Origin of the sequence: Paenimyroides viscosum (assembly GCF_003858535.1) — a bacterium.
Taxonomy (GTDB): Bacteria; Bacteroidota; Bacteroidia; order Flavobacteriales; family Flavobacteriaceae; genus Flavobacterium; species Flavobacterium viscosum.
Map to the genome: position 1 here is coordinate 57,672 of NZ_RQTJ01000004.1, position 57,671 is coordinate 115,342.

Here is a 57,671-nt window from a genome sequence, read left to right on the forward strand (position 1 = left end):
GGCGAATTATTTTCAACAGCAAAAAGATCAGTTTTCATATAACATAAAAACAGCAGTATCTTCTGGAAACGGTAGAAATTGGAGTGGAAAAGACAACAATGTTGCGTTAACCGGAAAATTAGAATTATTGCCTTTTGGTACTTTTAAGAAAGGTGGAGATTATTTTGAAGGAGATATTCAACGTGAAGAAAAACCAAAAGTAATGCTTTCAGGTGTTTTACATAAAAACTTTGATGCCAATGCAGCGCGTGGTCAACAAGGAGATAAATTGTATGAAAATAGAAATTTACAATCGGTTTTTATAGATGCAATTGGTAAATACAATGGTTGGGCGGGTATGGTTTCTTATATGAACCGCACAACAGACAATCCGTTAACAGTGGGTGAGAATAGTGATGGTTTACAAGAAACGCGATATGTTTTTGCAGGTGAGGGTATGGATTATCAGTTAAGTTATACTTTTCCGGTTTCACATTACGAAATTATTGGTAGATTTTCTACACAAAACGTAAACGATGCCATTTATAAATTAAATGTTCCAAACCAGAAACAATATAGTTTTGGTGTAACAAAATACATTTGGGAACACGCTTTTAAAGTTCAGGCAGAAGTTACCTACGATGATTTAAGTTATCATACGGGCGATCAAAAAAACAACTGGTATGTACGTTTCCAAATTGAAATAGGAATTTAATTACGACATAAAACATAAAAAAAATCGAACATTACGTTCGATTTTTTTTGTTAAATATAGTTTGTAAAATAAAACCTATAATTATTACAGCAAATACACCAATTGGATTAAGCCACAAATAACTTATTACGTCTAAATAGTAAATGTATATTACCAATATTTGCGCAGCAATGGCACCCCAAAAAGTTGCTTTAGCTTTTATATATTTAAAGAAGAAGGCTATTAAGAAAATTCCTAAAACGGTTCCATAGAAAATAGATCCAATGATGTTTACCAACTGAATTAAATTCTCGAACAACGTAATAACACAAGCCGCCAAAATACAGATGATTCCCCAGAAAATAACAAGATACTTGGTAACTTTTAAATAATGGGTTTCAGATAAATTGGGTTTGTACGTTTTGTAGATATCAATTGCCGAACTTGATGCCACTGCATACAGTCCCGAAGCTGAACTTGACATGGCTGCAGAAAAAATCATTGCCAGTAAAAATCCGATAATTCCGTGTGGCAGGTAATTCAAAATAAAATAAATAAACACATAATCTTTATCGTTAGTTTCTGCTTTACTATCAACTTTTGTAATAATATCGCGGGCATTTTTCCGCAACTGAACTTCGTTTTCGTTTAAAGTAACCAATTTTTCTTCTAACATTTCGTTTTCAAAACCTTGGTTTAACTGTCCGGTGTAAATCTGCGTTACTTCTTTCTTTTCGTTCAATAAATCTTTCAGTTGAATTTCCAAACTACGGTACTCTTCGTTGTATTCAGAATTAATTACTTTTGATGTATTTACCGGATTAAAATGCAATGGCGCCTGATAAAAATGGAAAAAGATAAAAACCATAACACCAACCAACAGAATAAAAAACTGCATGGGTACTTTTAAAATTCCGTTCATTAGCAAGCCCATCTGCGTTTCTTTGATGCTTTTTCCAGAAAGATATCGACCAACCTGTGACTGATCGGTTCCAAAATAAGCCAACATTAAAAAGAAACCTGCCGTTAAACCATTCCACAATGTGTATGTTTCAGTAAAATCGGTCGAGAAATTAAGCAGTTCTAATTTTCCTTCGATCTTTGCTACATTAAAAACGTTTACAAAAGTTACTTCTTCGGGCAAGCGAAACAAAATAATAAAGAACGTTAAAAACATTCCTGCCATTATTACAAATGCTTGTTGCTTTTGAGTGATGTTCAATGCCTTTGTTCCACCAAAATAGGTGTAAAATATAATTACGATACCAATTGATACAATGATAGAGGTTAGATCCCAATTTAAAATCGAAGATAGAATAATTGCCGGAGCATAAATGGTAATTCCTGTACCAATGCTTCGTTGAATAAGGAAAATAACCGAAGCTAGTGTCCGCGTTTTTAAATCGAAACGTTCTTCTAAAAACTCGTAAGCCGTGTAAACTTTCAATCTGTGGAAAACAGGAATAAAAACCATACAAATAACCACCATTGCCAACGGTAAACCAAAATAGAACTGTACAAAGCCCATTCCGTCGTGATACGCCTGACCAGGAGTCGATAAAAAAGTAATTGCACTTGCCTGCGTTGCCATGACCGACAAACCTACCGTAAACCAATTGGTACTTTGGTTTGCCAAAATATATTCCTGAATGTTTTTGCTTCCGCGGGTTTTAAAGGTTCCGTATAAAACAATAAACAACAAGGTGCTTAAAAGTATAATCCAGTCTAATAATTCCATATTAATTGCTAAAATGCATTATAAAATAAAAAAGAATAATGTAAAAAACATTAATTAAAAGCACAATGCTGTAGCTTCTTCGCCATTTAATCCATTTAAAATCACTCATTTTTTAATTCAATTAGGTTAATAAATAATTCTAAAGCGCCAGTATTTCCTGAAGGTAACTGTCTAAAAAAGCTTAAACCCGTATAAATATAATGTCCTTTTCCGTGTTTTGCAATAAGCAGTGCGCCGTTTGTTTCTTTTTCGTCAAAATCGTGCGATGTAAAAACAGGTTGAAATTCTCCTGCAAAATCATCAGCATAATACAAACCTTGTTCCTGAACCCAGTTTTTAAAGTTTTCCTGCGTAATTTTAAACGGTTTGTTTAAAACCGTTTCGTTAGGATTAATAAAATTTACCACCGCGTTTTCATCGGTAATTCGTGTTCTGCCAATTTTTATTTTGTACGGAGCAATTTCTTCGGTTTTTAAAGGTACATTGGTTTGATACTGAACAATAACCGTTCCGCCATTTTTTACATAATCAAACAACAATTTGTTTTTCGTTTTTAAAGAACTTTCGGTGTTGAATGCACGAATTCCAACAATTATTGTTTCATATTTTGATAAATCTTCGGCTTTTACAGTTTCTAAATTAATGAAATCTACGTTGTAACCAACATCTTTTAAAACCTGTGGAATTTCATCACCAGCACCAACAATATAGCCAATTTTTGATTTCTTTAAAACACTTTTATTGAAAGAAACTACTTTTGTTTCCGAATCTTTTAAATAATAGTTTAAAGGAATATGACTGTAATCAACCCATTTTATTTCGTTGTTGTAAGTGTTTGTATTTTGTTTGAAATGTGCTTGGTATGTTCCGTTTAAAAAGTTTTTATTGATAGTGATCGTATTATTTTTCTCGCTTTCGTTCAGAGTGATTTCTTTCTGATAAACTTCTTCATTTTTAGAATTTATAATAGATAAAAAACCTTTTATATTTTCTTTAGAATAATTGTCTGTTGTAACTTCTATTTTTTGGTTTTGATTGTTGTTTGTAATATAAGTTGATTGATTGAATCGAACCGAAATTGCAGGAACCACATGAAATGGTTTGTAAATTTCACCTTTTACCACATCTTTATAATGGTATTGAATAGGTAAAGTGTAAGATAGGTAAACATCATTAACTTGTATACCAATTTCATTTTTCTTGGTTAGATTAAACTGATTTTTAAAGTCGTTAAAATTGTCGATAAATTTAAAATTTGTATAATCTTGATTGGTAAATTTTGTTTGGAAATAATCGTAATAAACATCCTGATCTGCTAAAGATTTACCTACAATTATTTTTTGGTTGTTAATAATAACATCTTTAATAACAATGTTTTGGTTCGATCTGTTGGCAACTTCAACCTTAACATCAACGTTTTCGTTTGGCGTAGTGTAAGGTTCGTTTGTAGTAATATCTAGAAACAAGCCGGCGCAGTTTTTAATCAGTTCTTTAACCTCGTTTTGTTTGCGGGTTTTCCAGATGGTTTCAGGTAATTTGTCAATTTCAACATAAATTTTTGTCAGTAAATTGGTCGATTTTGATGGATCTTTAAAATCGTATTCGTTGATTAATTGCGTAACCAAAGGCTGAATGTTGTTGCCACCTTTAATACGGTTCCAGCTTGTATCAACACCTTCAAACAAATTGCTCCCTTTTATAGCATCGCCATCAACTAATTCTACATAATCAATTTCTTCGCCACGAGATGAGATATCGCCAAAACCTTGTGATTGATGCTGACTGCGACTTAACGAAGCAATTTCTTGATTATTTTTTCCCAACTGATTATAAAAAACACCAATATTCAACGGAATGTATTTTGATTTATCGGCTTTATCAAACGCTTGTTTGCTGCCAAAAAAGAACCACGAAACATTAAAAAATAAACGTTTTGGTTGCCACATTTCAGTATTTTCTTGTGATAAATCTTTATAATTTTTATCATTCGCCAAGGTAAATGTCAGTTTAGATAATTGCGCCGATGCGGTATGATGTCCGTGCGTTGTTTCTTCTGTTCTGTGATCGAATCTATTTACAATAACATCGGGTTGCTCTTTGCGAATCATGTAAACCATCTGTTTTAACAACAAATGTTTATCCCATTTTTCAAATGCTTCTTTCGGATGTTTCGAAAATCCAAAATCATCGGCAGTAGAAAAAAACTGTTTACCGCCATCTATATTTCTTGCGTTCCATAATTCGTTGGTTCTAATAATACCTAAATCGGTTCCCAACTCGTTACTGATTAAATTTTGTCCGCCATTACCGCGTGTTAACGACAAATAATTGGTGTACGCTTTATCGTGATGCGTTAAATAGGTAATTAACCGAGTATTTTCGTCATCGGGATGTGCTGCAATGTACATAGCACTTGCCAAAACGTTTAGTTTTTCAATCTTAAAATAAATTTCAGACGGAGTAGGAGTTTGTGGTTTTTGTGCAATGATGTTTTGCATAAATAACGCACAAAAAATATATATAATGTTATTTTTCATTTTTTTGATAAATATTGTATAGTAACTAGCCATTAATTTTAAAACCACAGATTAAAGGATTTTAAAGATTTTCAATAGAATTCTGTTAATTTATGTAATCTATGTTGTAAAAAAACTACAAAACCACTACAGATTTTTGTAAAAACAAATTGTTTGGATACGAAATTTTTTCACCTTCACTTGTAATTAATATGGTATGAAATGCCTTAATATCATCGATTTCGGCTTCAATAGGGAAATCTTTATCTTGAATTCTTATACGGTCGCCAATTTTAAAGGGAAATGCAAAAAACATAATAACACCTGCCGTAAAATTGCTTAAAACCGACCATTGTGCAAAAAATGCCACACCAATAAAAGTTATTGCTGCACCAACAAAACCAAAAAGCTGAGTGGTATCAACACCCCACATTAAGATGATGAAAATTACGAACAAGATATTAAGCAGTGAATTGAAATACTTAATGATCAGTTTACTGCGATTGTCTGATTTTGAAGAATATTCAGAAAATTTTAAAATAACCTTGCGAATAATTAATCTTAAAATATAAATGATAACAACTAAAATAAGTGTCGCAATAATTTTTCCGTAATAATCGGGTAAGTGAAAATTGTTAAACATTACCATTTAATTAATTCATTATACAACTTTTCCATAGGCATGCCTACCACATTGGTATAAGAGCCGTTGATTTTTTCAATACCAATTAAACCAATCCATTCTTGAATTCCGTACGATCCGGCTTTATCTAAAGGTTTAAAGGTATCAACATAATAGGTGATATCTAAAGAATTTAAGTTGTTGAATGTTACTTGGGTTACATCGTAAAACAATTGTTCTTTTTGGTTTGATTTAATACAAACAGCACTAATAACCTCATGTGTTTTACCTGATAATTGCTGTAACATTTGTTTAGCATCGTCGCTGTTTTCAGGTTTTCCTAATGCCATATCATCAATCCAAACAATGGTATCGCAAGTAATCACAATGCTGTTTGTATCTAAATTATTAAAAACCGAAGCCTTTTGCTGTGCTATATATAAAGCAATATCCTTGCCCTTTAAGTGGGAAGGATATTCTTCGTTTACGTTAGCAGGTTTAATGGTAAAAGTTAACCCTAAATCTGTTAAAAATTGTTTTCTTCTGGGAGAATTTGATGCTAATATTATTTGATAATCGTTATATTTTTCTTGTAAGATCATTTCATTTTAAATTGAAAAATAAAACTACAATAGAAAATATAGTTAACCAAATGATTATGTTTAAAATATTGTTTATGCGGTTAAAATCTTCGGTAGTTTTGGCATTCCATAGTTTAGACAGATAAAACAAGTAGGGCAGTACTACCAATGCACCAATGTATCCAATTAAAATGTTCAGATTTAAATGTATCACACAAAACAAAACAATCAACACTAACGGAATAAGCGATAATACGGTTGTTCTTTTAGCTCCTTTTTCTCTGCCGTGAATGGTTGCTAATGATTTTCGACTGTGTTTAATATCTAATTCCATAAATTTTAAATCTACCAAAATAGTTTTTATGAAATAAAGCAGCCACAGTACCATACAAATTTGTAGCGATATGTTTAGAAGTTGATCTTTAACAGGATCTAAAGCTTCGTTTGTTTGCAACGACGGCATTAAATCCATAACAATCAATATAAAAAATGGAAACGAAATTATTAGTGAATAAACAATATTATCAAACACTAAAATTTTACGCCATTGTGTGATATATAAATACAGTATAGCTGCCAAACCTAAGAAAAATCCAAAGTAATAAGTACGGTCTATATCGCTAGCTGCAAAAAATGAAATACCAATTCCAACACCATTAAAACCTAAATACTTGTAATACGCTTTTTCAACGCTTTTTTCAATTGTTTTATCTGGAAATTCTTCTTGCAGAACAATTTTGTACAACAATATACCGCCGTATAAAATAAAACCAATGGCAATTAAAAAGGCAAAATAATGAAGCATAGAAAGTCCTAAATCATCAATCAAGGATTCAAACAAAACAAATCTAAAAAATAAAACCGCTACAATTACTTGTAACATCATTTGTGCTTGATCTTTCTTTAGAACATTCATGAGCTTATGTATTTAATTGTTAATCAAATTTTGCTTCGAAGTGCTCAAGCCAATTTCCTTGAACCTTCATAACTTGCTCTATCACATCGCGCACGGCACCTTCACCACCTTTTATATGCGAAATGTATTTGCTAAGCTTTTTAATTTCGGGCGCAGCATCTTGCGGACAAGCAGGTAAACCTACCTTTTGCATAACCCAGTAATCGGGCAAATCGTCACCCATGTATAAAACATTTTCGGGTTTAATATTGTTCACATCAATGTATTCCTGATAAATTTCTACCTTATCAATAACCCCTAAATGTATGTCGTAAATGCCTAAATTTCTTAATCGTACTCTAACGCCTTCGCTTGATCCGCCCGAAATAACACACACATTGTATCCTTTTTCTATTGCTGCTTTCATTGCGTAACCGTCGCGTATGTTCATGGTTCTTAATAATTCGCCTGTTTGTGTAACTTGTATTGTTCCGTTTGTTAATACGCCGTCAACATCAAAAATAAACGTGTTAATGTTGTTCAGGTATTCTTTGTAACTTTTAGACATTTTCTTGTATGCTTTGTGTAATTAAATTATAGATTGTTTTATGGTTTTGATTTTGTAAAAAATCTTGATGTGTTTTTATTGTTTTTTGATCGAACCTTATTGCCGGACCCGTTTGCGCATCTTTCGGATTTAAATAATTGATCTTATCAGCGGTTTCCTTAATCAATGGTTTTAAAATATCGAACGGAATATTGTTTTCCTTACAAATTTCGTTTCCTATGGAATACAGATGATTGGTAAAGTTACTGACAAAAACCGCTGCTACATGCAAACTTTTTCGCTGAGCTGACGATATTTCGAACACATTGTGCGATAGTTCTTTTGCCAACAATTTTAATTCAATTAGATCATCAACAATTTCAGCTTCCAAACACAACGGTACTTCCTTAAAATTGATTTCTTTGCTTTTTGAAAAAGTTTGTAACGGGTAAAAAACGCCTTTTCGGTTTTTATCGTTCAAAATTTCTAAAGCTGTTGTTCCCGATGTATGAACCACCAATGAATTGGTGTACGGAATTTTTTCTGAAACTTCTGCAATGGCACTATCTGTAACCGAAATCAAAGTGATGTTAGCCGGTTTTAAATCTTCAATCGTTGAAACAATTAAATTTTTCGGAAAAAAATCGGTAACCTTATCTAAAGAACGAACCGCTACATTTTGAATCTTATAATTTGATAATCCAGCGAAAGCCCACACCAAATGGTGCGCCACATTACCAGAACCTATTATGTTTATTGTTTTCATAACATCAAAATTAAGGCAACACCATTTTGTAATTTCAAATTAAGTTAAATTTAATATAATTTTAAGAAAAAACGAATTTATAGTTAAAATTTATGAAAAGTTGAGTAAAATACTCACATGCCTTATTCCAACTAATCTTAATTCACGCCTTTAATTGGATATATTTTCGTAAATTTGCAACTTATAAAAAAATTTAAGTATGTTAACAGTTTCAAATTTATCTGTTCAATTTGGAAAACGTATATTGTTTGATGAGGTAAATGCTACATTTACTCAAGGTAACTGCTACGGAATCATTGGTGCAAACGGTGCAGGAAAATCTACGTTTTTAAAGATTATTGCAGGCGATATCGATCCAACTTCTGGTCACGTAATTTTAGAACCAGGCAAACGTATGTCGGTTTTAAACCAAAACCACAATATGTTTGACGAGCACACCGTTTTGGAAACTGTTTTAATGGGAAATAAAGTGCTGTTTGCTATTAAAAAGGAAATGGACGAGTTATATGCCGATTATTCTGACGAAAATGCAGACAGAATTGGCGAATTACAGTTGCAGTTTGATGAAATGAACGGTTGGAATGCCGATTCTGATGCCGCTTCTATGTTATCGAATTTAGGAATTTCTGAGGATTTGCATTATACTTTAATGGGCGAAGTAGAGCCAAAATTAAAAGTTCGTGTGTTATTGGCACAAGCTTTATTTGGAAATCCTGATGTTTTGGTAATGGATGAGCCTACCAACGACTTGGATTTCGAAACAATTGGTTGGTTAGAGAATTTCTTGGCAAACTACGAAAATACCGTTTTGGTTGTATCGCATGACCGTCACTTTTTAGACGCGGTTTGTACACATATTTCTGATATTGATTTCGGAAAAATCAATCATTTTTCGGGTAACTATACTTTTTGGTACGAATCTTCGCAGTTAGCTGCAAAACAACGTGCACAACAAAACAAAAAAGCCGAAGAGAAAAAAGCCGAATTAGAAGAGTTTATCCGCAGATTCTCTGCCAACGTTGCAAAATCTAAACAAGCAACTTCACGTAAAAAAATGATCGAGAAGTTAAACGTAAACGATATTAAACCATCGTCTCGTCGTTATCCAGCTATTATTTTTGAACAAGAGCGCGAAGCCGGAGATCAAATTTTAAATATTAAAGGTTTACAAGCTTCATCAGAAGGAGAAATCTTGTTTAAAGATGTTGATTTTAACATGGCAAAAGGCGATAAAATTGTTGTTTTTTCGAAAGATTCACGTGCAACAACGGCTTTCTACGAAATTTTAAACAACAATGTAAAACCCGATGCAGGTACATTTGATTGGGGAATTACAACCATACAGTCTTATTTACCGGCAGACAACCACCACTTTTTTACAGAAGATTTAACCTTGGTTGACTGGTTACGTCAATGGGCAAAAACAGAAGAAGAACGCGATGAAGTTTTTATCCGTGGATTTTTAGGGAAAATGATTTTCTCTGGCGAAGAAGCTTTGAAAAAAGGTACGGTATTATCGGGTGGAGAAAAAGTGCGTTGTATGCTTTCACGTATGATGATGATTAAAGCAAACGTGTTGATGTTAGACGAACCTACAAATCACTTAGATTTGGAATCGATTACGGCATTTAATAACTCATTGAAAAACTTTAAAGGTTCGGTATTATTCACCACACACGATCACGAGTTTGCACAAACAGTTGGTAACCGTATTTTGGAATTAACACCAAACGGAGTGATTGATCGTTACATGACATTCGACGAATATCTAGACGATCCAAAAATTAAAGAATTACGTACAAAAATGTATTCTTAATTACATTTTGTGATATTTTTTAAAAACAGTTCCAAAACGGAGCTGTTTTTTTATTATATTTACTTTTTAACTAAAAATGTATATTATGAGCAAAAAAATATTTTTCTTCTTATTGATTCCTTTTTTAGGTTATAGTCAAGTACAAATAGGGCAAGATATTATTGGAGAAGCTATTGATGATAGAAGTGGATATAGTGTCGCTATTTCACCTGATGGAACAGTAGTTGCAATAGGAGCACCATTAAATGATGAAAATGGAGAAGGTTCAGGTCATGTACGTGTTTACAAAAATGTAAATGGTTTGTGGCAAAAAGTTGGAAATGATATTGATGGCGAATCATCTTCTGATACGAGTGGTTTTAGTGTTTCACTTTCATCTAATGGAAACATTGTTGCAATAGGAGCACCTGGTAATAGCGGAAATGGACAAAGTTCGGGTCATGTGCGCATATTCGAAAATATTTCCGGTGTATGGACACAAATTGGAAATGACATAGACGGAGAGGCTTCGTTAGATACAAGTGGATTCAGTGTTTCCATTTCTTTAAATGGAAATATTGTGGCTATTGGAGCACCGTTTAATGATGGAAATGGTTCTGATTCAGGACATGTGAGAGTTTATGAAAATATTTCAGGTAGCTGGACAAAAGTCGGAAATGATATTGATGGAGAGCATAATAGTGATGGTAGTGGATCAAGTATATCTATATCTGCAGATGGTGATGTTGTTGCAATTGGTGCACCTCGTAATGATGGTAGTGGATTGTCTTCAGGTCATGTACGTGTTTATCAAAATATATCGGGTAATTGGATACAAATTGGCAATGATATTAACGGAAAATCAGCTTTAGATAATTTTGGAGTTAGTGTTTCACTTTCTTCTGATGGTAATATATTAGCCTCTAGTGCTTCTCTTCAAAATGGTATGGATTATGTGCGTGTTTATCAGAATGTTTCAGGAAATTGGCTACAAATAGGAAACGATATTTTAGGTGAAAATTTGTATGATTGGCATGGTAAAAGTGTATCATTGTCTTCTGATGGAACTGTTTTAGCCGTTGGTGCACCTCTTAATATAGGAAATGGAATTGATTGTGGTCATGTGCGTATATTTAAAAATTTAGCAGGTGTTTGGACACAAATACTATATGATATTGATGGAAAATCAGCTGGCGATTTTTTTGGCTGGAGTGTTTCCCTTTCAGCAGATGGTAATACTGTAGCTATAGGAAGTACCCGCTCAGATATAGATGGTTCGGGGGAGGGTTATGTTCGTGTTTTTGATTTAACAAAATTAGCTTCAAACAATGAATTTGTATCACAAAACTTTAACATTTACCCTAACCCAACTTCAGATATTTTAAACATCAGTTTAGAAAATAATCTGGTTTTAGAACACGTAACTATTTACAATAATTTAGGTCAAGTGGTTAAAACTGCAACTGAAAATGTTATTGATGTCAGCCACCTAGCAAAAGGATTGTATTTTGTAGAAGTTACAACAAATCAAGGTAAGGCTACAAAAAAAGTAGTTGTTCAATAATAAATAAAAATCCCGAAAGAAACTTTCGGGATTTTTTTATTTCATTTTCAACGTAGTTTTTTCAATTTTTTCTGATAAATTGCTCATCCATATTAATTGATCGATGATTAACTGAGATTCTTCTAATTTTTGAATTTTTAATGCATCGTCAATATCTAATTTTTCTACTTCTTGTTTGCGAATTGCTTTTAATTCACTCATACTAATTTTGTAATCTTCTTCGGTATCAGATGTAATTTCGGCATCAAAATCTAAATTATGTAGTGCTTGGCTTAGGTTATTGTTAATATAATCCATCACCAGTTTAAATGCTTTTGACGCTTCGGTTGTTTTATGAAATTGAATGTAAGTACCAATACTTGCTGCCGATGATATTAGGGTTTGACTAAGAACGGTTAATTCGTACAACTCTACTCGATTTAATTGTTTACGTTTGGGTTCTTGAATCATTCGTTGAAAACTCGCCATTAAATTACCAACTTCTATAAACGCATTCTTTCGCGCCAATTTGTATGATGTGGTAGGTTCGCCTTTTTTTATGTAATAATACTTTACTTCTATAATATACAATTTTATGGCTTTTAACGAGTTTTCTAAATAAATATTCATAGAATTTAATTCCCATGTTGGCCACACAAAACGTGTAGTTAAATACGCTAAAAGTGCACCAATTACGGTATCTAAAATTCTATAAACCAACTGTGTTTCGGCATTGTTTGTAAGCAATCCGTAAATTAAGATTACATAAAAGGTTACAAAAGTAACACCTATCTTATAATCGGTTGCAGACAGCCAATAGCCAAATAGCATAGAAAAAATGGCTAAAACAGTTAAAATTATATTACTATCTATTAAAATAAGAGCAACAATACCTAAAACACCGCCAATTAAAGTTCCAATTACTCTTTGGGTTGATCGTTGTTTGGTTAAACCATAACCCGGTCGCATAATAACCACAATAGTTAGCAATATCCAATAGGCGTTTTCAAAATTAAAAATATTTCCAACCAATAAGCCAATAAGCATTGTAACGGTAATGCGCAAAGCGTATCTAAAGGTAGCCGATCTAAAATTTAAATGGTCTGTAAATGTTTTTAAACGGTAATGTTCTGGTGTAAAGAATTTTTCTAAATCGCGGTATTTTCCTCTTAATTCATCGGCGTTTACACGTTCTTTGTATACACGTTCTAAACCTTTTATTTTCTCTATTTGTTTATCCGCATAAAAAAGTAAATTATTAACATTTAGGGCATTTTCATTGTAAACAGATATATTATGACTTCTTAAATATTCGTTAATTCGCAGTTTCAATTTTTTAAAATCGTTTGCTAAATTTCCAGTTGAATGATGTTTTTTATTTGTTTTGATGTGAAAAGCCAAACTTTTTAAAGTAACAGAAAAATTATGAGCAAGTGTTTTATATTCCGCTACAATAGAATCGTCGTCTTTAAAAAAGGCAATAAATTCTTTATGATTGAAGGTATTTGTCATAGCCAGTTCTAAAATTTCTAGCAATGACGAAAGCGCAACAAGTAGTTTACGATTGTTGTTAGAGTTTAATGTGCGGGCTTTATTATATACCAAATATTCGCGAATGTTTTCATGTAATTCATTAATTCTAATCTGCTTTTCAAGCATTTGGCGTTGAATTTTTTCTCTATCGGCATCTTTAATCCATAATTGCGATCTAAGCTCTAAATATTCGCCTGTAGTTTCAATACATTCTGCAACTTCTAAATTTATATATCGGTTTGGTTTAATTAAGTAAAAAATAATCGATATCAATGTATAAAACAAACCGCCAAACAAAAGATATAAGCAATTCGTTAAAACTTTTTCGGGCTCGTCATGATGAATGAATGATAAACTAATCGTTAATAATAAGGTAAATGATAATAAGTTAGCTCTGTGACCAAAAAGTGATATAAACGCCGATAGAAAAACAAAGACACAGAATATTACTGTAAAAACTAAAAAATAAGCATACGTAAAAGTAAGTAAGAACGATATAATGGGTATAAGTACAGAAACCAGCAGTAAACCTATAATTTTATGTTTAAAATTGCTCGATATATCAATAGGTGCACAAAGTAAAGCGCCTAAAGTAACAGTAAAGGCAGCAGTAAAATCGGCAGAACTATAAAAAATAAAAAAGGCAACAATAGCAGTAAACGTAATCTTAATTGCGTTATAAAACTGATTGTCACCAAGTTTTAAAATTAACTTATCAAACATTATAAAAATAGTATTAAATAAAAAGTGCACTTATACAAACATTAAAGTTAATTAATTGGGTGCAAACTTTACTATATTTTGTAAATTTGCATCAATATTTAAAATACGAAACAATGATACTACCTATTGTAGGTTACGGCGATCCGGTTTTACGTAAAGAATGCGAAGAAATTTCTAAAGATTATCCGCAGCTTAAAGAGCTTATAAACAATATGTACGAAACAATGGATCATGCTTATGGTGTAGGCTTAGCAGCACCGCAGATAGGTTTGCCCATTCGTTTATTTATTGTAGACACAAAACCATTTGGCGAAGACGAAGACCTATCACAAGCAGAACGCGATTTTCTAGCAAATTTTAATTGCACTTTTATAAATGCGAAAATTTTGAAAGAAGAAGGGGAAGAGTGGGCTTTTAACGAAGGATGTTTAAGCATACCGGGTGTTCGTGAAGACGTGTACCGCAAACCCAATATTACAATTGAATACTACGATGAGCATTTTGAAAAACATGTTAAAGAGTTTTCAGGATACGCCGCACGTGTTATTCAGCATGAATACGACCATATTGAAGGTGTGTTGTTTACCGATAAAATTTCTACACTAAAAAAGAAATTAAACAGCAAACGATTACAAAATATTATGGAAGGGAAAGTTTATCCCGATTATAAAATGAAATTTATCAACAAAAAAGGCCGATAATTTTGGATATTAAATTCTAATTAAGATATTTGTGACCTTGAAAAAAATAAAATAATGAGCGTAGAGAAAGTTTTAGCTATATCTGGAAAACCAGGATTATACGAATTGAAAATCCAAACAAGATCAGGATTTATTGCAGAATCATTAATTGATGGAAAAAGATTAACAGTTGGTTTACGTAGTAATGTAAGCTTGTTATCAGAAATTTCTATTTATACAGAAACAGCCGAATTAAAATTATTCGAAGTTTTTGCTAAAATTGCAACCAAAGAAAATAACGGACCGGCTTTAGATCACAAAGCAACTAACAACGATTTGTTAGCTTATTTTGGCGAAGTTGTTCCTGATTTTGACCGCGACCGCGTATATGTATCAGACATTAAAAAAGTATTAAACTGGTACAACATTTTACAAAAAGCAAATTACATTGCAAATTTAACAGCACCGGCAGTAACAACAACAGGTACGGTTACAATTAACAATTCCGAAAGTGTAGAAGAAGCGGTAGTAGTGGAAGCAACTGAGGAAAAACCTAAAGCTAAACGCGCGCCTAAAAAGAAAACAGAAGATAAAGAATAATATTTAAACCGGCATTTTGCCGGTTTTTTTACACCGTTTTATTATGAACAACAGAGCACAGCAGTTAAAAGCATTCGAAGAATTGTTAGATATTATGGACGATTTACGTGAAAAATGTCCGTGGGATCAAAAACAGACCTTTCAATCGTTAAAACACTTGACAATTGAAGAGGTTTATGAATTGAACGATGCCATTTCTGATAACGATACAACCGAAATTAAAAAGGAATTAGGCGATTTGATGCTTCACATTGTTTTTTATTCTAAAATTGGCAGTGAAACCAATTCGTTTGATATTGAAGACGTGTGTAAAGGAATCAGTGAAAAATTAATAAGCAGACATCCGCATATTTATGGCGATGCCGTTGCCGAAGATGAAAAAGCTGTTCTGGAGAATTGGGAAAAATTAAAGTTGAAAGAAGGCAACAAATCTGTTTTAAGCGGCGTGCCAAAATCGCTTCCGGCAATAATAAAAGCATTTCGCATTCAAGATAAAGTAAAAGGTGTAGGATTCGATTGGGATAATAAAGAAGATGTTTGGGCAAAGGTTGAAGAAGAACTGAATGAGTTTAAAGTTGAGGTTGATAATAACGATTTCGAAAAGCAAGAACAAGAGTTCGGCGATGTATTGTTTGCGCTAATCAACTACGCTCGTTTTTGTAATATAAATCCCGAAGAGGCATTGAATAAAACCAATAATAAGTTTATTAACCGATTTACAAAAATGGAAGAACTTATTAGTAATGACAATAAACAATTAGGCGATTTACCATTAAAAGAATTAGACATTTATTGGAATGAAGTAAAAAAGTTTGAAAACAAATAAATATTTTTCATATATTTAATTAAAAATTAAATTGTATGAAAGATTTATTAAGAGCGTTACTAGCAGGTTGGGGCGCCAAAAAAGCTGGTTTTGGCTGTTTTGGAACCATTATTGTGTTTATTATTCTATATTGGATATTAGGAAAGTTTATGTAAAAAATTAAAGGCTGTCTTAAATGTTAGACAGCCTTTTTACTATTCTTTAATAACCTTTGTTGGCTTTTTATCTTTATCTAAAGCAACGAAAGTAAATTCACCGTTTATTGCCTGATAGCGGACATCGCTGTACATCTCTTCGATATAAATTTCAACCGAAACCTTTAAACTTTTGTTACCAACATGTGTAACTTTTCCTATAAGTTCAACGATTGTTCCTGCTGGAATTGGTTTGGTGAAATCTATTTTATCAGAAGAAACCGTTACCATAATTTGTCGAGAAAATCGGGTAGCGGTAATAAAGGCAACTTCGTCCATCATGTGCATTGCCGTTCCGCCGAAAAGGGTGTCGTAATGATTGGTTGTGTTTGGGAAAACAGCCTTAAAAATTCGTGTTTCGCTGTTTTTTATTCTTTCTTCTAATGTCATTTTTTAATGATTTTAATCCATACAAATTACGTTTTTTTGAACGCTTTTTGGTGTATTTGTTTTTATAAATATTTTATTTTTATGAATTTATCTAAGAAATTAAGATACATAAATGAATTGTAATTTGTTAGGCTTCACAGCTTGTACATGTCACCAGATTATTCACAAATTCTTTTGATACACTTTGACTGCGTTGGTAATACAACGTTTTTACACCTAATTTCCAAGCTTCTATTAACAAACGGTTTACTTCTTTTATTGGAAGGTTAGACGGAATGTTGATGTTTAAACTTTGTGCCTGATCAATATATTTTTGGCGAATAGATGCCTGCAAAATAATTTCGTACTGACTAATTTCTTTAAACGTTTTAAACACCTCTTTTTCTTCTTGGGTTAATTCTGCTAAATGTTGTACGCTGCCATGGTTTAACATAATACTCCGCCAGGTTTCTTCTGTATCAATTCCTTTTTCTTGCAGTAATAATTTAAGATATTTGTTTTTACGCATAAAGTTTCCTTTTGCCAAACCGGCTTTGTAATAATTACTGCTAAACGGTTCGATTCCCGGAGAAGTTTGTCCTAAAATTGCCGATGAAGAAGTGGTAGGAGCTATGGCTAATAAAGTAGTGTTTCTTCTTTCATATCCTTTTAAAACAGAGGGCTCTCCGTAAATTCGAGCTAAATCTTGTGATGCTTTTAGGGCTTTTTCTTCCATTTCTTTGAAAATTTTAGTAGTAAGCATTTTAGCTTCTAAACTTTCAAACGCAATCCTGTTTTTCTGAAGGTACGAATGCCATCCCATAACACCTAAACCTAATGCACGATGGTTTTTAGCAAAAGTATTAGCCGATTTTAGATAATAATTATCTTCGGTTTTTTCAATAAATTCACTCATTACGGCATCTAAAAAATAAGTTGCCAGCTTCACAGCTTCGGTATCTTTCCATTCATCATACAATTCTAAATTCATTGATGATAAACAACATACAAACGATTCATCTTTAGAAGAAGGCAAGGCAATTTCTGAACACAAGTTACTAGCATAAATGCGCATTTCTTTGTCTTTGTAAACTTCTGGTTTGTTTCGGTTTACGTTATCTGTGAAAAAGATGTAAGGCAATCCTTTTTGCTGACGGCTTTCTAACACTTTTGCCCAAACTTCTCGTTTTTCCATATCGCCGTCAATCATGTCTTGCATCCAATAATCGGGCACACAAACGCCTGTAAATAAATTTTGGATAGGATTTCCGATGTTTTTAATATCCAAAAATTCTTTAATATCGTCGTGATCTATATCTAAATAAGCAGCAAATGCCCCACGACGAACGCCGCCTTGCGAAATGGTATCCATTGCGGTATCAAACAATTTCATAAAACTCACGGCGCCACTGCTTTTACCATTATCGGTTACGGCACTTCCGCGTTCGCGCAGTTCACCAAAATAACCCGAAGTTCCACCGCCAATTTTTGTCTGCATAATTACTTCGCCCAATTTATGAGTGATTCCTTCGATATAATCTGGAACATACACATTAAAGCACGAAATGGGTAATCCGCGTTCGGTTCCCATGTTTGCCCAGATAGGCGAGGACAGGCTCATCCAGCCTTTTTCGATCATTTCAATAAAAGCTTCGGCTAATTCGGGTTTGTATAAGCGTTTGGCTGCTGCATTTGCTATACGTTCTATTGCTTTTTGTGGAGTTTCGCCTTTTAAAAGGTATCCTCGGTTTAATATTTGTTCGCTTTCTTCGTTAAGCCACCATAATCTTTCCATTTTTCTTTATATTTTAAATAATCGATATAGATTTTAGTAAATTCGTCATTACGAGTGAGTTTTCGATAGAAAAATGTATCGAGAAGTTTTTGAATTATAAGTTCTCGACTTCGCTCGAACTGACGAAAATCTTATATATTCTAGGTTGGGATAAAATTCGTAATAGTCTAAATACTTCTGTTAAAATAAATCGTTAGCAGTTATACTTTTGTCGTGTTTGGTGTAGTCAACAGGTCGTTTGGCAAAGAAATCATCAAGGCTGTTGGCAAAAATTTCCTCTTCAAACCAAATCATTGGCTGATACTCTTTTTCAGAAATATTAAAAATCTTTTCCAAACCAATTTGTTTTAAACTTTCATCTAATCTAAATTTCATGAAGTTTAATAGATTTTCTTTTGATATGGTTTCTAATTCGCTCCACTCAAAAATCCAATCCAATATTTCGCTTTCAATTTCAATAGATTCTTTTACAATGGTATTTATTTCGTTGATTGAAGTGGCATCAAAATAATCAGGAAATTCTTCTTTTATTTTATTGATGATGTAAATGCCTGCATTGGCATGAATTTGCTCGTCTACCGATGTCCACGCAATAATATTGCTCACGTTTTTCATGGCTCCTTTAAAGCGAGTAAACGATAAAATAATAGCAAACTGACTAAATAACGACACGTTTTCAATTAAAATAGTGAACAGAATCAGCGATTTTAGATAGTCTTTTTTATTATCGGCTTTTGAGTGTTTTAAAGCGTTTGATAAATAATCGATCCGTTTTTTAATAACCGGTATGTCAATAATTTTTTCAAAGGCATTGTTGAAACCCAATACTTCTAATAATCGGGAATAAGCTTCGGAATGTCGAAATTCACATTCGGCAAACGTACTACCCAATCCGTTAAATTCTGGTTTTGGTAAATGCGTAAACAAATTACCCCAAAAAGTTTTAACATTCACTTCAATTTGAGCAATAGCAAGCAGACTGCGTTTTACAATTTCCTGTTCTACGGATGATAAATGTGAGTGAAAGTCTTGAATATCTGCCGTAAAATCAACTTCAGAATGCACCCAAAACGATCGGTTAATAGCGTTGGTAAACTCTAAAATTTCAGGATATTCAAAAGGTTTGTAATTAATCCGTTTAGTGAAAATACTCATAACTTAATATTATTTAATGAAACAATAGAAAGTAAATTCCGAAGTAAGCGTTTCATAAATAATAAGGAAAGGCAAATTTCAGACATTTACTTTTTGTGCGAAAGCAACGTCTATTATCTGCCTAAGGTCTGACTCATAAGATCATTCTTATTTACAGTTGCGCAACAGTTCAAGGTTTTCACTTGATTCTTATACGACAGATAATTGATGTAGTAAAAGTATCTGTTTTTACAATAAAAAAACAAAAAATAAGCATATAGTTATAAACAATATTAGTTGATAACTTTTTTATAGATAATTTTAATTTTGAAAACAATTATTACCTTACTAATGTTTCTTGTTGTAATTATTTGTAAACTTTTTGTATTATAAAAATATGTAATTTACTGATTATTAGTTTTTTGATGTTATTTATTTGTAAATTTTGTGTTTTTAGTAGTTTTCAACAGTTGTTTATAACTTAAAAAAATATTTTTATTGAATTAATATGAAATGTAAAAAAAGTTTGTAATTTTAGAAAGTTGAAAACAAGAAAGTGATACTCTTTTAAAGGGTTGAATTTAAAAGGATTGATCATTTTCTTGTACAGAAAAATAGTATTGTTAACACAGAAAAAAGAATTAGGATATGGAAATAGAAGTTGCAAATCAAAGAAAAATCTACACTTATGACGAGGCGATAAAAGCTTCGACCGAATATTTTAAAGGCGATACATTAGCCGCAACCGTATTTATTAATAAGTATGCGTTGAAAGATTCGGAAGGAAATATTTACGAATCTACACCAGATGAAATGCACCAACGTATTGCTTCTGAAATTGCTCGTGTGGAATCGAAATACGCAAACCCAATGAGTGAAGAAGAGTTGTTTAATTTGATTAAAAACTTCACCTATATCATTCCTCAAGGTAGCCCAATGACTGGTATTGGCAACCCTTTTCAAATTGCATCATTATCAAACTGTTTCGTAATTGGTAACAATGGCGACAGCGATTCTTATGGGGGCATCATGAAGATCGATCAAGAGCAAGTACAGTTAATGAAACGTAGAGGTGGAGTAGGGCATGACTTATCACACATCCGTCCTAAAGGATCACCAGTAAAGAACTCAGCTTTAACATCAACAGGATTGGTTCCTTTTATGGAGCGTTTTTCTAATTCAACCCGCGAAGTAGCACAAGATGGTCGTCGTGGTGCGTTAATGTTGTCTGTATCCATCAACCATCCAGATGCCGAAGGATTCATTGATGCCAAGTTAGAACAAGGAAAAGTAACCGGAGCCAACGTATCGGTTCGTATCGATGATTCGTTCATGAAAGCGGTTCGCAATAACGCAGCTTATACACAGAAATATCCTATATTTTCTCAAAATCCTAAATTTTCAAAAGACATTCAGGCAGCCGATTTATGGAAAAAAATTGTGCATAACGCATGGAAATCTGCCGAACCAGGAATTTTATTTTGGGATACTATTATTAATGAATCATTGCCAGATTGTTACGCCGATTTAGGTTACAAAACTTTATCAACAAACCCTTGTGGCGAAATTCCATTATGTGCGTACGATTCTTGTCGTTTATTGGCGATTAATTTATTCTCGTATGTTGAAAATCCGTTTACCAAAGAGGCGTCTTTTAATTTTGAATTGTTCAAAAACCACGTAGCTATTGCACAACGTATGATGGATGATATTATTGATTTAGAATTAGAAAAAATCGATACCATTATCCAAAAAATCGACGAAGATCCTGAAGAAGTAGAAGTAAAACGTATTGAACGCAATTTATGGATCGAAATCCGTAAAAAAGCAGACGAAGGTCGTAGAACCGGAGTGGGTATTACTGCAGAAGGCGATATGTTGGCTGGTTTAGGTATTCGTTACGGATCTAAAGAAGGAAACGCATTTTCTGTTGAAATTCACAAAACATTGGCATTGGCTGCGTATCGTTCGTCGGTAGAAATGGCTAAAGAGCGTGGTGCTTTTGCAATTTACGATGCCAAACGTGAAGAGAATAATCCGTTTGCGCTGCGCATTAAAGAAAACGATCCGGCTTTATATAACGATATGCAAGAGTACGGTCGTAGAAACATTGCCTTATTAACCATTGCCCCAACAGGATCAACTTCTATTTTATCGCAAACAACATCGGGTATCGAACCTGTTTTCTTACCTGTTTATAAACGCAGAAGAAAAGTAAATCCGAATGATAAAGATGTACGCATTGATTTTATTGATGAATTAGGTGATTCTTGGGAAGAATATGTAGTATTCCACCATAAATTTAAAATGTGGATGGAAGTTAACGGCATCGATACGTCTATCAATTACTCAAACGAGGAAATCAACGAATTAATCGAAAAATCACCTTATTACAAAGCTACTTCAAACGATGTTGATTATATCAGCAAAGTAGAAATGCAAGGTGCCATTCAAAAATGGGTAGATCATTCTATATCAGTAACCATCAATGTACCTAACGATGTTTCAGAAGAATTGGTAGGTCAATTATATATGAAAGCATGGGAAGTTGGATGTAAGGGAGTAACCGTTTACCGCGATGGATCTCGTTCTGGTGTATTGATTTCAAACGATAAAAAAGAAGATAAAAAAGAAGAAGTAGAAACAAAAGAAACTACTTTTCCAACAAAACGCCCGCAAGTTTTAGAAGCCGATGTAGTTCGTTTCCAAAATAATAAAGAAAAATGGATTGCTTTTATTGGAAAAATCGACGATCAACCGTATGAAATTTTTACCGGTTTAGCCGATGACGAAGACGGAATTTTAATTCCACGTTGGGTAAACGAAGGTTTTATTATTAAAAATAAAGAAGATAACGGAAATACACGTTACGATTTTCAATACGTAAACCAACGCGGTTATAAAACAACCATTGAAGGTTTATCGTATCGTTTTGATCCAGAGTTTTGGAACTATGCCAAATTAATTTCTGGAACTTTACGTCACGGAATGAAAATTGAAAACGTGGTAGATTTAATTAATTCTCTGCAATTAGATAACGAATCGATCAACACTTGGAAAAACGGAGTTGCCAGAGCGTTAAAACGATTTGTTCCAGACGGTACCGAAGCTACTGGGCAAAAATGCAGCAACTGTAATTCAACCAACTTAATGTATCAAGAAGGTTGTTTAACGTGTAAAGACTGTGGATCGTCTAAGTGTGGGTAATTGAATTTGTATTCAAAAAATATAATGACAGATAAATGAATTTAAGAGGAACTTTTATAGTTCCTCTTTTTTTGTATTTTTAATCAATTAAAATTTAAAGTACAAATAAAATGAGATATGACATCATAATTACATTGATATTAGTTTTAATTCATACGGGATTGTTTGCGAATGAGACTATTAGTTTTACATGGGAAGGAGGGGGACATAAAAATTTTCAATTAACAGCAACCTTCAATGAAGAATATACTATTGATTGGGGTGACGGAATTGTTGAAAAGATGTTAGGGAATCAAAGGGATTTATTAAGGCATAATTATCATGATGATAATGAGTATACTGTAATTATTAAAAGTGTTCGAGATAATTGTTTTTTTACCGATTTGTACATTAGAGGGTCGAAATTAATTCACTTAGATGTATCAAAAGGTTTCTCATTAAAAAATATAATTTGTAGTATAAACCAATTATCGATTTTAGATGTTTCTAATAACGTCAACTTAGAAACTTTAGGATGTGATAATAATAAAATAAAAAAGCTGGATCTTAGTAAAAATAAGAAATTGACTATTTTGAATTGCAATGGGAATTTATTAAAAGTTTTAAATTTAAACACTTGCGAAAAATTACACACTTTGTATTGTAGTAATAACAGACTTTTAATTTTGGAAATACAGAAGTTACCTTATTTACGAACTATAAATTGTTCTTTTAATCATTTAACCTCTTTAGATGTAACAGGTAGTGACAATTTATATTCTTTAAATTGTCAAAATAATAAATTAACCAATCTGAATATAATCAAAAACTCATCAATTGGCTTGGACTATGGAAATTCTATCAGAGAGTTGAACTGTTACAATAATTCATTAAAATTATCCGATTTATATAAAATAAATAAAGTAGCGACTCCTTTTAGTCGAATTTTTGGAAGACAAGTATTAAAATCAATTCTTATAAATATTGGTGAGATAGTTGATTTTAGTGAAGAAAGAAAGTTTGATGGAATTGAAACATCTTTTACCATAACAGAAAAAGGAATAACATCATCCTCTGAAAAATATCTGATTAGTGAAGGCAAAATTAAATTTACCCAAGAAGGAAATTATACGATTACATTTAAGAATTCCAATATAAAAGATGGTAATCACGGCGGAACACAAGGTAATTGGCAAGATACAGTTCAAATAGAGATTGATATCATAGTTAAAAAATAGAGTTATATCAATTTTAGATAATATTATATTTTGCATAAACTTTTTCGTAAATTTGCAAACTGAAAATGTTCAATTATGATGTTAGATCGTTTACAATATGTAAAACAACGTTATGATGAGGTTTCTGATTTGATTATTCAGCCAGATATTATTGCCGATCAAAAACGTTACGTACAATTAAATAAAGAATACAAAGACTTAAAAGGCTTGGTAGAAAAGCGTGAAGAGTATATAAATATCGTTGGAAATATTGATGAAGCTAAAGAAATCATTGCAGACGGAAGCGATGCAGAAATGGTTGAAATGGCTAAAATGCAGTTAGACGAAGCACAAACACGCTTACCTGAATTAGAAGAAGAAATTAAGTTTATGCTTATTCCTAAAGATCCGGAAGACGCTAAAAACGTAATGGTCGAAATTCGTGCAGGAACAGGTGGAGACGAAGCTTCTATTTTTGCAGGCGATTTGTTTCGTATGTACACAAAATTTTGCGAAACTAAGGGGTGGAGAACTTCAGTTGTAGATTTAAACGAAGGAACATCGGGCGGATTCAAAGAGATTATTTTTGAAGTTTCTGGCGAAGATGTTTACGGAAGTTTAAAATACGAAGCAGGCGTACACCGCGTGCAACGTGTTCCACAAACCGAAACACAAGGTCGCGTACACACATCGGCAGCAACCGTAATGGTTTTACCGGAAGCAGAAGAGTTCGATGTTCAAATTGATATGAACGAAGTTCGTGTAGATTTTTTCTGTTCATCGGGTCCGGGGGGGCAGTCGGTAAATACCACAAAATCTGCGGTTCGTTTAACGCACATTCCAACAGGTTTGGTGGCGCAATGTCAAGATCAAAAATCGCAACATAAAAATAAAGATAAAGCCTTAATCGTTTTACGTTCGCGTTTATACGAAATGGAATTAGCTAAAAAGCAAGCTGAAGACGCAACAAAACGTTCTTCTCAGGTTTCATCGGGCGACCGTTCTGCTAAAATTCGTACCTATAACTATCCGCAAGGTCGTGTAACCGATCACCGTATTGGTATGGACGTTTTTGATATGGATGGTGTAATGAGTGGGAAAATTCAGAAATTTATCGATGAATTACAGCTTGTAGCAAATACCGAAAAGTTAAAAGAATCAGAAGTATTCTAATTTAATATATTTGTAAAGCCTCTTTTTTAGAGGCTTTTTTTTCTATTTTTAAAGCATAAACATTCGGCATTTTTTTACATAGTCCCGCTTTCGTTCATAGTTTTGTTTCACAAAAGCTAATCCACTCAATCGGGGCTAAACACAATCATAGTGCCTGTTTTTAAAGTTTCAAAAAAATGACTACAAAACAACTTTACAACCAAATTCAGCAAAAAAAATCATTTCTATGTGTAGGTTTAGATGTTGATTTAAATAAAATTCCACAGCATTTGTTAGCAACCGAAGATCCAATTTTCGAGTTTAACAAAGCAATTATCGATGCCACACACGATTTATGTGTATCATACAAACCAAACACCGCTTTTTACGAAGCTTACGGTTTAAAAGGTTGGCAATCTTTAGAAAAAACAATCAATTACATCAACGAAAACTATCCGGATATTTTTACGATAGCTGATGCCAAACGTGGCGATATCGGTAATACGTCAACCATGTACGCCAAAGCTTTTTTAGAAGATCTAAATTTCGATTCGGTTACCGTTGCACCTTATATGGGTAAAGATTCTGTTGAGCCTTTTTTAGCTTTTGAAAACAAACATACTATTTTGCTGGCATTAACATCAAACGAAGGTGCATTTGATTTTCAAACGCAACAAGTAAACGATAAACCAATGTATCAAACGGTATTAGAAACATCGAAAATCTGGAAAAATAGCGAAAATTTAATGTATGTTGTCGGGGCAACCAAAGCAGAATATTTTAAAGAAATTCGCAACATTGTTCCCGATTCATTTTTATTAGTTCCAGGAGTAGGCGCACAAGGCGGAAGTTTAGAGGATGTTTGCAAATACGGAATGAACAAACAAGTTGGTTTGTTAATAAATTCATCGCGCGGAATCATTTATGCATCAAACCAAAAAGATTTTGCAGAAGCTGCCCGAACCGAAGCGTTAAAACTTCAAAAAGCAATGGAAATAATTTTAGAACAAAACTAAAATGCTTACAATTACAGACGATTTAGGATCGCAACATATCTTTAACCAAACACCAAAGCGTATCATTTCATTGGTGCCTTCATTAACCGAAACTTTGTACGAATTAGGTTTAGAAGATCAAATAATTGGTATAACAAAGTTTTGTGTGCATCCGTATCATTTAAAATCGGTAAAAATAAATATTGGTGGCACTAAAAAAGTTCATATCGAAAAAATTAAGGCGCTTAATCCAGATATTATTATTGCCAATAAAGAAGAAAATACGCTTGAAATCGTTGAAAGCCTTAAAGATATTTGTCCTGTTTTTGTAACTGATATTGTTACGGTAGAAGATACGTTGAAAACAATAACCGATTTAGGAAAAATTTTTAAACGTACTACCGATGCTAAAAAATGGGTCGAAAAAATTAAGTTTGCAAACGATGATTTTGAACGTTTCATGGAAGCCAAACAATGGCAAAAAGCAGCGTATTTAATTTGGCGTGAGCCTTATATGGCGGCTGGAAATGACACGTTTATCAACGAAATGTTAAAGCTAAATAGGTTTAATAATATTTACGAAGATTTTGAAGAAAGATATCCCGAAGTTGAAATCAGAAAAATGCGTATTCAAGGCGATCCCGATTTGGTTTTACTATCGTCTGAACCTTATCCGTTCAAAGAAGAGCACGCGTTTGAAATTGGTCGAGTTACACATCATGCAAAAACTGTTTTTGTAGATGGCGAAATGTTTTCGTGGTATGGAACTCGTTTATTTAAAGCGTTCCAGTATTTTAAAGCCTTACAAAAAAGAATAGAAGAATAAAAAAACTGAATCTGTTACGGGATTCAGTTTTTTGTTTTTAATCATGTTCTGGCCAAACCAATTTATCGGTATTGTATCCAAAACTTTCTGCTTTTAAAACAAAATATTGTCTAACTATTTCGGGCATTGTTTTTTCTCTAGAAAGTATCCACATATAATCGGTATTTCTACCAAAAACAAGCGCATATTTGTAGTCATTTGTAATTTCAACCACATTGTATTCATCATAAAAAGGTCCCCAAAAAGAGACTTTTAAAGCACCTGTATTCTTTTTACGAAGTTTTGCTTTGCCTTCTGCAATTTCCCATTCTTCTTTTACATAGTTCCAACCTTGGTTCACTACTTTAATAGAATTGTCTTTATTTAAACTGTAATGCGCTGTGGTATTGTTCAGGTTTTTTTCAAAACTAAAATCTAAACGGGCAATTTCGTACCAACGTCCAAGATATCTCATGGTATCAAACGGAGTAACAACGGTAATATCTTCGTTTTTTTTCCTGTTTTTTAATGCTAAATAGGCGAGAGATCCAATACCTACGGCACCTGCTGTTAATAAAATTTTCTTTCTTTGCATGATTTTTTCTTTTAAAGTTACAAAAAAAGATGCGGAAAATCAAAATAGACGGCTTAAAGAATTAGTATATTTGATTTTTAAACGATATAAAATACCAAATGGGAGTAGCAGAATTATTATTAAAACGTAAGCAAGAATTAACTGCAAAAAATGTAAATGAAGGAGAAGTTTTTAGAACGAATTTTGAGCTGAAAACGAATGTTGTTAAGTTAGAAAGCGGTGTATTGTATAGAATAATTGAACATGGTTCGGGTATTTTACCAACTATGGATAGTAAGGTTCGATGCCACTACCACGGAACAAATATTTACGGCGAAGTGTTTGACAGTTCTGTAGAACGCGGAAAACCAGCCGATTTTCAAATAAGCAAATTAATAAAAGGTTGGCAAGAAGTAATGCCGCTGCTAAAAGTTGGATCAAAAGCTAAAATTGTAATTCCACCGGATGCTGCTTATGGCGATCAGCAAATTTCAAAAGAAATTGGTCCACGAAGCACATTGATTTTTGAAGTAGAATTGTTAGAAGTCCTATAGAAAAAAACGCTTTCGTCATGAAAGCGTTTTTCGTATAATTACTTTTTATCTTGCATTGCAAAGACAGATTTTAATAAGTTAGTAGAACGTGCAGAAACATTTGTTCTAATATTTGCTTCTTCTTTTTCAATCATAGTGTAAACGCCGGTTAATGCTTGCTGCGTTACGTAATCTGTTAAATCTGGATTGATTTTTTTAACCATTGGTATGGCATTATATTTTGTAATAATGTTGCTCCAAACTTTATCGGCACCTACTTTAGTGAACGACGATTTTATCACCGGATTAAATTTACTGTACAATGATGTTTTGGTAGATTTTTGTAAATATTGTGTCGCAGCATTTTTATTGCCCATTAAAATATTTGTCGCATCAGAAATACTCATCCCCGTAATAGCATCAACAAAAATAGGTGTAGCTTCTTTAACCGCATTACTTGCTGCTTTATTTAAAGATTTAATTCCTTCATCTGCCAAACTTCCTAAGCCAACATCGCGCAAAGTTTTTTCTACTTTTTGCAATTCACTTGGTAAACCAATTCTAACTAAAGAATTATTGTAAAAACCATCGGCTTTTGTAAGGTTTACTACCTGTTTGTCGATACCTTGCTGTAATGCTTCTTTTAAACCTGCAGCAATCTGAGTTTGCCCTACACCAGAACCTTCTAAAATTTGTGGTAATTGGCTAGCAGCTTGTTGTAACTGTGCACTTGTACAGCTTGACAGCATTAATGAAACAATTGTAATTGGAATGATCATTTTTTTCATACTAAATTTTTATTTATGATATACTTGTGAAATAATTTCGTAATAAATCGCGGTTAATTTTACTTGGAGTAAAAACTTCTAAAATTTGTGGTTGATCGTTTTGTGAGAATAACAATTTTAATGCCACGTTTAAATTTTCTTCGGTATCGGCGGTTAAATAATTAAACTGATACATTTTTGCCAAATGCTCGGCGGTTAAATTATGTTCTGTTTCAAAAAACGTATTAAAGGTTTTGTTTTCAACATGACCAGGTAAAATTCTAAAAATACCACCGCCACTGTTGTTTATAATTATAATTTTAAAATTTTTTGGTATATAATTGTTCCATAACGCATTACTGTCGTAAAAGAAACTAATATCGCCCGAAACTAAAACGGTAGGTTTGTTTACAATTACGGCTGCACCAATTGCTGTTGATGTGGATCCATCGATACCGCTCGTACCACGATTGCAGTAAACATCAATGCTTTTATCGGTTTCAAACAATTGTGCATATCTAATAACGGCACTGTTGCTAATTTGCAGTTGAATGTTTTGCGGAAGATTGTTCCAGATGATGTGAAACGATTTTAAATCTGAAAAAGGAATGGTATCCATATAGGTTTCATGTCCTTTTTTTCGATTTTGCATTATTGTTTGAATTTTCTCTGAAAAGTCGGAATTTACAACTGTAATCTGTTCTTTTGTCTGACTGATAAAATGATCTGGCGAAATAGTAATGTGCTTTGTAAGCGATGAAAAAGTATCATACGCGCGTAATTCATCAATATGCCAATGATTTTTAGCGGGATAATTTCTAAACAATGCTTTTACACGTTTTGATACGATCATTCCGCCAAAAGTCAGTAACAAATCTGGTTGAAAATCTTTAAAATCATCTTCAGAAAAAGTAGAAATCAACGTATCAATATTTGCAACAATATTTTTATGATGAATGTTAGAATTGATTTCGGTAAGAATCACCACATTTGGTAATGATGCCAAGTAATCAATATTTTCTTTTGAAATGATATCCGGATTCTGTGATCCAATCAAAACAACAATTTTCTCTGCATTTTGAACAATCGTTGTATCAAATTCTTCCTGAACTTTAACTTCTAATTCATCATTCAATAAAACGGGATGGTAACTATATTCGCTTACAATGTTGTACAAAGGCTCTTCGAAAGGAACATTAATATGCACCGGACCTTTTTTATTTTTTGATGTAGTAATGGCTTTCTGAATCAGTTCATCGTTTTCAGCTGAAGCTTCATCAGATAAATTCGCATTAAACAACGAGTGATTTTCAAAAACATTTCGCTGACGAATGGTTTGTCCGTCGCCAATATCAATTTTAGAAGTAGGTCTGTCTGCAGAAACAACAATCAACGGAATTTGACTGTAAAAAGCCTCGGCAACTGCTGGATAATAATTCAACAACGCCGAACCCGAAGTACATAAAACGGCACTTGGCTGATTGGTTTGCTGGGCAATACCCATTGCAAAAAAGGCAGCACAACGTTCGTCTACAATACTGTAACAAGTAAAATACGAATCGTTTGTAAAACCAATGGTTAAAGGAGCATTGCGTGAACCGGGTGAAATAATGATATGTTGGATTCCCTTTGCTTTAAAAAGTTGTAAAATACTTTGAGCCAAAGGTATTTCAGGATAATTCATTTCTAAAAATTAATTATTCAAAGATACGAACTATCCTTAAAAGTATGAATTTTATCGTTGAAAAGTCTAGTATTTACAAAAAGACCTCACAGGTTTAAAAAACCTGTGAGGTCTGAAAATGTATAACATTTTAGTGTATCTTATTTTCCTTCAATCCAATTAGTAATTTCGCTATCGGTAGGCGAAACTTTCGGACCAATCACATTTGCTAATTTTCCTTCTTCGTTAATCAGGAATTTTTGAAAATTCCATTCTACAACGAAATCTCCCAAACCGTTTTTACTTTTTTGAGTTAAGTATTGATATAAAGGTTCCATTGCATCACCTTTTACTTCAATTTTACTCATCATAGGAAAAGTAACACCGTAATTCAATTTACAAAATTCTGCAATTTCTTCGTTTGTTCCCGGATCCTGACTCATAAAATCGTTCGTTGGAAAACCAATAATTACAAAGTTTTGGTCTTTATATTGTTGATATAATTTTTCTAATTCTTCAAACTGTGGTGTTAACCCGCATTTAGATGCTGTGTTTACAATTAACACTTTTTTTCCTTTTAAATCGGCAAGATTAAAGTCACTACCAGTAATATCTTTTACTTTAAATTGATAAATAGGGTCTACATTTTTTTGTTGTTCCATGATAACTTCGGGTTTATCTGTTATAGGTTTGTTTTTTGAGCAACCTAGGGCTAAAATTGCGGTTGTTATTAAAATAAATTTCATATATTGCTTTCTGTTAAACTAGTTTAGTTATAAACAATAAAGTTATTGTTAATTTCATATTTATGCAAAAAAAAGCTTTCCATTCGGAAAGCTTTTTTTACTATTTTTTATAATACTTTTTGTATTTGTAAAATGCTAATGAGGCAAGTAGTGCAACCGAACCAACGGATATCCATATAAAAGATGGAGTTACTACTTGATCGCCTTTAGCGTAAGAATGTAAACCAGATAGGTAGAAGTTAACACCAAAATAGGTCATCATAATGCTGTAAAAAGCCAAAACCGACATAAGGTTGTATATCCATAAACCACGTAATGCAGGTACAAAACGCATGTGAATTACAAATGCATACACCATAATTGATATTAACGCCCAAGTTTCTTTAGGATCCCATCCCCAGTAACGTCCCCAGCTTTCGTTAGCCCATTGTCCGCCCAAAAAGTTACCAATAGTTAACATAACCAAACCTACAGTAATAGCCATTTCGTTAATATAGGTAATTTCTTTAAGGTTCAATTCCATTTTAGCTTTGTTGTTTTTTGTAGTAAAAATCATTAAAAACAAAGCAACAATACCTAAAATCATTCCTAAGGTAAACGGACCGTAACTACCTACAATAACGGCAACGTGTATCATTAACCAATACGAATCTAAAACTGCAGCTAACGTTCCAATAGATGGATCCATCCAATTCCAATGTGCAATCATTAATACCATTGATGCAACAAACGCAGTAGAAGCGGTAGTTAAACTAGATTTACGTCCGAAAATTAAACCAAATATCACGGTAGCCCATGCAACAAAAATCATTGATTCATAAGCGTCTGACCATGGGGCGTGCCCTGATACATACCAACGCGCAATTAAACCAAGCGTATGTAAAGCAAATAAAGCAATAACAATTCCTGTGCATACTTTAGTTAAAACACGTAACGTTTTATTGTCTTTAAAAATACGAACAATTACAATAATGAACATGATAACGGAAACATACATATAATACGAAAATAGCTTTTTAAAGACATCGTATTTATTGTACAAAGTTTCGGCTTTTACTTTTTGTTCACTAGGAATAACTTTACTTCCATATTTTTTCTGAAAGTTTTTTATTGATTCTAATAACTCGTCTGATGCTTTAAAATCTTTTGTTTCTATTGATTTTAAAAGCGATGTGGTGTACATTGGTAAGATATTTTTGGTATAGATAGAATCCATACCTTTTAAACCAGACTCGTTCAATTCTAAATACGAAACCCATTTATTGTTTTCGTGCCCCGGTATAGGAAATATTTGTAAAATTTTTCCGCTAATGGCAGAATATAAAAGGTTTACTTTTTCATCTGCTGTAATAAAATCTTTTTGAAATTGATCTTTAACCGATGCTTGATGTGCATCATCTAAAAAATCAACTAATTTATAATTCCCTTTATCATCAAAAAAGTCTGCTAACGATGCATATTTAGCATCCGAAGGAATACCTATAATAGAACGAATACTATCGTTACCTTTTTTTAGATTGATAATTGGCACATGGTACCACAATTGCGGAAATTGCGTTATAGACAACATTACCTGATCAGAATCCATATCACGGAAATGATCGTCTTTACTTACTTTACGAAGTAATTCAGACGAAAACGTATTAATCGGTTTCATACGACCGCTAATATCCTGAACAATAATAGATCCAAACAAATCGGCGTGTTCTTGGCTAACAGTTGTTTTAACTAATAGCGAATCTATTTGCGTACTTGTTGGTTTGTTATGCGCGTGTTGTGCAGTTGCAGAAAACAAACCAAACAACAAACCTATAATAGTTAAAGCTGCTTTTTTAGCGTGAATTTTGTTTAATTTTTTGCGTAAATCGCTAAAACGCGTGTTTTTGTTAAATAAAATACACAACATGGCAATATAAAGTAAGGTGTAACCAATGTAAGTTATCCAAGTTCCCCAGAAATCGTGGTTCACAGATAAGTGGGTTCCTTTTTCGTCTGGATCATAAGATGCTTGGAAAAAACGGTAACCTTTATGATCTAAAACGTGGTTCATGTAAATTCTGTAATCGAATGATTTATCTGGATCAATGATAGTAACCTGACTTTCAAAGGAAGAGTAACTTTTTTCAGTTCCAGGATATTTCTCTGCAATAAAATCGTTCAGTTTTACTTGGAATGGGGTTGTGTAAACTTTAGATCCGTAAATTAAAGTAAATTCTAAATCGCCAATGATAAAAGATTGTGGTACACCCATTTGTCCTTGCGAACCCATTAAGGTAACTTCTTCTTCTTTACCTTGTGAACGTACCGTTAATACCAAAGCATCGCTGGTATTTTTAGCTTTAAAATCACCATTCGATTTTAGAACTTTTTTACCAATTATAGGTCGATCCATAACAAACTGAACACCTTGCAAATCGTACATAGAACGATAGTTTAGTGGGGCAGGTGTATTTGCAACAACTTCACCAGTTGCTTGTGTTGCCATTACACGGTAACTTCCTGCAAATGGTGTGCTAATTTGCATTTCACCGCTTTCATTGGTATAAAAATTAATAGCACCTTCTGTTACCTTATTATAAGAATATAAAACACCATGAATGCTTTCAATAGTTCCTTCTTCAATAAAATGTTCATGACGTTCACCATGATCGGATTCTACTAATTTTAAAAAGCTTTTACCGTCTTTAGTTTCTTCAATAACTTCTTCGGCACCCATTATAAAGTCTTTAAACTCAACTTCGAAAGGAATGTTATTAAAATCTTTTTTAAGTTTAAAATGGTTTGATGCAAATGTGCTTATAAAATTATCTTTATCTAAAGCACCCGAAAACAAACGTTGGTCTTCAAAAGTTCTGCGTTTCATTTCGCCTTCTAATTCACCATCAACCATAACGGTTAAAAATGTTTTATCAGAAAAAAACTGGTTTACAGTTTCGGTTTCTCTAATAGGCATCATTCCTTCAAAACTAATATATCGGGTAACAAACGCACCAATTAATATCAAAATAAAAGAAAGGTGTAGTATTAAAGTGTCCCATTTAGCTTTACTAAATAAGTTGTATCGTTTAATGTTTCCAATAAAGTTAAAAACAAAAATTAACATAATTGCTTCAAACCATTTGGTGTTGTAAACTAAAATTCGTGCTGTATCGGTGTTGTATTCATTTTCTATAAACGTTGCAAGACCCATTACGGCTGCAAAAACAATGAATAAAACAGCCATTAACCGGGTAGATGACAAAAAAGAGATAATTTTGCTCATAGTAAATAGTTGTTGTGTACTTAGAAATTTCCCAAAAGTACTTAAATTAAATGGCTTGCCTGTGTTTTTAACTTAATTTAAACAAATAAAAAGTCATTGTGATTTAATAGAAAAAACTACATTTGTATTTTAAATAAAAAGATACAATAATGCCTAAAATTTCACATAAAGGTTTACAAATGCCCGAATCGCCAATACGTAAATTGGTGCCATTTGCAGAAACAGCAAAGAAAAAAGGAAATAAAGTATTTCATTTAAACATTGGTCAGCCCGATATTAAAACACCTGAAGTAGCTTTAAACGCAGTTAAAAATGCCGATATTACTGTTTTAGAATACAGTCATTCTGCAGGATTTGATTCGTACCGCGAAAAATTAGCAGCTTATTATCAAAAACAAGGATTGCCAATTAATAAAGAAGATATTATTATTACAACAGGTGGATCTGAAGCGTTGATTTTTGCTATGGGATCTACCATGGATGAAGGTGATGAAATCATTATTCCAGAACCTTTTTATGCAAATTACAACGGTTTTTCTACTCAAAATGGTGTAAAGGTTGTACCTGTAATGTCTGGTATTGAAACAGGTTTTGCATTGCCGCCTATTGCCGATTTTGAAAAACTAATTACTTCACGAACTAAGGCGATTTTAATATGTAATCCTGGTAATCCAACAGGATATATGTATAGTAAAGAAGAAATTCAACAATTGGCTGCATTGGTTAAAAAACACGATTTGTTTTTAATTGCCGATGAAGTTTACAGAGAATTTGCTTATGATGGTTTTGAACATTTCTCTGTAATGAACGAAGAAAGCATTGCTGAAAACGCCATAATGATTGATTCAGTTTCTAAAAGATTTAGTATGTGTGGCGCGCGTATTGGTTGTATTGTTTCTAAAAACAAAGAACTTATGACTACTGCAATGAAGTTTGCACAAGCACGTTTATCGCCACCAACTTATGCACAAATTGCTTCAGAAGCAGCTTTAGATACCCCTCAATCTTATTTTGATGATGTTATTACAGAATATAAAGAACGCCGTGATACTTTAGTAAATGCTTTAAACGCTATAGACGGCGTACAAGTAGCTATGCCTAAAGGTGCGTTTTACTGTATTGCTAAATTGCCTGTAACCAATGCAGAAGATTTTGCAAAATGGTTGTTAGAAGAATATGATTTAAACGGTGAAACAGTTATGGTTGCACCTGCGGCTGGTTTTTATTCAACACCCGGAGTTGGTTTAAACGAAGTGCGTTTAGCATACGTACTTAATAAAGAAGATTTGATAAAATCTGCCGAAATTATAAAAGAAGCGTTGAAAGTTTACAACAAATAGTAAAAAGCTGCCACTGGCAGCTTTTTTTATTGATTTTTTTTAAGTACGTAGGTATAAATCCAAGTAAGTGTAAAGGTTGGTATAAAATCTAAACCAGGTAAAGCTTCTTCTACAAAAGATACAATACCACCAATTGTTCCTACTTTTCCTTTATACATTGTTTTTAGCAATATAGCCGAAATAGGTGCCCAAATTATATCGGAAAACTCACCAAGCAATGGAATTGCAAAAGAAAGCGTTCCAATAAAATCAAACAATAAACCTAGAAACAGTAAGCGGTATTTATTCTTATCTGTAACCTTGATTTCTGGTTGTACTACAATTTCATTCATTTTTATTAAATTAACTAATTAGTATATAGTTAACAAACTACGTGCCAATTATTTAGTGACATATTCCTGAAAAAACTTCTCAAACTTTTTTACTTTCGGAGAAATAACCATGGCACAATAACTTTTTTCTGGGTTGTTGTTAAAATAATCTCTATGATAATTTTCGGCAAAATAAAAAGTAGATGCCTTACTTACTTTTGTAACCACTGGTTTGTCAAAAATATTTTCTTGGTTTAAAATTTTTACAAAAAGTTCTGCCTGATCTTTTTGATCTTTAGTAGTGTAAAAAATCTCACTTCGGTATTGAGTTCCTACATCATTTCCTTGTCGGTTTAAGGTGGTGGGGTCGTGGGTAGCAAAAAACACTTCTAATAATTCTTGATAGGTTACTAAACTGTTATCAAAAACAATTTCAATAGCTTCTGCATGCTCTGTTGTGCCAGTGCAAACGTCTTCATACGTTGGGTTTTCGGTTTTACCACCAATATATCCGGGTTTAACCTCTTTAACTCCGTTAATTTTCTGAAAAATTGCTTCGGAACACCAAAAGCATCCGTTGGCAAAAATAGCAGTTTCAATTTCAGTCAAATTCATTTTCTTTTTATAATTTTCAATTAGCAAATTAAAATTACAATTAAAAAATAGGGGTTTTATATTATTTAACTAAAAGTTTAAGTAATTTCGTTTATAAATTTAAAAGTATGATTAAAGCCGAAAATATAAGTAAACAGTTTAACGGTTTGCAGGTTTTAAAGAATGTTTCTTTAGAAATTAAAAAGGGCGAAGTTGTAGCTATTGTTGGTTCATCGGGTGCAGGAAAAACGACCTTGCTTCAAATTTTAGGTGTTTTAGATGCACCTGAAAAAAATACCGATGTTAAATTAACAATAAATGATATTAATGTTTTAGATTTAAAAGACAAACAATTAGCTGCTTTTAGAAATAAAAATTTAGGTTTTATTTTTCAGTTTCATCAGTTATTGCCAGAATTTACCGCTTTAGAAAACGTGTGTATTCCGGCATTTATTTTAGGAAAAACCAAAGCCGAAGCAGAAAAAGAAGCAAAAGAACTTTTAGATTATTTGGGGTTAAGTCATAGAATTAATCATTTTCCAAGCGAATTATCGGGAGGAGAACAACAAAGGGTTGCTGTTGCCCGGGCACTGATAAACAAACCAGCAGTAATTTTTGCCGATGAACCTTCGGGTAACCTAGATACTAATACAGCAGAAAATTTACATGAGTTGTTTTTTAAGTTGCGTGATACCTTTGGACAAACTTTTGTAATTGTGACACACAACGAAGAACTGGCAAATTTAGCCGATCGTAAATTGGTAATGAGCGATGGTAAATTTGTTGTTTAACTTAATAAACTAAAGAAGTGATAGAAGATTTTATACAGAATATAACGAAGAACAATAAGGTGTTTGTAATTGAATTTAAAGAAGACATTGCCATTTCGCAATCTTTACTTTTTAAAGACGATGCCAATAATCCGGTAAATGTTGTGTGTTTTTGGTCAAGTAAACAAGCCGCAAGTAAATGTTGTATTGATGATTGGCAAAATTACAAGCCGCAAGAAATCTGTATAGCTACTTTTATAGAAGATTATTTAGTAAATGTTTACAATGAAAGTTTTATTGCAGGCATAGATTTTAACGAACAAATGGAAGGTATAGAAGCCGATCCGCTTGATTTAATTTTAGATATTATTAAAGTACTTAAAAAAAATAAAATGAATATTGAGTTTGAATATTTTAAAAATATAACCGATTTAGAAAATCAAATTCAAAAATTACTTTAAAACAGTTATTGCTATTTTCATTAAATCTAATAAATTAGCACAAATATATTATATATGAAGAAACTTACTTTATACGCTTTTGTCTTAGCCGGTTTTTTTGCGCAAGCACAAAATAATTTAACTATAGAAGAGGCAACTTTGGCGGCACAAAAAGGCTTTGGTACCAAATCTCTTTACGGCGCACAATGGCGAACAGCTAATGAACTTACTTATATCGATGCATCTTACAAAGCTTTAGTAGAAAAAAATATTCATGATAAAACGGTTGAAAATTTTGTTACCACTGCCGATCTAGAAAGTGCAGTTGCCGAAGCAATAAACGAAAAGATTTCTTTTAGAACCATTCCTTTTGATTATCATTGGGATAACGAAAAAGAGTTGTCGTTTACTTATCAAGGTGAAAACGACAAATATTTTGTTGTTTATAATATCGATACAAAAAAAGTATCAAAAGCTATAAAATTCAATGCTGCTGCATCAGAAGAAATCATCGCACCAAATAAAAATTACATTGTATATTTAAATAAAAATAATGTAGAAATTATTTTTACAAATGGCGATGTTGTTAAAGTTACTAATGATCCCGATCATGTTATAAACGGTAGCAGTAATACGCATAGAAATGAATTTGGTATTGATCGTGGAATGTGGGTTAGCCCAGACAGTAAGAAAATTTTGTTCTATAAAAAAGACGAGCGTATGGTTAAAAACTATCCGCTGGTTGATTTTGGAGCAAGAATTGCCGAGGTTAAGGATATAAAATATCCAATGGCTGGCTTAAAATCCGAAGAGGTAAGTTTGCACATTTATGATATCGATACTAAAAAAACAACTGTACTAAATATCGAAGGTGATAAAGAACAATTTTTAACAATGCCATCTTGGTCACCAAACAGCGAATCGGTTTATGTTGGTGTTTTAAATCGTGGTCAAAACCATTTAAAATTGCAAAGATATACGGCATCTACAGGAAATTTTGAAAAACAATTGTTTGAAGAAAAAAGTAAAACCTACGTTGAACCAAATACACCTTTAAAGTTTTTAAACGATAAAGAGTTTATTTATGTATCAGAGAAAGATGGATACCGCCAAATGTATCGCTATAACACCAACGGTAAGCAATTAAATAGTTACGTTTATAAAGATGTTCTTTTTAAAGGTTTTGTAGATGTTTCGCCAAAAGAAATTTACTACATGGGTACAGCCAACAAAGGCATGGATAAGTTATTGTACAAGGTTGATTTAAAATCAGGGAAAACCATTCCTGTTACTAAAAACTCCGCGACTTATAATGTAGAAATGAATAAAGATAAAACGTGGTATTATGCACAATATACCAATTTTACTACACCAAACAATATATCTTTAAACGCAGTGAATGGCAAGTCTACACTAGAATTATTGAATGCACCAAACCCATACGAAGGTAAAACGGTGTTGCCAAAAGTAGAACTTGTTACCATAAAAGCTGCAGACGGTAAAACAAACTTGAACGGAAGAATTTTATATCCTGCAAATTTTAACGAAAACGAAAAATATCCTGTAATGGTGTACGTTTACGGCGGACCTCATGCACAATTAGTTTCTAACCGTTTTGGCGCAGGTGCTGGTGGTTTTGATTACTATATGGCACAACAAGGCTTTGTAGTTTTTACTTTGGATAACAGAGGAAGCGAAAACCGCGGACGTGATTTTGAACATGTAATTCATAGAGAATTGGGTCAGAATGAAATGGCTGATCAAATGAAAGGAGTTGAGTTTTTAAAGTCGAAGAAGTTTGTTAATGCTGATAAAATTGGAGTATACGGTTGGTCTTACGGTGGATTTATGACTACAAGTCTTATGCTTAATTATCCTGATACATTTAAAGTTGGTGTTGCCGGCGGACCAGTTATCGATTGGAAATGGTACGAGGTTATGTATGGTGAACGTTATATGGATACACCTGAAGAAAACGCTGAAGGCTATGAAAAAGCATCAACCTTAAATAAAGTGAAAAATTTAAAAGGAAGGTTGTTGATGATTCATGGAGCACAAGATCCTGTGGTTGTGCAACAACATAGTATGGCGTTTATTGAACAATGTATTAAAGAAGGTAAGCAAGTAGATTATTTCTTGTATCCAACACATGAGCACAATGTTTCAGGAAAAGACAGAGTGCATTTGAATGCTAAAATTGCCGATTATTTTATCACACATTTAAAAAAATAACTTTAAAATGCATCAGTAATGATGCATTTTAATTTTTCAATTTATATGGAATCGATCTATAATTTCAAAATAAAAACATTGCAAGGAAAAGAAATTGATTTTAACGATTTCAGGAATAAAACAATTTTAATTGTTAACACAGCTAGCAAATGTGGTTTTACACCCCAATACAAAGGGTTAGAAAAATTGTATCAACAATACAAAGATCAAGGTTTAGTGATTTTAGCATTTCCGTGCAATCAGTTTAATAATCAAGAACCTGGAGATTCTTCAACAATAGAAAATAACTGTTTGATTAATTACGGAGTATCTTTTCCGGTTTTTGAAAAAATAGATGTAAACGGAAAAAACGCACACCCACTATTTAAGTATCTAAAAAAGAGTTTACCCGGTTGCTTCACGAATGCTATAAAATGGAACTTTGCAAAATTTTTAATTGATGCACATGGAAATCCTGTTAAACGTTTTGCGCCATATACACAACCTGAAAAAATTAACATATTCATGCTAAAAAATAACTACTTCTAGAGTAGTGAAAAAAAGTTTAAAAACCTATATTTGCTAAACCTTATAAAAATAAAAACACTTACATAATTAATTAAAAAAAATAATTACAAATAATTATTATGTTAGTTTTATATCCCGGAGAAAATTTTATTGAATTAGACTTAGGCGTAAAAAAAAGACTTCGGTATGCGGTGTCTAACTTTGGTCGTTTAATAAGTTTTAAAGATAATATGAAAGAAGGTACATTGCTAAAACCCAATGTTACCAATAATTTACGCATTTTTAGACACAAAGTACCTAAAGAGGATGCTAAAGGCTATTTGCACAAACACATAATGCTGTCTCGTGCAATTGCAGAGGCATTTGTAGAAAAGCCATCGCCAGAACACAACCATGTTATTCATTTAGATTTTGATAATCAGAACGATCATTTTACAAATTTAAAATGGGTAACAGAAGCAGAGAAGTATGCGCACCAACGTATAAACCCAAATGTTATTGAAGGTCATGTTAAACGTGTAGAAAAAAAGCGTTTAGCACAAAAGGGAATGAAATTAGATTCTACCCAAGTAATGCGAATTAAACGTATGATTTTTGATCCACAACGTAAAACTAGAATGCGTATAATTGCCAAACAATTTGGTATTAGTGAAATGCAGTTGTATCGTATAAAAACGGGCGAAAATTGGGCTAATGTACCAACGCCAAACTTTAAAATAAAAGAAGAAAAATAAACAGTAATTTACTGCTTATTTTATTTTTCCTTTTAAATCTATTTGTAATTTGTAGATAACGGCTTCGTTGTTTTTTGCATTGTCAGCATCTTCGCACAAGGCAAACACAGCACTTTTTTTGCTTTGTTCTAATACAGTTATGCCTTCAAATTTTTGGTTGTCGCTTATTTTTTCTGTAAAAAGCAATTTCATCTTTTTTAGATCAATTGCACCAAAAAGACTTCCTTTTATGGCACCATCGTTATAAGTAGACGTTTCATCTTCTGCAGTTGCAATAAAATATAGTGTATTGTTAATTACAGTTGCATCAGAAAATCCGCTTGGTATATTGTTTATTTTGGGCAGATCAAATTCAAAATAATAAATATTAAAATCATCGGTTAAATTTTTACCCTGAACCACATACAAATAATTTGCGTTTTTTGGTCCGTTGCCACGATTTATAAACAACCAGTCTTCATTATAGGTTGTAACTGCTTCAATATTAAAATCATCGATTGAAAGTTCAGAAAAACTCATCATTTCATCATACAGATTGGTTAAATCTATTGGGGTAGAAAATTTCGAGAATTTGTTAAACATAAAACCTTGGTTTCTGTTTTTAGTCGATCCTGATCCAAATGCATACCAAGTATTGTCAACAATAATGAACGATTCAAGATCGTGCTTTGTAGATTTCGACAGGTGGTTATTAACTGGTTCACCGTCTAAAGAATATTTCGCCAGTGAATCATTCGCTATAAAATAATGATACAAAGCATTTCCGTTATCAGAAACCAGCTGAATTTCGTTATTTTCATATCCGATACCAGACGCAGCTACAATTCCCGAGATTTTTAACCAAGAGGTAAGCAAATATTTTTTCATTGCTAAAATTTTATTGACTAATTTAGAGAAAAAGAATAATATGAAGCGCAATTATTTTAAAGTTCCCGAAAATTTAAACTTAAAGGATATTCCAACAAAATATAACACAGGTTTAGATCCTATTGCACTTAAAAAAGAAATTAAAAAGTACAGTAAAAAGATTGCCGAACTGCAGGATATGATGTATGCAGATGATCGATATTCGGTCTTAATTTGTTTTCAGGGAATGGATACTGCTGGAAAAGACAGTATGGTTCGTGAGGTTTTCAAAGGATTTAATCCGCGTGGTGTGGTTGTAGAAAGCTTTAAAACACCGTCGTACAAAGAATTGCAGCACGATTTTATGTGGAGACATTATACCAAATTACCCGAAAAAGGAAAATTTACCATTTTTAATAGAACGCATTACGAAAATGTTTTAATTACGCGCGTACATCCTGAATATCTGGAGAACGAACGGAATCCGTATATTGATATAAATAATTTAACTGATGATTTTTGGAATAATCGTATGCAGCGAATGGTTCAGTTTGAGAAATTTTGGGCAGAAAATGGCGTAATCATTTTAAAATTCTATTTACATTTAAGTAAAGACGAACAGAAAAATCGTTTGTTAAAACGTATTGACAAACCAAAACATCAATGGAAATTTTCTCCTGACGATCTTAAAGAACGTGGGTTTTGGGATAAATATCAGTTTTGTTACGAAGAAGTTTTAAAAAACAGCAGTCATAAAAAAGGGGAGTGGTTTATAGTTCCTAGTGATGATAAAGATGTTAGCCGTCTAATTGTATCAAAAATTATTTATGACACTTTAAAAAAGTATAAAGACATTGCGTACCCACAACCAGAAGACGAAATAGTAGAACATATTTCAAAGTATAAAGAAGAACTGTTAAACGACTAATAAAAAAGGATTGTTCTGTATTTTGAACAATCCTTTTTTTTATTTCTTCTTGCGTTTTTCGTCTCTTTTGCGTTCAACCGCACGGTTTCTAGGTGCCGATTTTCTTGGGGTTCTTTTTCCGGGGCCGCCTAAATTTACCTTTTTATTTTTATCTTTCTTTTCATGAAAAGCCTCGCCGCGTTCTGTATCAATTTTACGCTTGTTGGTTTTCATTTTAACTTTGTCTTTTTCAAACTCTAAACGTTGTTCTGCAATAACCACATGGCTAGGAATATCCAACAAAGGAATTTCGTAATCCATTAACGATTCAATATCAAAATGGGTTTCTTCTTCTTTGGGACTAATAAAACTAACGGCAGCGCCTTCTTTATCGGCACGACCTGTTCTACCAATACGGTGAATATATTGTTCAGGAATTTCGGGCATTTGCAGGTTAAAAACATGGGTAATATCGGTGATATCTAATCCACGTGCCATAACATCGGTAGTAACTAACCCTCTTAACTCACCATTTTGAAACAATTCCATAGTGTTTAAGCGGTAATTTTGCGTTTTATTAGAATGAATTACGCCAAACTGACCTGAAAAATCTTCGTTTAGATGTTCTAAAACATAATCTGCCAAACGTTTATTATTAACAAAAAGTAAAACGCGTGTGCTGGTTTCATCGTTTGTTAAAATATCTTTTAAAACATTTAATTTGGTAAGAAAGTTAGGAACGAGGTAAGCACTTTGCTTAATTTTTTCTAACGGAGTTCCCGATGGTGCCAACGAAACTTCTTCAGGAAAATTAAAATAATCATCTAAAATTTCGTCAACTTCTTCGGTCATGGTAGCAGAAAAAAGAATGTTCTGCTTTTTATCTTTCATCATGGAAAGTATTGATGTTAATTGTGTGCGAAATCCTAAATTTAAAATTTCATCAAACTCATCAATCACCAACTTTTGCAAGCTATCAAATCTTAAAATATTATCTAAAGCTAAATCCATTACTCTACCAGGAGTTCCAACAAAAATGTCAATTCCTTGGTAAACAGATGTTTTTTGAGTGTTGATGTTTACACCGCCATAAATTCCCAATACACGAATAGACATATATTTGGTAAGTTTTTCAATTTCTTCTACAACTTGAACTACCAATTCACGTGTTGGTACCAATATAGCAACGCGGGGTGCATCAGTCTCCTGAAATTTCCATTGTTTTAAGATAGGTAATAGATAAGCAAAGGTTTTTCCGGTTCCTGTTTGAGCAATTCCCATAACGTCTTTACCAGACAAGATGATATTGAATGATCTTTCTTGAATTGGGGTAGGATTTATGAAACCTAATTCATCAAGTGCCTTTTGTAAAGATTTTGGTAAGTTAAACTGCTCAAATGTTGCCATAAATAGATATTTTGGCAAAGGTAAGCATTCTAAAAAGAAATGAAGTGCTTAAGACTAAATGATTTTTTTTATTACACGAAGTTTGTGTGTGTGCCGTCCGGTGTCTGTATTTAAAATTCCTAAATGATCTAAACGGTCTATACGTACTTTACCATGTGCATGGATAATGTAATTATTTTCCATGATAATGCCCACGTGAATAATTTGACCTTCTTCATTATCAAAAAATGCCAAATCGCCCACTTCACTTTCTTCAATAAAACTTAAAGCTTCGCCAATTTTTGCTTGTTGTGATGCGTCGCGTGGAATGTTATACCCATTTAAGCGGTATACCATTTGGGTAAATCCAGAACAATCTATGCCAAAAGGTGTTTTACCGCCCCATAAGTAAGGTGCGTTAAGATATAAATAGGCTGTTTGTAAAAGATTTGTTTTTGGTTGAATGCCTGTAATTAAGTTACCATCAAATATTAGTTCTTGTAAATTGATATCGGCAAACGTTAAGAAAGATAAATCGCTACCTAATGATATAGGCATTAAAGTGTTATTTCCGGTAAGGTAGTCTATTAAATCGGCACAATAAAATTTAGCATTTTCTTGTATCTTTTTAAATTGATCTTCTGTAATTATTGTAAATTGTTTGTTATCTATCCAACCTTCATACAAATCGGCGGTTAAAGATATTTTAGACCACTTTTCTTTTTGTTCTATAATAGTAAACGTTTCTCCGAAAAGAACTTGTGTTACTAATTCACTTCGGTCTGAAGGTTCAAACCGTAAAGGAACAATAGCCAAATTACAAAGTGCATACATATTTTAAATTTAAAAAAGAGATGAGAAGGTTAAAAGACACCTTCTCATCTTAATAAAATTTTTTAAGTATTAAATTTTTTCAATCACAATAGCAGATGCACCACCACCACCATTACAAATAGCAGCTGCACCAATTTTACCGTTGTTTTGATTTAAAATGTTTAATAAAGTTACAACGATACGTGCCCCAGAACATCCAAGCGGATGACCTAAAGATACCGCACCACCGTTTACGTTTATTTTAGATTGATCTAATTTTAAAATATTTGCATTTGCAATTCCAACAACAGAAAAAGCTTCGTTAAATTCAAAGAAATCAACATCGTTAATACTAACGCCAGCTTTATCTAATGCTTTAGGTAATGCTTTAGCTGGTGCTGTTGTAAACCATTTTGGTTCTTGTGCAGCGTCTGCAAATCCTTTTATGTATGCTAAAGGTTTTAAGCCTAATTCGATTGCTTTTTCTTCGCTCATTAAAACAACAGCAGCAGCACCATCATTAATTGTAGATGCGTTTGCAGCAGTAACAGTTCCATCTTTAGTAAACGCAGGGTTTAAAGCTGGAATTTTATCTAATTTTACGTTAGAATATTCTTCGTCTTTAGTAACCATTATAGGGTCACCTTTACGTTGCGGAACAGCAACAGGAACAATTTCTGCATCAAATTTACCAGCATCCCATGCTTCAGCAGATTTTTTGTAAGAATTTATAGCAAATTCGTCTTGTTGTTCTCTTGTAATATTATGTTCAGTTGCAGTAGCATCGGCATAAACACCCATTGCTTGGTTTTCATAAGCATCGCTTAATCCATCTTTCTGCATACCGTCAGTAAAGGCAGTTCCACCAAACTTAACACCTGTTCTTAAATTAGCGTAATGTGGAATCATGCTCATGTTTTCCATACCACCTGCAACAATAATATTAGCATCACCATTAACAATAGCTTGTGCACCTTGCATAATAGCTTTCATACCAGAAGCACACACTTTATTTACAGTTGTACAGGCAACATCATGAGATAAACCTGCTAATAACGCAGCTTGACGAGCAGGAGCCTGACCAACACCGGCCTGAACTACATTCCCCATTAAAACTTCGTCAACTTTATTTGGATCTAAATTGATTTTTTCTAAAGCACCTTTAATCGCTGCTGCACCTAATTTTGGAGCAGAAACTGTAGATAATGCGCCCATAAAACTTCCTATTGGAGTTCTTGCAGCAGATACAATTACTACTTTCTTATTCATAAAATTATTAAAGTTTAGTTTACTGCGAATTTACTAAATATTATTGTTTTATCAATAAAAAAAATATAATTGAATTTTTTTAAGTTATTACAAATAACTATTGTTGTAACAGCAATGTTATAGCAAGCTGATTATGAATATACTAATTTTTTTAGTTGTTTTTTTTTGTAAAAAATATAGATAAAGGCTTGCAAAATCTTAAATCTCGTTATACATTTGCTATCGCTTAACTAAATAATTTTGTTAGTTTAGTAGGAGAGGTGCCAGAGTGGTAATGGAGCAGATTGCTAATCTGTCGACGGGTAACTGTCGCCAGGGTTCGAATCCCTGTCTCTCCGCTTTTCGGGGTGTAGCGTAGCCCGGTTATCGCGCCTGCTTTGGGAGCAGGAGGCCGCAGGTTCGAATCCTGCCACCCCGACAAATTAAGCCTACGTGTTTAAGGTCAGGCCCAATAGCTCAGCTGGATAGAGCAACTGCCTTCTAAGCAGTAGGTCTCAGGTTCGAATCCTGATTGGGTCACAAGTTAAAAAATCGTACTTATTTAAGTACGATTTTTTATTTTTTACCCAATAATTCATCTAATTTATTAGATAAATCTTCTCCTTTTAAATCTTTTGCTACAATGTTTCCTTTTTTATCTAAAATAATAGCTTTTGGTATTGATGTTATTTTAAAGTGTTGCAATAATGGTTCGTTCCAGCCCTTTAAATTAGATAGTTGTAACCACGATAAATGATCTTTTTCTATTGTATTTTTCCATTGTTGCTCATCTGTATCTAAAGATATAGCAATAATTTTTAAACCTTTATTTTTATATTTTTTAAAGAGTGCAACCGTGTTTGGGTTTTCTTTACGGCAGGGTGCACACCACGATGCCCAAAAGTAAATTATAGTGTATTTACCTAGATTGTTATATAAAGTTTGTTGTTTTTTTTTGGTGTCTGGTAACGAAAAATCAGCAACTTTTGCTCCAATTTTTACAGAAGCATATTCTTTTAAAAAAGCATCAAGTTTTTTTCCGTTTTCTGAATTTTTATTGCTTTGGCTTAATCCTTTGTAAAAAGTTTCTAATAAATTATAATTTACTTCCTCGTAAATTCCATTTAATTTTTCGTTTATTAAAACTTGAGTGTATTTGTTATTTTTATTTTGTTCGATAAAAGTGAACTTTGCTACTTCAATTTCATTTTTTACTTTTTTTTCTTTTTGATAATGCTCTCTATAAGCTTTGCTTTCTTCTGCGGTAAATTTTGAAGAATTAGCTGCTTTTGGTTTTTTCTTAGCTATTTCTTGTAATTTTTCAGTGTAATGCTTAATGAAATTTTCAAACTCAGTTAAACCCTCATTTTGTAAATTTTCTTTGGGTTGATCTTCTACAGTATGTTGTGCACTTGTTAAAAGTGGTGCACATAGCAGTAATAAAGAAAGATATTTTTGTAACATATTATAAATGTAAAAAGTCGGTAACAATGTACCGACTTTTTATGAATTTTCAAGAAAATTTATTTTAAAAGTTCTGCAATTTTAGCATCTAATTCTGCACCTTTTAAATCTTTTGCAACAATAGTTCCGTTTGCATCTAAAATAAATGTTGCAGGAATAGCTTCTACAGCGTAATCTTTTGCAATGGCATCATCCCAAAATTTTAAATTAGATACTTGTAACCAATCTAACTTATCATCGGCAATTGCTTTAACCCAAGCATCTTTTTCTTTGTCTAAAGAAACCCCAATAATTTTTAAACCTTGTGCTTTGTATTTGTTGTAAAGAGCTACCACATTTGGGTTTTCTTTACGACAAGGTCCACACCATGAAGCCCAAAAATCGATAAGTGTTGCTTTACCTAAATTTTTGTGTAATGATTCTGTTTTCCCATCAGGAGTATTAGCACTGAAATCTGGTGCTTTTTTACCAATAGCTACTTTGTCTTGTTTTGCTTGACTTTCTTTTTGAGTTTCTTCTATTTTCTTAAGATTTTCAGCAAACTCTTTACCTTTTTTAGTGTCTTTTACAGAAGCATCTAAATCGTTGTAATATTTTTTAATTTCATCTGGCGTTAAAGCATCAGACATTGCCAATTGCGTTAACAATAATAAAGAAATATAAGAATCTTTATTAGAGTCGATGAATTTTTTGTTTTGATCAACGTATTTTTCTTGAATTTTTGTAATCTGGCTCATTAACGATTGCATAGTAGCTTGATCGCCTTTTTGCTGAGCTTCCATGAATTTAGCTTGATTTTGTTGTTGAAAATCCATTATTTCTTTTTGGATTTTGTAAGCCTCATCATTATAAGATGTCATTAAGTCGTTGTTTTTTGTACCATTAACTTTAACTTCATCACGTTTCTCTTTATCAAACGTAAATTTAATTTCACCTTTTTCAAAAATGAATGGGTACATGAATTCTTGTGTTTTACCTAATTCAATAAAATAAATATCGGTTTCAGGAGTTTTGTCGTTTTTAAAAGTAAACGTACCGCCTTTAACTTCTGTTGAATCTATTTTGGTAAATCCGTTTTCGTCTTGTTTATTGATATAAACTTTAGTTCCATCTTCAAAACCTTTAACATCACCTTTAATAGTATATCCATCTTTATTACAAGAAACTAAAACAGCGGTTGTAAAAGCAAGTGCAAATAATTTTTTCATTTAAAATAGTTGATTTAATTTGGTGTAAATGTATAAAATATAATGTTAATAAAAATAAAATTAATTTACAGAGTTTAAAATAAGCAATATCCAGCCTAAAAGCAGTAATAGTCCGCCAATTGGGGTAATTGGGCCTAATATTTTTAACTTTTTATTTAATGCACTGCTTATGCAAAGACCATAAATACTGAAACTGAATAGCAGTATTCCAAAAGTTAGCGAATAAAATAGTAAATTTTCATGTGCATTAATGTGCTGTAAATTAAAACCAATAATTACCAAAAGCAAAGCATGATACATTTGATATTTTACACCGGTTTCGAAATTTTTAAGCTGCTCTTCGTTAAAAATGTTTTTAAGGGCGTGGGCACCAAAGGCTCCAAAAATAATTCCTAAAGCTCCAAATACAGCTCCTGTAGTTATAAAAATATTCATAATTAATTTAAGGTTAATTCTCCTAATATTTCTTCAGACATGAACGGGCCGCCTGGATATTTTGCTGTATAATCTAAATTCAACCAAACTTGTCCGCGTTCATCTATATGATAATGTATGGTTCTGCCTTTAGATTCCTTTTTAAATAAAACTTCTTTAATTAAGTAAATTACATTTTCTAAATCGGCTTTTGTACCAATAAGCATTTCGGGATACATGTGTTCTTTTGTATGAATAAGCCGTGGGGTACCACCAATTGCACGCACTGATGCAGCCATTAATATAGAATGATCGTCACAATCGCCAGAAAAATGCTGTAAAGATTCTGATGCTGTTGCAATATATTCCCGGTTTTTAGGATCGTTTACATAGTTCCAATTATCTTGTATTTCTTTAAAAATAGCAAAACATTGAATTATTTGGCGGTATTCTTTGTATCCTTTTATGTTTCTAAAATGTTTTGTTGTTGCGCCCACAGCAAAGTTCCGAACGTGTGGATTATCGTACTCAATTGCTTTAATGATTTTTGATTTGTTTGGAAAAGGCAACAATTTAGAAACAATGATATCCTGCGGATTGGGGTTGTCTGTCATAGCGTAAATCATGGCGCGATAATCTTCGAAAACCGATTTAAATCCGTAACCTGTAAATAACGTTCCAAAAAGTAGTACCAACACATAAATTATAATCGCAAAAAACAAAAATTGTTTTATATAATGTAGAATGTAAGTTACAATGGCAGTAATTAGTAGAAAAAGTAAAATACGGTCTAAATGCGCAGGCCATTCCGGATCTATTAAATTTTGGTGCAGAATAATAAAAACAGGAATTAACGTTAAAAGTGTTAAAAGCAAAATTATAATAGTATCCCAAGGCTTAGGCAGGCTAAGCTTATTTAAGGTACGCAATAATTTTACATTTACTATTTTCATTAACTACTTTTAAACAACAACTTCGGAATATTTTAAAGGGTGGTTTATTATTTTAAATTTTATTAAATCGGATATAATTTGATTAAACTGTGTTTCGGTAACTTTTTTTTGTGACCATTTGGTTATTTGTAACCATTGTTGGATATCTTCTAATTTTTGATTGAAAACACTTGCTAATGTTCTGTCGATACTCGGAATCATTTTAAATTCGCTTGTTGTTTGATTTATAATATCTAACAAATTATCAACCATTGCTTTATTTTGTTCATAAAATTCTTTTCGTGCAACAATCATAAAACACGGCCAAGGTGTAGGGCAAACATCCACACGTCTAAAAATTCCTTTATCAACAATAGGCTGGGTCATAAACCTGTCCCACATAAAATAATCGGCTTTATTGGCAGATAATGCTTCAACTGCGCCATTTAACGTATTTACGATTTCGAATTTTATCGAATCAAAATCCCATTTCTGGTTGGCAGCATTTACATACGTCATTAATTCAGAACCCGAACCATAGCGCGAAATAGCAGCTGTTTTTCCAAATAAATCGTCAACCGTTTTATAACTACTTTCGGCATTTACGTGAATTCCCCATTGCAAAGGCGATTGCACAAATGTTTGCAAAATAACCGATTCATTTCCGTTGGCAATATCCTTTAAAATACCTTCGGTTAAAATAACAGCTAAATCGGTTTCGTTATTGCGTAGCATTTCGCACATTTTACCGGTTCCTTCAGGCACATCGGTCCACTTAACATCAATGCCAACTTCGTTAAACATGCCTTCGTCAATAGTTAGTTGCCATGGAAAATTAAAGTGCTCTGGTACACCAATAATTCTTGCCGTTTTCATTGTAATTATGTTTAAATTTTAGGTAAATGTACTATTTTAATTTATTATTTAACATGTTAACCAAGGCTTGATATTTAGATAATTCAACCAATTCTTCGTCAATAGTAGTGTGATCTTTAAGATCATTGATTAATTCTTGAACACTGTCAATTTTTTTCTTTGCAAGCAACGGTTGTTTGTTTGCAATGGCATCGATAACTTCTTGTATAAGTTGATGTAAAATGGTTAATTTCAAATTAAGTCAATTTTATTCATACAAAAATAAGCTTTCTGTATAGTTTATGTATCTTTGATTATCAAAATTAATCGTTAAAAATGGCAAAAAAAATATCGAGCTTAGAAGATTTGGGCGGATTTGTTTTTTCTACGAACAAAGATTTTGAATTTGATCAAAATTCAGAAACCGAAGAAACATTAAATCCCAACCAACAGCATTTAGAAGCGCATTTAGATAAAAAAAATCGTGGTGGAAAAGTTGCTACCGTTATTAAAGGTTTTGTTGGATCTGCCGATGACTTAAAAACATTAGCTAAAGAGTTGAAAACCCTTTGTGGAGTAGGTGGTAGTGCTAAAGATGGTGAAATTATCATTCAAGGAAATTTTCGTGATAAAATAATGGATTACCTTAAAAACAAAGGTTATAAAGTAAAACGAGTAGGAGGTTGATATGGAAAAGATTAAAGATTCTGAATTAATATTAAATCCCGATGGTAGTGTTTATCATTTGAATTTAAAACCCGAAAATATTGCAAACGACATCATTTTTGTGGGCGATCAAGATAGGGTAGAAGCCATTACAAAATATTTTGATTCGGCTGAATTTTCAACTCAAAAACGAGAATTTAAAACACAAACAGGTACTTATAAAGGTAAACGACTAACCGTAATTTCAACAGGAATTGGCCCGGATAATATTGATATTGTGTTGAATGAATTAGATGCCTTAGTAAATATCGATTTTGCTACAAAAACGGTTAAACCTAATTTGACAAATTTAAACATTGTTCGTGTTGGAACATCGGGTTCGTTACAAGAAAATATTCCTGTAGATTCTTTGTTAATGTCGGCATTTGCCATTGGTACCGATAATATGTTGCGCAGTTATAGTTTGCAAGATGTGACTAATCAAGCAATAGAAAAAGCGTTTGTAAACCATACTAATTGGGATCTTTCTAAAGGTTTACCTTATGTTGTTGCTGCCGATAATAATTTATTGAACAAATTTAAATCTGATACTGTTTTTGAAGGAATTACCGTTACAGCTGGCGGATTTTACGGTGCACAAGGTAGAATTTTGCGTTTACAGTTGAACGATGAATTTTTAAACGATAAAATAGATTCGTTTGAATTTGAGGGAATAAAAGCAACTAATTTAGAAATGGAAACTGCTGCAATTTTTGGCTTGTCAAAATTATTAGGACACAAAGCCTTGTCGTTAAATGCAATTGTTGCAAATCGTAAAAATGGCACATTTAGCACAAATCCGTATGCCACAATAGATAAATTAATACAATTTACATTAAATAAAATTATTGGATAGATTTTTTTTGTCAATTCTTTTTTTACTAATAAAAATTATTTCTTAAAATTTCGATTAATTATTTAAAAATACGTGTGAAAATTAAAATGTTTATTAATTAAGGTTTTGTTGTTTATGTATTTGTTAACTTTGTAAGGCTATACAACAATAGTTTTATTATGGACAGAATTTTATATTCACATTATAACGATAAAGTAATGGCTGCCGATAAAGCAGCTTTGTTGATTGAAAATAACAACGTAGTTGGTGCAAGTGGTTTTACAAAAGCGGGCGACAGTAAATCGGTTTTACCTGCCTTTGCAAAACGTGCAGCAAATGAAGAGGTTGCCATTACGTTGATTACCGGAGCATCGTTAGGTTATACAACAGATGCCGATTTAGCAGAAAACAACGCTTTAATTCGCAGAATGCCTTTTATGGCAGATCCGGCTTTACGAAAATCAATTAACGATTATAAACTTAAATACATAGACCAACACCTTAGCGAAACAGTAGAGCAATTAATCTGCGGACATATCGCACCTATTGATGTTGCAATTATTGAAGCTTCTTTGATAGATGAAAACGGAAACATTATTCCTACAACTTCCATAGGAAATTCGGCTTTTTTTGCTGCACAAGCTAAAAAGATCATTATAGAAATCAATACAAAAATTCCGTTGTCTTTTAAAGGAGTTCACGATTGTGTGGTTCCAAATTCGTATCCAGATCGCGATGTGATCAATATTCAAAATATAACAGACAGAATAGGGGAAACCTTTATTAAAATTGATCCGGAAAAAGTAATTGCTGTTGTTTATACCGATATTACCGATCAGCCTGCCGTAATTGCAGAGCCCGATGTAAAAACGACTGCTATTTCAAATCATTTGTTGAACTTTTTTGAGAACGAAGTTAAAAAAGGAAAACTTACCTACAGTTTGCTGCCTTTGCAAGCGGGAATTGGTAAAGTGGCAAATTCGGTTTTAATGGGTTTTAAAAATTCTAATTTTAAGAATTTAACCATGTATTCTGAAGTTTTGCAGGATTCTACTTTTGATTTGATCGATTCTGGAAATCTTGATTTTGCTTCTGGATCATCTATCACCGTTTCTGAAGGTTGTTACGAACGATTAATTAATAATTTCAATGATTATAAGGATAAATTAGTATTGCGTCCACAAAATATTTCGAACGCTCCTGAAGTTGTCCGCAGATTAGGAATTATTGGAATTAATACAGCTATTGAATTTGATATTTACGGCAACGTAAACTCTACTCATATTTCGGGTAGTAAAATGATGAACGGAATTGGCGGATCAGGCGATTTTGCAAGAAACGCTTATTTAAGCATATTTGTTTGCCCGTCTGCATCTAAAGAAAACAATATTTCGCATGTAGTGCCAATGGTTACACACCACGATCACACCGAACATGATGTTGATATTTTAGTAACCGATCAAGGTTTGGCAGATTTAAGAGGACTAGCTCCACGTGAACGTGCTGAAGTGATTATTGAAAACTGTGTACACCCTGATTTTAAAGAAGAAATTCGCGATTATTTTACAAGAGCTTGTGAACAAACCGGTGGACAAACACCTCATATTTTAGAAGAAACCTTTAAATTTCATACTCGTTTAAAAGAAACGGGAAGCATGCAAAAAAATAAAACACTTGTTTAAAACAAGTGCTTTATTGGTTGGTTTCATTTGCTAGTAAAAACTATGCGCTTTTAGCGCAAGACTTTCAGACTCTAAAAATTTTTGCCAAGGATTAAAGGATTTTTAGGATTATATAAAATCTGTGTAAATTCTTTAATCTGTGGTTTTAAAAATCGGATCTTAGTCCGAAATCAAACCTGTGAGTTTTCAGTTTATAGTTTTTTAGTTAATTAACTTATAATAAATAAGAACAATAAACTAATTTCATAATCTAAACTTTATTCCTCTTCAGCAAAACGAGTAATTTCTCTTTCATAAAATTCGCCCGCTAGGTCAATTAAACGATCCATTTCTTCTTTTAATTCTACTTCTTCAGATTCATCTAATTCTTCTAAAAATTCAATATCTTCTGTTTCTAAATCAATAATAAAACGTGGATATTCTAAATGTATCACAAATAAATTATCAGGAAAATCGGTATTATCGGCTAAAACAAATTTTGGTAAATCCATTGTTTAAATTTTAATGTTATTGTTAATGTATTTCTTTGACATGTAATTGAAGCGAAGATACGAAAAAATTGCAGCTACTGTTAAGCCCGCTAATAAACCGTACCAAATACCTTCTGCTTTTAAGGGTGTGTATAACGCCAAGTAAATACACAAAGGAAAACCAATTACCCAATAAGAAACAAAAGTTATAATCATTGGTAAATTTACATCTTGCAACCCACGCAAAGCACCTAATGCTGTTACCTGAATACCGTCTGATATCTGAAAAATAGCTGCAATTAACAATAGCTTTCCAGCAATTAAGATCACTTCTTCATTCATAAGTGTTTGTGTAGCATCATTGTTGTTTAAGAAAAGCAATGGAATTAGGTTGTGAAAAATCATAAAAAATAATGCAAAACCCGAATACAGAATAAACGTCATTAACATGATTGATTTGGCTACGGTTTCCATTTTAACATAATCTTTTAAACCTTTTTGGTTACCCACGCGTATCATTGCAGCTACACTTAAGCCCGATGCAAACATAAAAGTCATTGATGCCATTGAAAGTGCAATTTGGTTAGCAGCTTGTGATTCTGTTCCTAACATTCCTGAAATCCAAACAGCACCCGTAAATAAAGCTACTTCAAACAAAGACTGCATTGATGATGGAATACCAATACTTGCAATATATTTCGATGTTTTAATATTGATTTCTTTAAACGATATTTTTTCAAGATAAGGTGTAAATACATCTAAACGATACATAACCACGATAAAGTAAATAAGCATTACAATACGCGATATTAAGGTACCGTAAGCGGCACCCATCATACCCATTTCGGGGAAAATCCACACACCATATATTAATAAATAATTAAAAACTACGTTTACAATATTGGCAATAATAGTGGCGTACATTGAATATTTTGTTTGCGATTTACCGTCGGCAAATTGTTTAAATCCTTGATAAATAACTAATGGAATCAATGAAAGTGCCACCACATCTAAAAACGGTTTTGCCATTTGGGTAACATCTGCAGGCTGATTCATTAAATCTATAAAAGGCTTTAAAAAGAATAGTAATGCAAATAATATCAAGCCTAAAAGTGTGCATAAAAAAACACCATTTATAAATATATTTCTACCCTTACTTATATCATTTTCAGTGTCAGAAGCAGCTATTAAAGGTGTAATTGCAGTTGAAAATCCTACACCTACAGATAATGCAATGAAAATAAAACTATTAGCAAGCGATGCAGCAGCCAATTCTGTAGCACCAATTTTCCCAACCATAATGTTATCTACAATTCCCACAATGGTATGCCCAAGCATCGCTAGAATAATTGGGTAAGCCAGTTTAAAATTGTAACCAAATTCTTGTGTATATTTTTTAAGATCCATTCATTTTTTTTGCAAAGATATTTAGTATTGGCATAACACTTGAATAGATTATAGAAAAAGATATAAATTATGAAAAAGATTTTTTATACCGCCGTTGCAACTTTATTTATAGGTTCGGCAGCATTTAGTCAAACAGGATATAACAAAGGATTTCGTTTAGGTTTGGGTTTAAACGGAGGTTTTCCTACCGATGGTGATTACGACGGAAGCATTGGTATTGATGCCCGTTTACAATACGATTTTACCAAAAAAACATCGATAACCCTAACATCGGGATATACCCATTTGTTTGCAGAGCCTGAAGAAGTTGGTTTTGTGCCTGCAAAATTAGGTTTTAAATATTTTCTAGGAAATCAGTTTTATGCAATGGGCGAAGCAGGTGCTGCCTTTGGCGTTAACGGAAATATTGATAATTCGCTAATTGTTGCACCGGTTTTTGGTTTTGCCAATAAATATTTAGATGCCAGTGTGCGTTACGAATATTACAGTGAATACGAAACCGATCAAATTGCGCTTCGTTTGGCTTATGGTTTTAGTTTAAAGAAGAAAAAGTAGTATATTTGAAATAAAAATCAAATGAAGAAATATTTAACAACAGCTTTTTTGGTAATTTTCAGTTTTGTAATGGTTTCATGTAATTGTACGAAAAATTCGTTCAATACAGAAAAAGCAACATCGCAAGAAATTATGACTAATTTGAACAATACTTCTTGGTCTTTAAAAAGATTAGATGTTGATAATAGAGATTTTGTTCCAACAGATGAACAAAAAGAATTGACGCTTTCTTTTCAAGACATAAATTATAGTTCTAGTGATGGTTGTAACGGTCAAGGAGGTGAGTTTGAAATAGAAGATAATAAAATTAGTTTTACCAAAGGAATGTCAACCATGCGTTATTGCGGTGATGAAATGAAACATTTAATTTATAGTGTTCCATTTGGTTCTGTAAAATCTATGGAAATAAAAAAAGATCAATTACAATTATTAGATTCGGATAAAAAAGTAATTGCTACATATACTAGAAAAAAGTAAGATATTTTTAATCGAAGTTAAAAGGAGTTCAGTGTAAATATTGAGCTCTTTTTTATTTTATAACAATGAAACTTGGTATCATTAACCATAAAAAAAATGTGTAACTTTA

At 32.6% G+C, this 57,671-nt stretch carries 54 protein-coding genes, 3 tRNA genes and 1 riboswitch (1 of these 58 only partly in view); of the genes, 27 read left to right on the plus strand and 30 right to left on the minus strand.

Annotated elements, in window-relative coordinates:
• On the plus strand, window positions 1-694 hold the 3' portion of the coding sequence (locus tag EG242_RS03180) for a porin (RefSeq protein WP_124898474.1). Its footprint begins 530 nt before the window's first position; only the last 694 of its 1,224 coding nucleotides appear in the window; the start codon falls outside the window, past its left edge; it ends in the stop codon at window positions 692-694.
• A gap of 31 nt (window positions 695-725) precedes the next feature.
• On the opposite strand, the gene EG242_RS03185 is transcribed toward EG242_RS03180, so the two are convergent.
• The 7 genes from EG242_RS03185 to EG242_RS03215 form a co-directional block, all read right to left on the minus strand.
• Window positions 726-2,411, minus strand: coding sequence for a sodium:solute symporter (locus EG242_RS03185; RefSeq protein WP_124898475.1), 1,686 nt, complete (start codon window positions 2,409-2,411; stop codon window positions 726-728).
• Window positions 2,412-2,512: 101 nt separating this feature from the next.
• Window positions 2,513-4,948: a PIG-L family deacetylase gene (locus EG242_RS03190; protein WP_158608840.1), complete on the minus strand. Its 2,436-nt coding sequence runs from the start codon at window positions 4,946-4,948 to the stop codon at window positions 2,513-2,515.
• Window positions 4,949-5,063: 115 nt separating this feature from the next.
• Window positions 5,064-5,570: a mechanosensitive ion channel domain-containing protein gene (locus EG242_RS03195; RefSeq protein WP_235831857.1), complete on the minus strand. Its 507-nt coding sequence runs from the start codon at window positions 5,568-5,570 to the stop codon at window positions 5,064-5,066.
• Window positions 5,570-6,151: a Maf family nucleotide pyrophosphatase gene (locus EG242_RS03200; RefSeq protein ID WP_124898478.1), complete on the minus strand. Its 582-nt coding sequence runs from the start codon at window positions 6,149-6,151 to the stop codon at window positions 5,570-5,572. The genes EG242_RS03195 and EG242_RS03200 overlap by 1 nt, the downstream gene beginning before the upstream one ends.
• Window position 6,152: 1 nt before the next feature.
• Window positions 6,153-7,046 (minus strand): UbiA prenyltransferase family protein, encoded by an 894-nt coding sequence (locus EG242_RS03205; protein WP_124898479.1) that lies wholly within the window; start codon window positions 7,044-7,046, stop codon window positions 6,153-6,155.
• 19 nt (window positions 7,047-7,065) lie between these two features.
• Window positions 7,066-7,593 (minus strand): KdsC family phosphatase, encoded by a 528-nt coding sequence (locus tag EG242_RS03210; RefSeq protein ID WP_124898480.1) that lies wholly within the window; start codon window positions 7,591-7,593, stop codon window positions 7,066-7,068.
• On the minus strand, window positions 7,586-8,338 hold the full coding sequence (locus tag EG242_RS03215) for a Rossmann-like and DUF2520 domain-containing protein (RefSeq protein ID WP_124898481.1): 753 nt from the start codon (window positions 8,336-8,338) through the stop codon (window positions 7,586-7,588). Before EG242_RS03215 ends, EG242_RS03210 begins: the two co-directional genes overlap by 8 nt.
• Window positions 8,339-8,537: 199 nt before the next feature.
• On the opposite strand from EG242_RS03215, the gene EG242_RS03220 reads away from it, so the two are divergent.
• Entirely contained in the window at window positions 8,538-10,154 is a 1,617-nt protein-coding gene (locus tag EG242_RS03220; protein WP_124898482.1) for an ABC-F family ATP-binding cassette domain-containing protein, read from the plus strand.
• 76 nt (window positions 10,155-10,230) lie between these two features.
• A complete protein-coding gene (locus tag EG242_RS03225; RefSeq protein ID WP_124898483.1) occupies window positions 10,231-11,697 on the plus strand; it encodes a T9SS type A sorting domain-containing protein in 1,467 nt (488 codons plus the stop codon).
• Window positions 11,698-11,733: 36 nt separating this feature from the next.
• On the opposite strand, the gene EG242_RS03230 is transcribed toward EG242_RS03225, so the two are convergent.
• The gene (locus EG242_RS03230) at window positions 11,734-13,932 is read right to left on the minus strand and encodes an FUSC family protein (protein WP_124898484.1); all 2,199 of its coding nucleotides are present in this window, start codon (window positions 13,930-13,932) and stop codon (window positions 11,734-11,736) included.
• 113 nt (window positions 13,933-14,045) lie between these two features.
• Here EG242_RS03230 and def point away from each other — a divergent pair, with 113 nt between their 5' ends.
• From def to mazG, 3 genes are read left to right on the plus strand one after another with little or no spacing between them, the layout of a single operon-like run.
• Entirely contained in the window at window positions 14,046-14,633 is a 588-nt protein-coding gene (def, locus tag EG242_RS03235) for a peptide deformylase (RefSeq protein WP_124898485.1), read from the plus strand.
• Window positions 14,634-14,687: 54 nt separating this feature from the next.
• Window positions 14,688-15,212, plus strand: coding sequence for a DUF5606 family protein (locus EG242_RS03240; protein ID WP_124898486.1), 525 nt, complete (start codon window positions 14,688-14,690; stop codon window positions 15,210-15,212).
• A gap of 43 nt (window positions 15,213-15,255) precedes the next feature.
• Window positions 15,256-16,038, plus strand: a complete 783-nt coding sequence (mazG, locus tag EG242_RS03245) for a nucleoside triphosphate pyrophosphohydrolase (protein ID WP_124898487.1) — start codon at window positions 15,256-15,258, stop codon at window positions 16,036-16,038.
• A 194-nt stretch (window positions 16,039-16,232) separates the two neighbouring features.
• Here mazG and EG242_RS03250 read toward each other — a convergent pair whose 3' ends face one another.
• The 3 genes from EG242_RS03250 to EG242_RS03260 all read right to left on the minus strand — a co-directional run bounded on the left by EG242_RS03250 (window position 16,233) and on the right by EG242_RS03260 (window position 19,551).
• Entirely contained in the window at window positions 16,233-16,622 is a 390-nt protein-coding gene (locus tag EG242_RS03250; protein WP_124898488.1) for an acyl-CoA thioesterase, read from the minus strand.
• A 127-nt stretch (window positions 16,623-16,749) separates the two neighbouring features.
• Complete coding sequence (locus EG242_RS03255) at window positions 16,750-18,396, minus strand: ribonucleoside-diphosphate reductase subunit alpha (RefSeq protein WP_124898489.1); 1,647 nt, start codon at window positions 18,394-18,396, stop codon at window positions 16,750-16,752.
• Window positions 18,397-18,576: 180 nt separating this feature from the next.
• Window positions 18,577-19,551: a ribonucleotide-diphosphate reductase subunit beta gene (locus EG242_RS03260; protein ID WP_124898490.1), complete on the minus strand. Its 975-nt coding sequence runs from the start codon at window positions 19,549-19,551 to the stop codon at window positions 18,577-18,579.
• Window positions 19,552-19,628: 77 nt separating this feature from the next.
• Window positions 19,629-19,768, minus strand: a riboswitch (adenosylcobalamin (AdoCbl) riboswitch).
• Between the two features lie 410 nt (window positions 19,769-20,178).
• On the opposite strand from EG242_RS03260, the gene EG242_RS03265 reads away from it, so the two are divergent.
• The 5 genes from EG242_RS03265 (at window position 20,179) to EG242_RS03285 (ending at window position 26,906) form a co-directional block, all read left to right on the plus strand.
• Window positions 20,179-22,737: an adenosylcobalamin-dependent ribonucleoside-diphosphate reductase gene (locus EG242_RS03265; RefSeq protein ID WP_124898491.1), complete on the plus strand. Its 2,559-nt coding sequence runs from the start codon at window positions 20,179-20,181 to the stop codon at window positions 22,735-22,737.
• 110 nt (window positions 22,738-22,847) lie between these two features.
• The gene (locus tag EG242_RS03270) at window positions 22,848-23,954 is read left to right on the plus strand and encodes a leucine-rich repeat domain-containing protein (RefSeq protein ID WP_124898492.1); all 1,107 of its coding nucleotides are present in this window, start codon (window positions 22,848-22,850) and stop codon (window positions 23,952-23,954) included.
• A gap of 78 nt (window positions 23,955-24,032) precedes the next feature.
• On the plus strand, window positions 24,033-25,106 hold the full coding sequence (prfA, locus tag EG242_RS03275; protein WP_124898564.1) for a peptide chain release factor 1: 1,074 nt from the start codon (window positions 24,033-24,035) through the stop codon (window positions 25,104-25,106).
• Window positions 25,107-25,282: 176 nt separating this feature from the next.
• Window positions 25,283-26,101 carry an orotidine-5'-phosphate decarboxylase gene (gene pyrF / locus EG242_RS03280; protein ID WP_124898493.1) on the plus strand — a complete coding sequence of 273 codons (819 nt, stop codon included), beginning with the start codon at window positions 25,283-25,285 and terminating at the stop codon, window positions 26,099-26,101.
• 1 nt (window position 26,102) lies between these two features.
• A complete protein-coding gene (locus EG242_RS03285) occupies window positions 26,103-26,906 on the plus strand; it encodes a helical backbone metal receptor (RefSeq protein WP_124898494.1) in 804 nt (267 codons plus the stop codon).
• Between the two features lie 37 nt (window positions 26,907-26,943).
• Here the strand turns inward: EG242_RS03285 and EG242_RS03290 are convergent, their stop codons facing one another.
• Entirely contained in the window at window positions 26,944-27,480 is a 537-nt protein-coding gene (locus EG242_RS03290; RefSeq protein WP_124898495.1) for a lipocalin family protein, read from the minus strand.
• A gap of 98 nt (window positions 27,481-27,578) precedes the next feature.
• Between EG242_RS03290 and EG242_RS03295 the strand changes: the two genes are divergently transcribed.
• Entirely contained in the window at window positions 27,579-28,013 is a 435-nt protein-coding gene (locus EG242_RS03295) for an FKBP-type peptidyl-prolyl cis-trans isomerase (protein ID WP_124898496.1), read from the plus strand.
• A 38-nt stretch (window positions 28,014-28,051) separates the two neighbouring features.
• Here the strand turns inward: EG242_RS03295 and EG242_RS03300 are convergent, their stop codons facing one another.
• The 4 genes from EG242_RS03300 to ccsA form a co-directional block, all read right to left on the minus strand.
• Complete coding sequence (locus tag EG242_RS03300) at window positions 28,052-28,780, minus strand: DUF4197 domain-containing protein (protein WP_124898497.1); 729 nt, start codon at window positions 28,778-28,780, stop codon at window positions 28,052-28,054.
• 13 nt (window positions 28,781-28,793) lie between these two features.
• Entirely contained in the window at window positions 28,794-30,443 is a 1,650-nt protein-coding gene (gene menD / locus EG242_RS03305; protein ID WP_124898498.1) for a 2-succinyl-5-enolpyruvyl-6-hydroxy-3-cyclohexene-1-carboxylic-acid synthase, read from the minus strand.
• A gap of 140 nt (window positions 30,444-30,583) precedes the next feature.
• A complete protein-coding gene (locus EG242_RS03310; protein ID WP_397257812.1) occupies window positions 30,584-31,084 on the minus strand; it encodes a glutathione peroxidase in 501 nt (166 codons plus the stop codon).
• Between the two features lie 184 nt (window positions 31,085-31,268).
• On the minus strand, window positions 31,269-34,430 hold the full coding sequence (ccsA, locus tag EG242_RS03315; protein WP_235831858.1) for a cytochrome c biogenesis protein: 3,162 nt from the start codon (window positions 34,428-34,430) through the stop codon (window positions 31,269-31,271).
• A 149-nt stretch (window positions 34,431-34,579) separates the two neighbouring features.
• On the opposite strand from ccsA, the gene EG242_RS03320 reads away from it, so the two are divergent.
• Window positions 34,580-35,770, plus strand: coding sequence for a pyridoxal phosphate-dependent aminotransferase (locus EG242_RS03320; protein ID WP_124898500.1), 1,191 nt, complete (start codon window positions 34,580-34,582; stop codon window positions 35,768-35,770).
• A 26-nt stretch (window positions 35,771-35,796) separates the two neighbouring features.
• Here EG242_RS03320 and EG242_RS03325 read toward each other — a convergent pair whose 3' ends face one another.
• Both EG242_RS03325 and msrA read right to left on the minus strand, forming a co-directional pair.
• Window positions 35,797-36,102: a hypothetical protein gene (locus EG242_RS03325; protein WP_124898501.1), complete on the minus strand. Its 306-nt coding sequence runs from the start codon at window positions 36,100-36,102 to the stop codon at window positions 35,797-35,799.
• Between the two features lie 48 nt (window positions 36,103-36,150).
• Window positions 36,151-36,696: a peptide-methionine (S)-S-oxide reductase MsrA gene (gene msrA, locus EG242_RS03330; RefSeq protein ID WP_124898502.1), complete on the minus strand. Its 546-nt coding sequence runs from the start codon at window positions 36,694-36,696 to the stop codon at window positions 36,151-36,153.
• A 107-nt stretch (window positions 36,697-36,803) separates the two neighbouring features.
• On the opposite strand from msrA, the gene EG242_RS03335 reads away from it, so the two are divergent.
• The 5 genes from EG242_RS03335 to EG242_RS03355 all read left to right on the plus strand — a co-directional run bounded on the left by EG242_RS03335 (window position 36,804) and on the right by EG242_RS03355 (window position 41,358).
• Window positions 36,804-37,466, plus strand: a complete 663-nt coding sequence (locus EG242_RS03335) for an ABC transporter ATP-binding protein (protein WP_124898503.1) — start codon at window positions 36,804-36,806, stop codon at window positions 37,464-37,466.
• A gap of 17 nt (window positions 37,467-37,483) precedes the next feature.
• Window positions 37,484-37,906: a DUF2750 domain-containing protein gene (locus EG242_RS03340; RefSeq protein WP_124898504.1), complete on the plus strand. Its 423-nt coding sequence runs from the start codon at window positions 37,484-37,486 to the stop codon at window positions 37,904-37,906.
• Between the two features lie 54 nt (window positions 37,907-37,960).
• Complete coding sequence (locus EG242_RS03345; RefSeq protein ID WP_124898505.1) at window positions 37,961-40,117, plus strand: S9 family peptidase; 2,157 nt, start codon at window positions 37,961-37,963, stop codon at window positions 40,115-40,117.
• 18 nt (window positions 40,118-40,135) lie between these two features.
• Window positions 40,136-40,645 carry a glutathione peroxidase gene (locus tag EG242_RS03350; RefSeq protein WP_449578416.1) on the plus strand — a complete coding sequence of 170 codons (510 nt, stop codon included), beginning with the start codon at window positions 40,136-40,138 and terminating at the stop codon, window positions 40,643-40,645.
• 98 nt (window positions 40,646-40,743) lie between these two features.
• Entirely contained in the window at window positions 40,744-41,358 is a 615-nt protein-coding gene (locus EG242_RS03355) for an NUMOD4 domain-containing protein (RefSeq protein ID WP_124898506.1), read from the plus strand.
• A 15-nt stretch (window positions 41,359-41,373) separates the two neighbouring features.
• On the opposite strand, the gene EG242_RS03360 is transcribed toward EG242_RS03355, so the two are convergent.
• The gene (locus EG242_RS03360) at window positions 41,374-42,225 is read right to left on the minus strand and encodes a DUF6929 family protein (RefSeq protein WP_124898507.1); all 852 of its coding nucleotides are present in this window, start codon (window positions 42,223-42,225) and stop codon (window positions 41,374-41,376) included.
• 40 nt (window positions 42,226-42,265) lie between these two features.
• On the opposite strand from EG242_RS03360, the gene EG242_RS03365 reads away from it, so the two are divergent.
• Window positions 42,266-43,132 carry a PPK2 family polyphosphate kinase gene (locus EG242_RS03365; RefSeq protein ID WP_124898508.1) on the plus strand — a complete coding sequence of 289 codons (867 nt, stop codon included), beginning with the start codon at window positions 42,266-42,268 and terminating at the stop codon, window positions 43,130-43,132.
• A 39-nt stretch (window positions 43,133-43,171) separates the two neighbouring features.
• Here EG242_RS03365 and EG242_RS03370 read toward each other — a convergent pair whose 3' ends face one another.
• From EG242_RS03370 to EG242_RS03380, 3 genes are all read right to left on the minus strand, one after another.
• Complete coding sequence (locus EG242_RS03370) at window positions 43,172-44,518, minus strand: DEAD/DEAH box helicase (protein ID WP_124898509.1); 1,347 nt, start codon at window positions 44,516-44,518, stop codon at window positions 43,172-43,174.
• Window positions 44,519-44,572: 54 nt separating this feature from the next.
• Window positions 44,573-45,331, minus strand: coding sequence for a C40 family peptidase (locus tag EG242_RS03375; protein WP_124898510.1), 759 nt, complete (start codon window positions 45,329-45,331; stop codon window positions 44,573-44,575).
• A gap of 69 nt (window positions 45,332-45,400) precedes the next feature.
• Window positions 45,401-46,579 carry an acetyl-CoA C-acyltransferase gene (locus tag EG242_RS03380; protein WP_124898511.1) on the minus strand — a complete coding sequence of 393 codons (1,179 nt, stop codon included), beginning with the start codon at window positions 46,577-46,579 and terminating at the stop codon, window positions 45,401-45,403.
• A gap of 254 nt (window positions 46,580-46,833) precedes the next feature.
• Between EG242_RS03380 and EG242_RS03385 the strand changes: the two genes are divergently transcribed.
• From EG242_RS03385 to EG242_RS03395, 3 genes are all read left to right on the plus strand, one after another.
• A tRNA-Ser gene (locus tag EG242_RS03385) sits at window positions 46,834-46,917 on the plus strand.
• Between the two features lie 5 nt (window positions 46,918-46,922).
• Window positions 46,923-46,997 (plus strand) — tRNA-Pro (locus tag EG242_RS03390).
• Window positions 46,998-47,024: 27 nt separating this feature from the next.
• A tRNA-Arg gene (locus EG242_RS03395) sits at window positions 47,025-47,098 on the plus strand.
• Between the two features lie 36 nt (window positions 47,099-47,134).
• Here EG242_RS03395 and EG242_RS03400 read toward each other — a convergent pair.
• The 6 genes from EG242_RS03400 to EG242_RS03425 are packed head-to-tail and all read right to left on the minus strand — an operon-like array spanning window position 47,135 to window position 51,687.
• A complete protein-coding gene (locus EG242_RS03400; RefSeq protein ID WP_124898512.1) occupies window positions 47,135-48,022 on the minus strand; it encodes a TlpA family protein disulfide reductase in 888 nt (295 codons plus the stop codon).
• 59 nt (window positions 48,023-48,081) lie between these two features.
• A complete protein-coding gene (locus EG242_RS03405) occupies window positions 48,082-49,230 on the minus strand; it encodes a redoxin domain-containing protein (RefSeq protein WP_235831859.1) in 1,149 nt (382 codons plus the stop codon).
• 60 nt (window positions 49,231-49,290) lie between these two features.
• Window positions 49,291-49,665 (minus strand): DUF423 domain-containing protein, encoded by a 375-nt coding sequence (locus tag EG242_RS03410; RefSeq protein ID WP_124898513.1) that lies wholly within the window; start codon window positions 49,663-49,665, stop codon window positions 49,291-49,293.
• A 2-nt stretch (window positions 49,666-49,667) separates the two neighbouring features.
• Window positions 49,668-50,597, minus strand: a complete 930-nt coding sequence (locus EG242_RS03415; protein ID WP_124898514.1) for a transglutaminase domain-containing protein — start codon at window positions 50,595-50,597, stop codon at window positions 49,668-49,670.
• A gap of 9 nt (window positions 50,598-50,606) precedes the next feature.
• Window positions 50,607-51,452, minus strand: a complete 846-nt coding sequence (locus tag EG242_RS03420) for a substrate-binding domain-containing protein (protein WP_124898515.1) — start codon at window positions 51,450-51,452, stop codon at window positions 50,607-50,609.
• Between the two features lie 31 nt (window positions 51,453-51,483).
• A complete protein-coding gene (locus EG242_RS03425) occupies window positions 51,484-51,687 on the minus strand; it encodes a hypothetical protein (RefSeq protein ID WP_124898516.1) in 204 nt (67 codons plus the stop codon).
• An 80-nt stretch (window positions 51,688-51,767) separates the two neighbouring features.
• Here EG242_RS03425 and EG242_RS03430 point away from each other — a divergent pair, with 80 nt between their 5' ends.
• The 3 genes from EG242_RS03430 (at window position 51,768) to EG242_RS03440 (ending at window position 54,653) form a co-directional block, all read left to right on the plus strand.
• Window positions 51,768-52,118, plus strand: coding sequence for a translation initiation factor (locus tag EG242_RS03430; protein ID WP_124898517.1), 351 nt, complete (start codon window positions 51,768-51,770; stop codon window positions 52,116-52,118).
• Window position 52,119: 1 nt separating this feature from the next.
• On the plus strand, window positions 52,120-52,992 hold the full coding sequence (locus tag EG242_RS03435) for a nucleoside phosphorylase (RefSeq protein ID WP_124898518.1): 873 nt from the start codon (window positions 52,120-52,122) through the stop codon (window positions 52,990-52,992).
• A 158-nt stretch (window positions 52,993-53,150) separates the two neighbouring features.
• Window positions 53,151-54,653 carry a succinate CoA transferase gene (locus EG242_RS03440; RefSeq protein ID WP_124898519.1) on the plus strand — a complete coding sequence of 501 codons (1,503 nt, stop codon included), beginning with the start codon at window positions 53,151-53,153 and terminating at the stop codon, window positions 54,651-54,653.
• 257 nt (window positions 54,654-54,910) lie between these two features.
• On the opposite strand, the gene EG242_RS03445 is transcribed toward EG242_RS03440, so the two are convergent.
• Window positions 54,911-55,144 carry a hypothetical protein gene (locus EG242_RS03445; RefSeq protein ID WP_124898520.1) on the minus strand — a complete coding sequence of 78 codons (234 nt, stop codon included), beginning with the start codon at window positions 55,142-55,144 and terminating at the stop codon, window positions 54,911-54,913.
• 3 nt (window positions 55,145-55,147) lie between these two features.
• Entirely contained in the window at window positions 55,148-56,530 is a 1,383-nt protein-coding gene (locus tag EG242_RS03450) for an MATE family efflux transporter (protein WP_124898521.1), read from the minus strand.
• 69 nt (window positions 56,531-56,599) lie between these two features.
• On the opposite strand from EG242_RS03450, the gene EG242_RS03455 reads away from it, so the two are divergent.
• Window positions 56,600-57,085, plus strand: a complete 486-nt coding sequence (locus EG242_RS03455; protein ID WP_124898522.1) for a hypothetical protein — start codon at window positions 56,600-56,602, stop codon at window positions 57,083-57,085.
• A 21-nt stretch (window positions 57,086-57,106) separates the two neighbouring features.
• Window positions 57,107-57,562, plus strand: coding sequence for an META domain-containing protein (locus EG242_RS03460; RefSeq protein ID WP_124898523.1), 456 nt, complete (start codon window positions 57,107-57,109; stop codon window positions 57,560-57,562).
• Window positions 57,563-57,671: the final 109 nt, after the last annotated feature.

Bases quoted from the DNA above. Each gene is read 5' to 3' on its own strand.
- EG242_RS03185 (WP_124898475.1), bottom strand. From the start codon at position 2,411: ATGGAATTATTAGACTGGATTATACTTTTAAGCACCTTGTTGTTTATT.
- EG242_RS03190 (WP_158608840.1), bottom strand. From the start codon at position 4,948: ATGAAAAATAACATTATATATATTTTTTGTGCGTTATTTATGCAAAAC.
- EG242_RS03195 (WP_235831857.1), bottom strand. From the start codon at position 5,570: ATGTTTAACAATTTTCACTTACCCGATTATTACGGAAAAATTATTGCG.
- EG242_RS03200 (WP_124898478.1), bottom strand. From the start codon at position 6,151: ATGATCTTACAAGAAAAATATAACGATTATCAAATAATATTAGCATCA.
- EG242_RS03205 (WP_124898479.1), bottom strand. From the start codon at position 7,046: ATGAATGTTCTAAAGAAAGATCAAGCACAAATGATGTTACAAGTAATT.
- EG242_RS03210 (WP_124898480.1), bottom strand. From the start codon at position 7,593: ATGTCTAAAAGTTACAAAGAATACCTGAACAACATTAACACGTTTATT.
- EG242_RS03215 (WP_124898481.1), bottom strand. From the start codon at position 8,338: ATGAAAACAATAAACATAATAGGTTCTGGTAATGTGGCGCACCATTTG.
- EG242_RS03220 (WP_124898482.1), top strand. From the start codon at position 8,538: ATGTTAACAGTTTCAAATTTATCTGTTCAATTTGGAAAACGTATATTG.
- EG242_RS03225 (WP_124898483.1), top strand. From the start codon at position 10,231: ATGTATATTATGAGCAAAAAAATATTTTTCTTCTTATTGATTCCTTTT.
- EG242_RS03230 (WP_124898484.1), bottom strand. From the start codon at position 13,932: ATGTTTGATAAGTTAATTTTAAAACTTGGTGACAATCAGTTTTATAAC.
- def (WP_124898485.1), top strand. From the start codon at position 14,046: ATGATACTACCTATTGTAGGTTACGGCGATCCGGTTTTACGTAAAGAA.
- EG242_RS03240 (WP_124898486.1), top strand. From the start codon at position 14,688: ATGAGCGTAGAGAAAGTTTTAGCTATATCTGGAAAACCAGGATTATAC.
- mazG (WP_124898487.1), top strand. From the start codon at position 15,256: ATGAACAACAGAGCACAGCAGTTAAAAGCATTCGAAGAATTGTTAGAT.
- EG242_RS03250 (WP_124898488.1), bottom strand. From the start codon at position 16,622: ATGACATTAGAAGAAAGAATAAAAAACAGCGAAACACGAATTTTTAAG.
- EG242_RS03255 (WP_124898489.1), bottom strand. From the start codon at position 18,396: ATGGAAAGATTATGGTGGCTTAACGAAGAAAGCGAACAAATATTAAAC.
- EG242_RS03260 (WP_124898490.1), bottom strand. From the start codon at position 19,551: ATGAGTATTTTCACTAAACGGATTAATTACAAACCTTTTGAATATCCT.
- EG242_RS03265 (WP_124898491.1), top strand. From the start codon at position 20,179: ATGGAAATAGAAGTTGCAAATCAAAGAAAAATCTACACTTATGACGAG.
- EG242_RS03270 (WP_124898492.1), top strand. From the start codon at position 22,848: ATGAGATATGACATCATAATTACATTGATATTAGTTTTAATTCATACG.
- prfA (WP_124898564.1), top strand. From the start codon at position 24,033: ATGTTAGATCGTTTACAATATGTAAAACAACGTTATGATGAGGTTTCT.
- pyrF (WP_124898493.1), top strand. From the start codon at position 25,283: ATGACTACAAAACAACTTTACAACCAAATTCAGCAAAAAAAATCATTT.
- EG242_RS03285 (WP_124898494.1), top strand. From the start codon at position 26,103: ATGCTTACAATTACAGACGATTTAGGATCGCAACATATCTTTAACCAA.
- EG242_RS03290 (WP_124898495.1), bottom strand. From the start codon at position 27,480: ATGCAAAGAAAGAAAATTTTATTAACAGCAGGTGCCGTAGGTATTGGA.
- EG242_RS03295 (WP_124898496.1), top strand. From the start codon at position 27,579: ATGGGAGTAGCAGAATTATTATTAAAACGTAAGCAAGAATTAACTGCA.
- EG242_RS03300 (WP_124898497.1), bottom strand. From the start codon at position 28,780: ATGAAAAAAATGATCATTCCAATTACAATTGTTTCATTAATGCTGTCA.
- menD (WP_124898498.1), bottom strand. From the start codon at position 30,443: ATGAATTATCCTGAAATACCTTTGGCTCAAAGTATTTTACAACTTTTT.
- EG242_RS03310 (WP_397257812.1), bottom strand. From the start codon at position 31,084: ATGGAACAACAAAAAAATGTAGACCCTATTTATCAATTTAAAGTAAAA.
- ccsA (WP_235831858.1), bottom strand. From the start codon at position 34,430: ATGAGCAAAATTATCTCTTTTTTGTCATCTACCCGGTTAATGGCTGTT.
- EG242_RS03320 (WP_124898500.1), top strand. From the start codon at position 34,580: ATGCCTAAAATTTCACATAAAGGTTTACAAATGCCCGAATCGCCAATA.
- EG242_RS03325 (WP_124898501.1), bottom strand. From the start codon at position 36,102: ATGAATGAAATTGTAGTACAACCAGAAATCAAGGTTACAGATAAGAAT.
- msrA (WP_124898502.1), bottom strand. From the start codon at position 36,696: ATGAATTTGACTGAAATTGAAACTGCTATTTTTGCCAACGGATGCTTT.
- EG242_RS03335 (WP_124898503.1), top strand. From the start codon at position 36,804: ATGATTAAAGCCGAAAATATAAGTAAACAGTTTAACGGTTTGCAGGTT.
- EG242_RS03345 (WP_124898505.1), top strand. From the start codon at position 37,961: ATGAAGAAACTTACTTTATACGCTTTTGTCTTAGCCGGTTTTTTTGCG.
- EG242_RS03350 (WP_449578416.1), top strand. From the start codon at position 40,136: ATGATGCATTTTAATTTTTCAATTTATATGGAATCGATCTATAATTTC.
- EG242_RS03355 (WP_124898506.1), top strand. From the start codon at position 40,744: ATGTTAGTTTTATATCCCGGAGAAAATTTTATTGAATTAGACTTAGGC.
- EG242_RS03360 (WP_124898507.1), bottom strand. From the start codon at position 42,225: ATGAAAAAATATTTGCTTACCTCTTGGTTAAAAATCTCGGGAATTGTA.
- EG242_RS03365 (WP_124898508.1), top strand. From the start codon at position 42,266: ATGAAGCGCAATTATTTTAAAGTTCCCGAAAATTTAAACTTAAAGGAT.
- EG242_RS03370 (WP_124898509.1), bottom strand. From the start codon at position 44,518: ATGGCAACATTTGAGCAGTTTAACTTACCAAAATCTTTACAAAAGGCA.
- EG242_RS03375 (WP_124898510.1), bottom strand. From the start codon at position 45,331: ATGTATGCACTTTGTAATTTGGCTATTGTTCCTTTACGGTTTGAACCT.
- EG242_RS03380 (WP_124898511.1), bottom strand. From the start codon at position 46,579: ATGAATAAGAAAGTAGTAATTGTATCTGCTGCAAGAACTCCAATAGGA.
- EG242_RS03400 (WP_124898512.1), bottom strand. From the start codon at position 48,022: ATGTTACAAAAATATCTTTCTTTATTACTGCTATGTGCACCACTTTTA.
- EG242_RS03405 (WP_235831859.1), bottom strand. From the start codon at position 49,230: ATGAAAAAATTATTTGCACTTGCTTTTACAACCGCTGTTTTAGTTTCT.
- EG242_RS03410 (WP_124898513.1), bottom strand. From the start codon at position 49,665: ATGAATATTTTTATAACTACAGGAGCTGTATTTGGAGCTTTAGGAATT.
- EG242_RS03415 (WP_124898514.1), bottom strand. From the start codon at position 50,597: ATGAAAATAGTAAATGTAAAATTATTGCGTACCTTAAATAAGCTTAGC.
- EG242_RS03420 (WP_124898515.1), bottom strand. From the start codon at position 51,452: ATGAAAACGGCAAGAATTATTGGTGTACCAGAGCACTTTAATTTTCCA.
- EG242_RS03430 (WP_124898517.1), top strand. From the start codon at position 51,768: ATGGCAAAAAAAATATCGAGCTTAGAAGATTTGGGCGGATTTGTTTTT.
- EG242_RS03435 (WP_124898518.1), top strand. From the start codon at position 52,120: ATGGAAAAGATTAAAGATTCTGAATTAATATTAAATCCCGATGGTAGT.
- EG242_RS03440 (WP_124898519.1), top strand. From the start codon at position 53,151: ATGGACAGAATTTTATATTCACATTATAACGATAAAGTAATGGCTGCC.
- EG242_RS03445 (WP_124898520.1), bottom strand. From the start codon at position 55,144: ATGGATTTACCAAAATTTGTTTTAGCCGATAATACCGATTTTCCTGAT.
- EG242_RS03450 (WP_124898521.1), bottom strand. From the start codon at position 56,530: ATGGATCTTAAAAAATATACACAAGAATTTGGTTACAATTTTAAACTG.
- EG242_RS03455 (WP_124898522.1), top strand. From the start codon at position 56,600: ATGAAAAAGATTTTTTATACCGCCGTTGCAACTTTATTTATAGGTTCG.
- EG242_RS03460 (WP_124898523.1), top strand. From the start codon at position 57,107: ATGAAGAAATATTTAACAACAGCTTTTTTGGTAATTTTCAGTTTTGTA.